We start from the raw sequence: 48,035 nt of genomic DNA on the forward strand, positions 1-48,035 counted from the left end.
CTCGGGGATGCCGAGCTGGTCGCAGTAGTAGTTGATGGCCTGCTCCCAGACGTCTCGGACGCCCAGGCCGGTGTTTTCGCAGGCGGCGTCCATGCGGTCGATGGTGTACGCGTCCAGGCGGGTGCCGGTGTTGATGAGGTTGGTCCAGCGGACGCCTTTGGTGCGGCCGGGTGCGGGGCGTGTTCGCGGTTTCGCCAACGAAGCGGTGTCGTCTTCTCCGGGGGGTTGGAAGGTGACCTGGCGTGGGTCGGTTTGGCGGCGGCGGGCCACGTGGCGCTCCCGGTGGTGTGGCGGGTGTGGTTGTTCAGGGTGATCTCTACCGTAGTCCTGCGCGTGTCTCCCGACAAAGCAGTGTCCGTTTTGTCCGTTTCTGTGAGGCGTTGAGAGCGCCGCAGCACCTATGTAAAGGTGTGGGGAGAGGTAGACTCGGAAGGGAATCGATCAAGCCGTCTCCGGTCACCACAGCCACGCGGAGAGGCATCTCTGGCAGGCTCGTTGGCGGAACCGCTAACGGAAAGGATCATGAATGCGATGAGCGACCCCACCACCACCGAACCCATCGAGCCGGGCGGGACCTACGTCCCCGCTCGGCAGCCCGAGGAGCGATCCTGATGCCTCACGGCACGCTCGGCAGCTCAGCCGCACAACTGCTCATCCACGTTGTGTCTCACCAGGACGACACCGAAGGCCACCCCGCCCTGGCGGACTCTGTCGGCCGCCGCGACCTGCGGCTCATCGACCACGGTAACCAGCACACCTTCGTCATCGAGGGCGATCCGGGCGAGCTGGCCGACTTCGTCGCGAGTCTCGCGGTGGCCGTCGCCCAGGAACTCGACGGCGTCGTGGACGTGGCCGGCCGGGTGCACGCCTCCCTCGTCGTGAACGAACTCCTCCCCACCGGTGGCCCGGCCCAGGCCGCCGAGACCTCAACGTTCGCCACTCAGCCGGAAGGAACCCGATGAGCGCCAACACGTGCACCACCGAGAGCGTGAACACCAGCGGCACGGACGTGATCGCCTACGCCACCCGAGACGACCTCGTGAACCTCGTGCGGAAGCTGCTCCTCCCGCGAGGCAACGACGGCTCGACGTTCGGGGAGACGCAGATCGGGTCGGCCACCGTGGACGGCTTCTTGGAGAACCCGGTGTGCGTGCACCGCGCCGCACACCAGATCGCCGCTCTGGCCGAGAGCGGCGAACTCAACGAGGACGAATGGCCCGAGCTGTACGAGCACCCCGACGAGCTCATCGAGGAGCACGACCCCGACGCGGACCGCAGCGCCGCCCAGGAAATCGTCACCCTGCTCACGGAGGCGTGGGGGCTATGAGCGGCCGACTCGACTGGCACAGCTACCACGGTCGCCTCACGGGAGACAACATCGACGGGGTCGCCGACCGGCTCCGCGCCACCCTCGACGGCCGCCGGTTCATCCTCGTGCGCAGCTCTCCCAGCAGCAATGACGGCACTCCGCAGGTGACGACCGGGTGCGTGCTCAACTCCCCGATCCAGGTCGTTGTCCTCGGCGACTTCATCGCCGGGGAAGGGTCTCGGGTCGCGTTCGAGGGCCACGCGTTCACCATCTCCGAGCGCTCACCGAGCGGTCACCTGCACCACTACGTGTTCGCCCCGGAAGGCGGCGACGCGTGCTGAAGGCCGTAACGATCTGGCAGCCCTGGTCCTGGGCCGTCGCTGCCGACCTCAAGCCCGTCGAGAACCGCACCCGCGCCACCCGGCACCGAGGCGAGATCGCTATCCACGCCGGGAAGCACTGGGACGAGATCGGGGCGTGCGACTGGCGCGTCATGGAGGCCGCCCGGTCGGAGATGCCGCTGACGGCCGATGACCCGCGGTTCGTGTTCGGCGCGATCATCGCCGTCGCCGAGCTGGTGGACGTGACCCGCGATGGTCCGGCGCCGTGGGCGGAGCCGGGCCAGGTGCACTGGCTGCTGGCCGGCGTGCGCCCGCTCGCCGACCCGGTGCCGTGCCGGGGCTGGCAGAACGTGTGGGACGTGCCGCCCGACGTCGAGGTCGTGGTGCGCGCTCAGCTCGATCGAAAGGTCAGGACATGATCGGACCCGGTCACTGGGCCACAGGCATCAGCGTCCGCTGCGACAGCCGAGGTGGCTGGGGAGCGCACGTGGACTTCTACGACGAGGGGCACGGAGACGACGACCCCGGCCGCGGCCGGATCTCCACGGAAGGCACGCTCAGGACGCGGTACTTCGTTGGGGGTAGTGGCCAGGTGGATGCGCTGACCGTCGCCATCGACACGGTGAAGGCCGACGCCGAGAAGCTGGGCATCGTCTGGAGAGACCCCACCGTGTACTACGAAGGCGGCGGCGAAAGCCAGGGCTACCCCCCGCCGGAGGGCTGGGAGAACCTGGTAAACCGGCACGCCGCCCGGCTCGGCTGGCGTTCCTGCTACCGCCAGGACACGACGTGACGATCAAGCCGCTGGTGGACCCGGAGGTGCACTGCAACTGGTGCGGCAGAGGCCCTGAGCCGCGGCGGATCGTCGTCACCGGGGCGGGCATGGCGATCTGTGACGACTGCGTGGACCTCGCGGTCGTCCTCATCGAGGAGGAGAAGAAACGGGGGTAGAGTCCCCGCGAACATCTGGCCGCCGGGCCGGATGACCACATAGAGTGCCCCGTACGCGCGCGTGATCTGCATACTCCGCGCACCGTGAAGGCCCCGTCCGGACGTCCACCCTTCCGGGCGGGGTCTTCGCGTTCCTATACACAGGTTCGGCTTTCCGGGTACGGTAGGCGCATGATCCGCTCCGACGCCAAGTACCCGCAAGTCGCTGCCGCCATCGCCGCTGACATCGACGCGGGCCGGCTGAAGCCCGGTGACCAGCTCCCGACCGAACTGGAAATCGGCGCCCAGTATGGCGTCGGCCGCACCACCGTGCGGCAAGCGGTCCGGCTGCTGCGCGAGCAGGGCCGCGTCGCCACGGTGCCCGCGAAGGGCACCTACGTGACCGGCGGGAAGACGAGCGCCCCCGTGCCGCCGTCCCGCCGCCTGGTCGAAGACCTCCGCGAAGCCATCACGTCCGGCAGGCTCAAGCCGGGTGACCCGCTGCCGCCAGAGGAGGAGCTGATGCAGCGGTACGGGCTGGCCGCGATCACCATCACGATCGCACTGCGCAAGCTCCGCGCCGAAGGGCTCGTCCACCACGTGCCCGGCCGCGGCCGGTTCGCCGGCCCGGACCCGCGCAAGCGCTACCCGGAATCTGCGGAAGAAGCTGGGCTCTAACGTCCGAAGCCCGCGGTGTCCAACGCAATGAGCGGAAGAGATGCTCGAAATGTCTGAGTCGCGAGTCAGTCCGCCGTACCGGCTGCGACTGCTCGGCATGGAACTCGCCCGGCTACGCGCCGCTCGCGGCATGACCGGCGCCCAGGTCGCGCACGTGGCCGGCGTCACCCCCTCCGCGCTGTCGCGGCTGGAGCGCGGCCGGAACACGTACGTGACCGCCGGGGATGTCCGGCGGCTTCTCGACTGCTACCAGGCCAGCACGCAGGACGAGACGACATGCTTGCGGCTGGTGGCTGAAGGTCGAGGCACGCCGTACTGGGAGCCGTACGAGCGTGCCGGGGCGCTGAGCGAGCCAGTCGAGTACGTCGCGTTGGAGACCGAAGCCCGCGAGGTCCGCTACTGGCATCCGCTGATGGTGCCAACCCTGCTCCAGACGTTCGCCTACGCGCAGGAACTCCTCGCCGCGCAGCACACCGATCCGGCGATGGTGCAGTTGCGGGCGCGGGCACGGATGGCCCGCCAGTGGATCATCCGCTGCGGTGACCCGGCGCGGCTGCGGGTCATCGTGGGTGAGGACGCGCTACGGCTCCCGGTGGGTGAGACCGCGGTGATGCGCGGCCAGCTCGTCCGGCTGCTGGACGACGCGGCCCTGCCGCATGTGAGCGTCCGCGTGCTGCCCCGGTCGGTCGGAGCGCATCCCGGAATGGCCGGCGGGTTCGTGCTGCTTACGCTGCCGCCGCTCGGGGATGTGCTGTTCGTGGAGTCCGGCGGTGGGCTGCTGGTCGAGGACGGGCCAGGAGTGGCCGCCTGCTCGGCGGTGTTCGGACAGTTGGACGACCTGGCGCTGAGCGAGAAGGAGTCGGCGGCCCTGATGCTGCGGGTGTTGCGCGAGAGCTAACGCGACCGGGTGAGCCGGCGGCTGACTCGGTCGTAGCTGCGCGCGTACGCCTCATCGAGAGGGCGCCGCTCGGCGGGCCGGACAACGGCGTGCACGGTCGTGGCAGTGGCGAACAGTGCGAGCACGCCGGCGAGCGCCAGCGCGGCCGGGGCGAACCGGTCGGCGTGAACGGCCAGGAGAACGGCCAGCGCCGCGGCGGCGATGATGCAGGTCCAGATGACGCCCGGCTGGTTCATGACGTTCCCCCGTTGGTCTGTGATCGAGCGGGTGCGCGGGTCACGCTATCCGTGCGCGGCATTGCCGCGATATGGGCTCCAGGTGCGGTGATGCTAGATCGTTACCCGTCTTGGAGGAGTCGGTGTCCGGGGCCGGACGAAGCGTTGCCCGCGCTTGGGAACGACTGCGAAGCTGGAGCCACAGCACCCTTTCATCGGCCTGCGCCCCTACGCGATCGAGGTCACATGAGCGTCATCAGCTACAGCCCGTACGACCGCGCCATGCACGAGGACCCGTACCCGACGTACGCCCGGCTGCGCGAGCAGGCGCCCCTCTACCGCAACGACGAGCTCGACTTCTGGGCTCTGACGCGGCACGCCGATGTGCACGCAGCAGGCCGCGACCCGAACACCTACAGCAACAGTTACGGCGTTGACCTGGGCTTATGGTCGAAAGACATGGCCCGGCGCCAATCGTTCATCGCGATGGACCCGCCCGAGCACACCCAGTTCCGCGCCCTGATCAGCCGCGCGTTCACGCCCCGCCGAGTCGGCGAGCTGGAGCCGTTCGTCCGGCGGATCACGCGGGAACGGCTGCGCGCCGTGCTCGACGCGGGCGGCGACTTCGACTTCATCCACCTCGTGCAGGACATACCCGCCGACGTGATCAGCGAGCTCGTCGGGGTGCCCGCAGCGGACCGCAAGCAGATCCTCGCCTGGTCCAATGACAACATCCTGCGCGATGAGACCACGGGCGCGGTCACCGAAGCGTCGGCCGCCGCCACGCTGAACCTCGTGACGTACTACGCCGAGCTGATCGCTGAGCGGCGTGCCCGGCCCGGCAACGACATGGTGTCAGCGCTGATCGAGGCCGAGATCGACGGTCAGCGGCTGTCCGACCAGGACGTGGGTGCCGTGCTGCTGCTCCTGGGCGTCGCCGGCAACGAGTCCACCACGAAGGTACTGGGCAACGCGTGGCTCCAGGCGGCCCGCCACCCTGACCAGCGCAGCGTCGTCTTCGGCGACCCTGCCCGGATCGGAGACTGGGTGGAGGAGACGCTGCGGTTCGACTCCTCCGGCCACATGACCGCTCGGCACGTCACTCGGGATGTCGAGTGGTACGGCACCACGGTTCCGGCGGGGGCGCGGATGCTGCTCATCTTCGCCGCCGCCAACCGGGACCCTGCGGTCTTCTCCGACCCGGACGTGTTCGACCTCGGCCGGGACCGCTCTCGCACGCTCGCGTTCGGCACCGGGCCGCACTTCTGTCTCGGCGCGAGCCTGGCGCGGCTCGAAAACCGCGTCGTGCTGGAGGAACTGGTCACCGCCGTGCACGAGGACTATCAGGTGGGCGAGCCCGTCCGCGTGTACCACCCGAGTATCCACGGGCTGTCCAGCCTGCCGACCACCGTCAGAGCGCGCTAGCGGACGCGGCCGACGCCCGCCAGAAGGCCGAGCCGGTCGCCGGGGACCCCTTCGGTGATCCCGTCAGGGCGCCAGTCGGTGACCGGCACCAGGCCGGGCTCCACCAGGTCGAGCCCGGTGAAGAACCGCTCGATCTCGGCTCTGGTGCGCATCTGGTACGGCATGGCGCTCTCGTACACCTGGCCGATGGCGGCGGCGTTCTGGCGGTCGTGTTTTTCGCCGGTCCCATGACTGATGACGACGTAGCTGCCAGGCCCGAGCGCCGCGGTGAGGGTCGCCACCACCTGGTCGGCGTTCTGCCGGTCCGGCACGAAGTGCAGCAGTCCCACCATGAGCAGAGCGAGAGGCTGGGAGAAGTCGAGGAAGCCGGCCACCTGTGGGTCGGTGAGGATGGCGTGCGGCTCGCGTGCGTCGCCGAGCAGCACTCGCACCAGCTCGCCCTTGTGGCCGGCCATGAGCGCCCGGCCGTGGGCGATCACCACAGGGTCGTTGTCCACGTAGACGACGCGCGCTTCGGGGGATATCTCGTGCACGTTCCCTTGGGAGGGCAGCCCGGCCCCGATGTCGAGGAACTGCCGGATGCCCTGTTCGGTGAGGAAGGTGACGGCGCGGCGCAGGAAGTGCCGGTTCTCCCGTGATGCCTCCACGACGACCGGCTCCAGGGTTTGCACCTTGCGGGCCGCTGCGACGTCGGCGGGGAAGTGATCCTTGCCGCCCAGAAAGTAGTTATACATGCGCGCGGCGTTCGGGACGTCCGGGTCCACAGCGCGCCAGTCTAAGGAGCCGTTCATGGCGATCACCCTAATCCGGGGTCGCCGGAATGATTCGCTTCACACACCGTCCGGATGCGGGCCAGTTCCTTGATCGCGTCGTCCGGCTGGGTCGCCGACACCGCGAGACGCCCGTGCGCCGTCGAGTACGCCATCACGCTCGCCGCGTCGGCCAGCATCGTGTCTTCGCGAAGCGACGGCAGCCACACCACGTCCGGGTTTCCCTTGCCTGGCAGCCGCATCAGCGAGAACGTGCCGCCGCGCGGCCGGTACCTGTCCGGGCCGCTGCGGTTGATCTGGATGCGGACTCTGCTGTCCGGCCGGGCGGCCAGCTCCATCAGGTGATCGATTTGGCGGAGCTGCACATCGATGCCGCCCAGATTGTCCAGCAGGACGCTCTCCTGAAGGACCGCCCAGATCACGGCATCGTTCTCCAGGAAACGCCGCTGCCGCTCACCCACGATTTCCAGTGCCAGGTCGAACTGGTCGGCCGCGACCTGCGGGAAGTGGGCGGCCTGCCGGACCGCCAGCGCGTAGTCGGGGTGCTGGAGCAGCGCGGGCACGGTAGCGTTGTCGTAGAGACGAATCAGCTCGGCGCTGTCCTCCATCTCCAGATAGGCCAGCAGCCACACCGGCAGCCGCCCGAAGAAGCGGTACCACCACCGGTCATCGAGCAGGCCCGCCGCAGCCGATGTGAACAGCTTCTGCTGGTAGACGTCCACCACCCCGTACCGGGTCAGGAGCGCGCTGAGCATCGCCGGCGACGGCGGCGTACTGCCCGCCTCGATACTTTCGACCAGGCCCGGTTCGCCGCCGACCACCAGGTCGGCTTCCGCCGTGGACAGGCTCGCGGCTTTGCGTAGTTCCCGGAGCCGACCGCCCACGCGGTTCGGCAGGGGATGAGCGGGAGCGAGCGCCTGCGCCACCTCCTGGGCGGTGAACGGATGGTAGACGTGCAGGGTCGTGTCGTCGGCCACGGCAGGGCGCGGTGCCGTGTTCCGTCCGGCCGAGGGCATCCGGTCAGCTCGCCGCGCCAGGTCGAGCACGACCCGCATCGCCTCGCGCGACTCGATCGACAGGCCCGCGAACGGTGCCTCGTCGGCCGGGTCCGGTTCGCCGAGCAGGTACGAGGCGCGTACCTGGAGGACCTGGGCCAGCGCTCGTAGCCGCCCGATCGTGGGGTTGCGTTGCGTGCCGGTCCTGAGCTGCGTGATGTAGGCGCGCGTCATGCGCACGCCCGTCTGTTCCATGACCATGTCGGCGACCTGCTGGTCCACGAGGCCCCGCCGTGCCATGACGTCCCGTAGCCGTTCGGCGAACTTTTCCACCAGGATCGTCTCCCTTGACGTGTTGACACGGTGTGCCCCCACGGGCGAACATCGGACGCCGATGTAAGTGGCGACCGAGAAAATGTAACTGCCGCCGCATGGTGATGGCTATCGTTGGGAGTCCTCGTGACCAATCCCCGCTCAGGAACCACCCCGGCCGCCACTCGCCTTGGTTCCCGGAACGGCTACGGGGGATGGTGACCCGGCCACCGCGAGGGAGACGAGGCCGAACACAGGGCCGGACTCGGCACGGAACTCGGTGGCCGGCCGACCTCGCCTCGCTGACGGCGGGTTTGATGGCGCCCGTGGTGGTGCTGGCCGCTGCCGAAGTTGTGCCGTTCACCGCGCTGCTGCTGGCGGCGTGGCTGATCGTGCCGCTGCACGCCGGGGGCCGCCTGATCGCTGATGTCCGCTACGGGCTGGCGTGGTGGTCGGCCTCACGCGCGGGGGCTCGTCACGCTCGTGAGCTTGCGCGCGCCGCTCGTGAGAAAAAACTTCAGGAACGTGACAACCGTTCGCTTCTCACTGGCGTCACACAAGGCGGCATCCACCACAACAGGTAGGCAAGAGGCAGGAGCGGGGGCTCGGTGACACACCTCGGAGCGGGTCGAGCGGCAGGCCAGACGGCCACGTTGCCGTGCTGCTCCCCTCGTGCCACGAGGACGGTCAGCGGAGACGCCGGCCCCCGGCGGAGGAGCGGCGACGTTCAGCGGGTGGTGGCCTGCTCGCGGTCGAGGACCTGCCGGGTCCTCTCCAGCAGGAACCGCTTCATGCGAGCCTTCTCCGCGTCGGAGGCTTTCAACGCGTCGATGTCCGCGTACGCCTTCCGGAGAAAGCCTTCCAAGGCGTCGGCCGCGCGGGTGGCGGCTTGCTCGGCGGCGGCGGCTTTGTCCTCCTGGTCGGTGAGGATCTGGCGCAGGAGGTCGGCGGCGACGGTGCGGCCGGTGGCGGCGAGCTCGTCGGCGGGGGCGCCGACGCCCCAGGCCCACCAGGCGAGGTCCTTGTCTGAGATGTCGGTGACCATGCCGGATTCTCGTCGTCGCCAGAACTGTTCGTTGAACTTGTGCCCGGACGCTTCGCTGATCTTTCGTGCGAGGGGGCGGACGCCGAGTTCGGGTTCGGGGCTGCCCTCGCGCTTGCGGTAGCGGACGAGGAGCGCCATTTCAGGGCTGAGCTGGGTGGTCCTGGTGGCGGTCATCTGGTGGTATCCCCTCGTGGCGTGCCGTGGCGGGCTGGGATCGACGCGAGCGTATCACCCGTGTTGGCGTCGGTCGCGTCTCAATGTCATCAGTCAAGATCATTAACAGTGGTTACTGATCTTGATTCGCCGCTCAGTCGGCGGCGCGAGCGACGCGCCAGAGCCGTGACATCTGCGCCGCAAAGGCGTAGGCTGGAGGTGTCGCGAGACACGCCAGACCAAGATCAACAAGTCTTGCGGCGACCACCACCACCAGCGGAAACGCCACATCCGCACCCGCCCCGAGGTTGGCGGAACCGCCAACCACGATCAGGGAGACACATGACCAGCCCCCACACCCAGCACGCCGCCAACCGCGCCGCCGACCTCGCGCTCATCGCGACCAGCGACGCCACCCTCCGCAGCGACGCCCGCGACCTGCTCATCATCCACTACGGCGGCGACGTGACCGCCGCCGACCACGCCATCACCCAGGCCCGCGCCGTCCTCACCGAGCAGGGGGCCAAGCGCTGATGAAGCACAACATCAAGCCGGGCGACCGCCTGCGGATCACCATCATCGGCGAAGCCAACCTCCTGGACGACAAGGACATATGGGTCGCCGTCCCGGCGCCCCACACCCCCCGGCTCACCTTCAAGGTCCCGCTGGACAGCGCAGCCATCACCATCGAGGTCCTCACCCCCCGCTACTGGCCGCCCATGCGCGGCGACGTGTGGCGGGACGGCGAGGGCCGCGAGTGGTTCGCCGTCCAGGACGTGCCCGACGCCGTCACGCTGGTGACCGAGCACGGCCGTCACGGTCTCAGCGACCCCGAGGAGCTGCTGCCTCTGCACGGCCCGTGGAGGATCGCGTACAAGGGCCGGGAACGCCGGGAAGCTGAAGACCGCGACCGGGCTGAAGACCACGACCTGGGCGACGAGCCGCCGTTCTGATGGCCACGCTCACCGCAACACCCGAACTGCTCGGCCGGTTCGAGCCGGGCAGCCCCGAATGGCTCGCCACCCGCATGGCCGAGGACGGGCCGCGCTTCGGCGGCACCGACGCCGCCGCCGCCCTCGGGTTCAGCACCTTCATCTCCCCGTACGGCCTGGCGATGATCCTCACCGGCCGCGTGGAGCGCGAGGAGCCGGGCGAGGACGCAGAACGCGGCAACCTCCTCGAACCCTCGCTCGCCGCCTACTTCCGCAAGTGCCACCCGGAGTGGGAGATCGTGGACCACCCTGGCACGTACGCCAGCGGCTGGATGCTCACCAACCCCGACGCGCTCTGCTACTACCGCGGCCGGCTGGTGGCGGGCGGCGAGTACAAGTCGGCGCGCTACCGCGATGAGTGGGGCGAGCCCGGCACCGACGAGATCCCGCTCCCGTACTGGGTGCAGTCCATGTGGTACGCGCACTTCCACCAGGTGGACCGCTGGTACGTGCCGATGATCGGGCCCGGCCTGGAGTTCGCGGAGTACGTGGTCGAGTACGACGCGGAGGCGGCCCGCGCGCTGGTCGCCCAGGTGGCCGAGTTCCGCAGGAACCTGCTGTGGGGCGTCATGCCGCCGCTCGACCACCACCCGCACACCTACCGGGCGCTCCGCGCGGCTCACCCGGAGATCGATGAGGACCTGTCGATCAGCGTCTCGGACAAAGTCGGCGTCCGGTACGTCAAGGCCCAGCTCGCGTTCGACGCGGCCGAGGAGGAGCTGACCGGCGCCAAGGCCGACATGGCGGCCGAGGCCGGGCACGCGAAAAAGCTGTACCTCAATGGCCAGCTCATCGCGACCCGCCGCCGCAACCGCGGCCCGCACCCGCACATCCAGGCCGTGCGGAACCTCCACAAGATCAAGCTTCCCGCCCTGGAAGGAGACTCCGATGGGCGCTGAACTCACTCCGCACCAGAAGGACCGGCTCGCGAAGCTGGACGACACCATCACCGACTACGAGCTGGTGTTCCGGGAGGCGCTGCCGCCCGGCGTCCGCGTCGAACGCTTCCTCCAGGACGCCCGCAACGCGCTCGCCAACAACCCCGACCTGGCCAACGTCTACGCCCCGAGCGTGATCGGCGGGCTCGTGACGTGCGCGCAGCTCAACCTGCGCCCGCACGTCCCCGCGCTCGGCCACGCCTGGCTGATCCCGATGAAGAACAAGAAGGCGGGCGGACGGCTGGATGCCACGCTGATCGTCGGCTACAAGGGGCTGACGGACATCGGCTATCGCGACCCCGCTACCACGCTCCTCGGCGCGTACGCCGTGAAGGAGGGCGACGACTTCGACACGTGGTTTGAGAACGGCGTGTGGAACGTCAGGTACAGGCCCAACCGGCGTGATCCGCGCCGTGACGAGCGAGCCACCATCGACTACTTCGCGATGGCGAAGTACCGGGGCGAGGTCCACGTCACCGAGCCGATGACGCACACGCAGATGGTCCGCCACCGCAACAAGTACGCGATGGCCCGCAGCAGCGGCCCGTGGTGGGAGAACGGCGAGCACTCGCCCGAGTTCGATGAGCAGGGCAAGAAGACCATGATCCGAGCGCGGCTGGTCAAGCTGCTACCGCAGACGATCGAACTGGTCACCGCCGCGTACGCCGACGAGGGGACCCGCACCGACGATGATCCGCGCGGCGACATCCTCCAGGTGACCGTCCACCCCAACCGCGGCGACACCAGCGACAGCGGCGATGGGGAGGAGAACGGCAGCGGGCCGGAGCAGGCGCCGCGGCCCCGCTCCGTCATCAGGCTCATCGCCGAACGCGTGGACGGGCCAGCCGACGAGCAGGAGCCCGACGAGCTATCCAAGGATGAACTGCTGGACGCTCTCGGGGCGGCGCTCAAAGCCAAAGGTGTCCTCGGCCCGGCGATGCTCGCGTACGCGGCGAAGGTCCTGAACCGCCAGCTCAACCACCCTCGGGAAATGAAGAGTGACGACATCCGGAAGGTGCAGGACGCCGTCACCCAGGGTCTCTACCTGAATGGTCCGGCGTCGGACGCTCCAGCTCCGCAGACAGCTCCGCCGCCCCAGGCGCCTCCCACACCGGAAGCACCTGCGGCTCCGGCCGACGCGCCCGAAGCGCCCCCGGCTCCTCAGCGGGAGCAGCCTCGGCGACCGGTCGGCGCCGCCAACCGGGCCACCCTGACCAAGCTGAACACGCTGTTCGGCGAGGCGGGCATCAGCGAAGACGCCCGCTTCCCGTGGCTCGCTCAGAATGTCGCCGTGGAGGTCTCCTCCACTGCTCAGCTCATCGCCGCGAAGGCGGACGAAGCGATAGCCAAGCTCGAAGTCGAGGCGCGGGCCCGCTGTGACGACCTCAAGCTGCGGATCGTCACGGTGTGGACCGACATGGGAGGCACCCGCGAGGAACTGACCCCGGCCGTGTGCTGGTGGGTCAACGCCAACACCCGGCGACGCAGTAAGGCGCCCGTGACGCAGCTCAACCAGGTGTCGAACATGCACCTGGACGCGTTCCTCAAGGCGTTGGCCGCCGACCCAGGCCAAGGCCAGGTCACGCCGGACATGTACCGGCAGGCCATCGCCGGGCGGGGAGGTGCGTCCTGATGGCCTCCAAGGAGATCGCGCTCCCGCACATCGTCACGTTCTCCAACGGCTCGACCCGGCCCACGTTCCACCTGTACGTCAGCCAGCCGCCTCCGAAGAACACGCTCGACCCCCGCTGGGAGACGTGCACGGACCACCGCACCGCGTGCGACTGCCGGGAAGCCATCTTCGCCGAAGACCTCGCCGAGCTGCGGGCCGAACGCGACATGCTCCTCGGCACGCTACGCGAGGAGCTAGCCGGGCACGCCACGCGCGCCTACACCAGTGACGGCGCGCGGGACGAGCAGGCCGAATGCAAGTGCATCGGCTGCGGGATCGCCCGCCGTCTGCCGTGGTACTCCGTGGGCGGCTACGTCGTCACCACGCGCCGGAGCGTGACCGACACCCCCTGAAGCCCCGGCTGGGCGCGCTTCTGCACGCACGAGGCGGGCGCGCTCAGCCGGCCCTACCCGCACCCCCCCGAGAAAGGACCACCATGTCGATCGACTCTCTCCCCGAGGCCGACCAGACCGGCCAGGCCAGCGTCTCGGCGATGACGCCCGCCGTTCGCACCTACCTGGCCAACGGCGTCCAGCAGGTCAACGACACCATCGCCGGGGCGAAGCGGCACCTGGACGAGCTGGGCACCCGCCGCGTCCAGCTCGACGCGCAGAAGGCCGCCGCCGAACTGGAGCTCGACCAGGAGACGGACGCCGCCCGCGAGCACCTGGCCGCGCTGGAGGCCAGCCGCGCCCAGCTCCTCGCCCTCCTCGGCAACGCGGAGGGCAGCGAGAACGAGCTGCCGACGCAGGTGTGCTTCTGCGGCCGGATCGCTGTCCTGGACCCGGTGCGCGGCCCGGTGCACGTCGGCGACACCACGCACCTGCCCGCCATGGAGAAGTGCACGATGCCGCCGCTCGGCAGCCTCTTCACGCCGGGCCGCGCCGGCGGGGAGGGCCCGGTCGCGTGAACACGCTGACTGCCCCCGCCGCGGCGGCGATCGACTCCAGTTGGAAGTCCGGCCTGTTCTGGCTCGTGTTCGTCAACGGCGTCGCGCTCGACCCGGAGCACCCGCTGCCGCTCCTCGGCGCGGCGGCGGCGTTCGTGCAGGCCGGACTCGATTACCCCGGCCAGGAGATCGGCGTCGCCCCGTGCACGCCGGAGGACCTGGCCCTCGCAGGAATCACTCCTCGGAAGGAACAAGGATGACCGCCACCGATTCCGTGCCCGCCCCCGACTCGATCCGGTCGGGCGCCCTCGTCGTGCTCCGCCGCGGCGGCTGGATTCAGGGCGACTACGCCCGCACCCGCACCCGCAAGGGAGGCGGAAAGGTCGGCTGCTGCCTGGTCGAGGCGCTGGGCCGCGCTGCCGGGCTGCCGCCGTTCGCGCTGGCCCGCCGTAAGCCTCGCCACACGGACGCCGCGTTCCTCGCCCGGTGGGAGGTCGCGCACAACCTGATGGACGAGCTCGCCGCCGCCCTTGGCCGCGACCCCGAGCACGACGAGCTGTCCACCAGGGAGTGGCTGACGAACTGGAACGACCGGACGGACCGCACCTGGGCCGAGGTGGAGGCCGCCCTGCGGCCCGCGCCGGTCGAAACGGCGGTCGAAACCTCATGACCCGACCCTCTCCGGTGCCGAGCGCCGCGTTCCTCGCCGCCATGACCGTGGTCGGCGGCGCGGTGTGGCTGGCGGCGTTCATCTCCGCCGGGGTCGCGACGTTCCTGGTCGCCGTCATCTGCCTCGGCGCCGGTCTCGCCTGCGGGTACGGCGTCGCGGACGTGGTCGCGGAGAACCGCTCCGAACGGCAGATCGCCGCCATGCACGCCTACAGCGTGACCGCGCACGACCAGGCCCAGCAGTGGCAGAAAGCCGCCGCAGGCAAGGAGCGCGAGCTGTACCAGGCGAGAGCGGACCTCCGCGAGGCCGAAAGCGAGCTGGCCATGCTGCGCGCCCAGGCCGCCGGCCCGGACGGCACCCAGGCCGAGGGAGACGAACCGCGATGACCACCCCGCCGTGTGTGGCCGGGCTCGACCAGGCCGCCGAGAAGACCGGCCTGGCCCTGCCGGACGGCAGCACCCGCCTCATCACCGCCCCCAGGGTGAGGGTGAGGCGGGGGGAGAAGCGGACGCTGGCCGACAACATGCGGCGGATGGACCACGTCGATGCCGAGTGCGCCCGCCTCATCATCGGGGCGGGCACCGAGGCGATCGGCATCGAGGACTACGCCTTCACCAAGCAGTCGTCGGCCACGCACCGGCTCGCCGAGATCGGCGGGTCGGTGCGGCTCGCCTGCTGGCGGGCCGGGATCGCCATCGCCGTCATCAACATCAAGCACCTCAAGCAGTACGCCACCGGGGACGCCGACGCCTCCAAGAAGCAGATGGGCGACGCCGCCTTACGGTTCGCGGGCGCCCGGTTCCCCAGCGAGGACGAGTGCGACGCCGCCTGGGCGCGCTGGCTCATCCTCGACCGCCTCGGCCACCCCGAGGTTCACGTACCGGACGAGCATCGCCACGTGCTCGACCACGTCACCCTGCACCGCAAGGAGGGACCGTGAAAACCCCATCCGACGTCGCCGACGAGCGACGTTGGCAGAACCGCCAACGGCCGGCCATGCCGGACCAGCCGCGCGCCGCCGTCTGGAACGACGACCGCACCCGCGCCGTGGCCGTCATCGAGGGCCGCGACCTGACCGACGCCGACCTCGAAGCCGCACGGCGGCTGGCTGACCACCCGAACATCCACCACCACCACACGTTCCAGGAGTAGATCGTGGCCACCACGACATCGGCCGTAGCCGTCCTGACGAAGGCTCTGGCCCGCCCCAACCCGACCCCGCACCTGCTGCTGCGTGCGCTGCGCGCGGCCGGACTCGAAGTCACACGCACCGCCGACCGCCCGGCGTGGATGCCGACGACGCCGGACGCGTACGCGCTCGTCAAGCAGGCCGCAGACTGGCACATCGCGGGCCTGACTCCGCAGGAGATCGCGGGCAGGATGCGGCGATCCACGCGGATGATCAACCGGTATCTGGCCGCCGCCGCGGCGATCCCCGGCCTGCTCGACCCGTTCGAGGAGCAGCGGTGAGCCGCGGCTACCGCTCCGCCCCTGACCCGTACCGGTCCGGCCCGATCGACATCCCGCAGGAACCGGAGTGGTTCGCCGACGCGGCATGCCACCGCATCGGGCACGAGCTGTTCTTCGGCCCGGCCGCCGACGAGGACAAGACGGAGACGACGCAGGAGAAGGAGGACCGCGAAGCGCGAGCGAAGGCCCTGTGCGCCGGCTGCGAGGTCCGGGTGAAGTGCGCCCAGTACGAGCGCGGCTTCGCCGAACCGATCCAGCGGGGCGGCGTCTGGCACGGCGACAACTACCACGAACGCCAGCTCGACCACCGCAAGGAGCAGCGCCGCGCCGCCGACCGGCGGCGCAGGAACAAGGAGAAGGGGCAGGTGTGAGCACCGCAGCCGACTTCCAGAAACGGGCCATGGACGAGGCCGTGCAGGCGCTGGCCAAGCGGCTGCGCGAACGCGACGCCACCGAACCCGGCCAGCGCGAGCCCGCCGACGTGTTCGCGCGCCGCTTCATCACCGACATGAACGGGCACGGCTGGCGGCTCACCCCCGCCGGCCGCGTCAACCCGCTCGCACGCAGGCCGCCCGACGACCCCACTGCGGTGACCCAGCGGGGTGCCGCGCTCGCCTTCGCTGAGCTCGCGAAGGTGATCGAGAAGCGAGCTGGTATCAACCAGGACGAGGGAGACGAAGCGTGAGCCCGGCCCGGCCTGCGCACGAGCAGCCCGGCGCGGTCCCCTCCTCCGTCCCGCACGACGCGTTCGGCGGCATCATCCTCGACACCACCGGCCTCGACCCCGACACCATCACCTGGGAGAAGCCGAAACCGTTCCCCGCGCTGCTGCGGCTGCACCACACCCACGGGCTGCGCGGCACCGCGCGCTACGTGCTGTGGAAGGACGTCCACGGGCCGGCCACGTACCCGATGTTCGCCGATGATCTCCCACGCACCATCCGGGGCACGGTCATCGACCACGGCGTGGCCGCCGCGCTCGAACACGGCGCGCTCGTCGCCGCCACGTGGGTGCCCATCACCCGGCGCGGCCAGTACGGCATCGCCCTCAAGGGCTTCCACGAGCAGGAACCCGCCGCGCCCGAGACGCCGCCGGCCAGCCCGGCGGACGAGGCCGCGGCCCGCTACATCGACCGCGAGCACGCCGTCCGGCTCATCCTCGCGACCCTCGGCCACGACGGCGAGGACGACGTCCCGCCGGGCCTGGCCGACCTGATCCACCACATCCGAGAAGACCAGCCGTAACCAGGAAGGACACCAGTGACCCACCACCGCCACACCTACACCAGCGTCCGCCAGGTCGGGCAAGCGGTCGGGCGCCTGCTCGACGCGCTCGCCGACAGCCCCGACCACCAGCGCGACGGACTCGTCACCTACCAGTCCGCCCCCAACGGCAGGTGGCAGTCCGGGGCGCACACCTGCGGCACCGGCACCATCAACACCGCGCGGAGCGCGGGGCTCATCACCATCCAGGTGACCGGCCGCAGCAGCAAGGGCCTCTCCCTGACCGAGGACGGCCTCCGGGTCGTCCGCGCCCGCCAGGCCCGGAAGGCGGACGGCCGATGACCGAGAACACCCCCAGCCCGTTCAACCCCTACGCGGTCGCGTACGCCAGGACCGCGCTCGACGCCGCCGTCAACAACGACGCCGCCACCGTCGCCGACACCATCCGCCTCCTGCTGGCCGAGCACGGCATGCCCGGCGCCTACGACGCGATCTTCACGTGGTGCGCCGCGATCCGCGCTCACCTCCGGGTGCCTCTCGGCACCAACGTGGCCGTCGTCTACGTGAACGACGACGGCGAGACCGTCCAGCCGCCGGAGGCGCGTCCCGCCTACGTGTGGGCCAACCGCGTCATGCAGGCGTACATCGCCCACGACAAGCCCAGCCTGAACGCCGTGGTCGCGGAGATGGGCGACGACCCGAAACAGGTGAAGGCTCACCTGGGCCAACTGGTCGCGCACGCCGCCGAAGTGGCCTGGGCCGCGGCCAGACGGGCGGAGCTGTCATGACCCGGCACGTGATCCAGATGAGCGGCGGCCTCGGCTCGTTCTGGGCCGCCAAGCGCGTCGCCGAACGCCACGGCACCGCCGACATGACCCTCCTGTTCGCCGACACCACCGTGGAGGACCCGGACCTCTACCGGTTCCTCGCCGACGCCGTCGCCCACCTGGACGTGCCACTCGTCACCGTCAAGGATGGCCGGACGCCGTTCGAGGTGTTCCACGATGAGCACTTCCTGGGCAATTCCCGGCTCGCGCCGTGCACGAAGCGGCTCAAGCAGAAGCCCTGCCGCGCGTGGCTGGAGGAGCACTGCGGCCCGGCCGACACGGTGCTGTACGTCGGCATCGACTACTTCGAGCGGCGCCGCTGCCCCGGCGTCGTGAAGGGCTGGGCGCCATGGCGGGTCGAGTTCCCCCTGTGCGACAAGCCGCACTGGGACAAGAAGCGGATGATCGCCGAGTGCGCGAAGCTCAAGCTGGAGCCGCCCCGCCCGTACGCCGATGGCTACGAGCACTGCAACTGCGGCGGCGTGTGCGTGCGCGCTGGGCAGGCGCAGTGGAAGCTCACGCTCCGACTGCACCCGGATCGGTACGCCCAGGCGGAGCGGCAGGAGCAGGAGTTCCGGGAGATGTTCGGGAAGGACGTCGCGATCCTCACCGAGACCCGCAACGGCGTGAAGCGTCCGCTCACGCTCGCCGAGCTGCGCCGCCGCGCCGAAGCCGAAACGGTTCAGCAGCCCCTCTTCACGGCGGCTCAGGCCATCTGGAACCGCGAGGTGACGGCATGATCAGCTCTCTGACGCTGTCCGAGGTGATCGGCCGGGCGATGAACGCGGGCATGACGCCCGCCGAGGTCACCGCCAAGGTGTTCCGCGCCCTCATCGACCACAACATCGGCCAGGCCACCGTGCCCGAGGAGGACCTGCGCGTCGTCGTAGAGGTGGCCGCGAACTACCTCGACATGTGCGAGCCGCCGCCCGAACGGGAGATGGCCGCGCTCGCGTCCGTCCGCGCTCATCTCAGGGAGAGAGCGTGAAGATGCGCCGCTGCACCCTCGGCCGCCTGGCCATCTACATCGAGCCGCGAGACCTGTGGGTCGGCATCTACATCGCCCCGGCCGCGGTCTACGTCCTGCCCTTCCCGATGCTCGTCTTCCGCTGGACCAGGAGGACCAGGTGAACACCACCACCCTGTATGACGCGCTCGAACGCCACTACCGCAAGCCCGGCGCCGCCCGCGACGGCGAGATCCTGCTCCGCGAAGTCGAAGCGCCCGGCACCGGCGGCCGAGCCGACCTCGTCCGGATCGGGCTGTGGCCGTCGCGCGGCTACTCCCTCGACGTCCACGAGCTCAAGACACAGCGATCCGACTGGCTGCGCGAGCTCGACAACCCCGGCAAGGCCGACGCCTGGTGGCCGTACTGCACAGGCTTCTGGATCGTCGCCCCCGCGGGCATCGTCCACAAGAACGAGCTGCCCACCGGCTGGGGGCTCATGGAGCCGCCCGCCTCTGCGAACCGGCGGCGGTTCCGGACCATCGTGGACGCGGAGGTGAAGACGGCCCAGCTCACGATGGACCTGCTCGCCACCCTGGTCAGGCGGACAGACAACACCCGCCTGGCCGAGATGGACAAGATGCGTGAGGAGCACCGCGCCGCACTCTACAAGGCGCGCACCGAGGCTCAGCAGAACGCGACTCAGACGGGCTTGAGCGAGCGGATGCGCCGCCGTCTCAACCTCCTGGACGAACTGGAGAAGCTGCTCGGCGCGAAGCTCGACGGCTTCACCTGGGGCGACGGCACCACGCTGGACCAGATGACCCCGCACGAACTGGCGGCAGCTCTGGCCGACTGCGGTGACCACATCCGGCTCCAGCAGCGGCAGGCCCGCGTGGAGGAGCTGATGGGGCGGCTGTCGTACGCGGCGCAGAGCGTCCTGACCGAGATGCGGAAGGTGGGCAACAGCCATGACCGATGACATGCCCCTGCAACACGTCATCCGGCCCAAGCTGCCGTGGCGGGACGAACAGCTCACCGAGTGCCGCAAGCCGCCGAACGAGCACGCCATCACCCGCGACCAGTTCATCGCGAAGGTCCGCAAGCTGGGCAAGAAGCGAGCCGCGATGACGACGTGCATGACGTGCTTCGACACGGCTGAACGCTGGCCGGACTGGAACACCAACCCCGTCGCCGTGCTGGCACGCGATGTGCGTGGCGTCACCTACTGGGGCGGAGTGGATCACGAGGCGCCACTGCGGGACGAGCTGCGGGCGATTGCGCTCCTCATCGAGGCCCACCAGGAGGAGTTCGCGCAGACCCTCGCGGCACTGAAGAACACCGTCCCGTTCGGCAAGCGCAAGCCCAGGGCGGTGCGCCGTGGCTGATCCCAGGAGAGAGAACATCCCCGAGGTGGCGCGCGAGCTCGTGCCCTTCATGGAGGCCGGCCGCCGCGGGCTCGCCGCCGCGAACTGGCGGGTCGGCATGGAAGCCGACGACCTCGTCGCCCCGGTCGTCCTCGCGGTCATTGCCGAGGTGCACCGGCGCGTCGTGGAGGGCGGGACACTCGATGAACGAGCGCTCGCCGCCGGGGGCCTGATGGTCGTCCCGGTCGAACTCCTCCAAGCCCTCACCGACGACGAAGAGTGCGACTTCGACCACCACGGCGGCTGCCAGACCCACGGCTACCTGTCGCTGGAGCCTGACGAGCGCTGCCCCCAGGCCGAGGCCCGAGAACTGCTCGCCGCGGCGACCAACCACCACAACGAAGAGGACCAGAACCGCCATGCCTGAACTCACCGCCGACGCCGCCAAGACGTTCATCACCCGCCTGGAGCAGAACTTCGAGGACGCCGGAGACTGGAACGTCCAGCCCACCCTCATGCTGATCACCGTGTTCGCCGGCCAGGACCCGAACACGCCGGGGACGCTCGGCGTCACGCCGGTGTTCCCGTCCGACTGGATCAGCGACGGGCAGCTCGTCGCCGACGCGCTCGCCGCCGCCGGCCCGCCCATGCTGTGCCCGCTCGTCCCCGAGGAGCTCCAGGTCGTGGCGGTCGCGGTCGCCTACGAGGCAAAGGTTCTGGAAGACCCGAACTTCGGCAAGGACGCACGGCTGCTGTACTGCGGCCTCGCGGACGGGACCCTCGTCGGCGCCGGCCGGGTGCGCGGCGACGAGGCGAACGTGAAGACGTACGCGCCGGACCACCCGCACGACACCACCCCGGCCGCGGTCCGCCGCCTCGCGATGGCGGTGCTCGGGGGCTTGTGACGTTCGTTGGCGGTTCCGCCGTCCGGCGAGTGAACCCCTTTTGGACACTCCCGCAGCGCCAGGTGATCGGGCACGATCGTTGATGCGCGATCACCTGGCCAGGACCTCGCCACATCACCAACACCGCACATACGGTGGGGGCTCGACCACTTCCCTCAGTGGACGGGCTCCCATCGCCGTGTCCAGGGGAAGGGGTTCGAGTGGGCGTACGCCTGGTCGGCGAGGTCGCCGCTTGGCTCGAAAGCCCGGCCGCGGCCGAGCTGACCCAGTCGGAACGGCTGGTGCTGCTGCTCATCGCTGAGCGGGCGAAGGACACGACGCGGCGGATGCTGTCGTTCCGGGGCGACCGCCGGGACGACGGTACGAAGATCACGCTGACGGAGCTGTTGCAGGCTCGGACGGGCCTGACCGAGCGAGGGCTGAGCGACACCGTGCAACGCCTGTCCAAGCGGGGCCTGGAGGTGCGGGTGCCGGTCGGCAAGGACAAGAACGGGGTGATCATGTTCGCTCGGCGTGGCCACGCGACGGACTACATCCTGCCGGAACTGCCAGCCTCCGTGAGCCTGCCGGAACCGCCGCCACGGCGCGGCTCGCACCGCTCCTGACCTGTGGATAACCAGCTTCCGAACGATCACCGTAGCCGAGTTAGGTCACGTCCAGACGTGGGCCGCACGGGTCACGTCCAGACGTGGCCCGCAGGTCACGTCACAGCGTGGCCCATGTCCCTACCTATGTACCTACAAAACCTTTATCCCTACTGATCAACATCCCTCCGTACACCTACAGGTGGAAGTCCGAACGATCACGCTCGGAAGCCTGTGGAAACACGAAGATCACCATTTGCCGCCCCAAGGAGACCCAGTGCAGCACGACCCATGCCACTGGTACGAAAACCCCGACCGGCCAGGCGAACGCTTCCTCATCCCCTGCTGCTACGAACGCCTCGAAGACCCCGACACCTGCACCTGCGAACTCCCCATCGAAGAACTCCGCCGCCTCCGCGCCGAGAACCGAGAGCTGCGCGCCCGACTCGACCAGCGAGACCGCGACTTCCTCGACCTCGCCGCCGCCATCAGCGGCCGGCCCGACGCCCGAGCGATCTGGGACCAGATGGACGCCTACCGGCAACGGCGGGCCCAGGTAGCCGCCGAAGACGCGCAACGCGCACCACACCACACCGTTCGCGCCACGCCGACGCTGCAAGACCCCCTCCCGCCATGACCAGCCATGCACCGAGCCGCACACAGCCGACCAGCTCGGCCGGGCACTCTCATCCTCGTCGCTGGCTGCTTGTCCGTCGTGGTGAGTACAGGCGACGCGAGAGACGCGCGGCGGTCGCGCCGCAACACCTCCGGAATGGCCTTCATGGTCGCGGCTGAGCGGCGATCAGGTGCGGCCTGGCAGTGAGAGGCCAGGCGGCGATCACAGACGCTCACAGACGCACTCAGACAAGATCCTTAAGAGAGGAGGAGAACACCGCCCCACGACATGCGGTTGGTGTCGGTGGCGGCGGATTCCGGCCGGTCAGCTTTGGTTGACGTCTAGAGGTTTTGTCGTGTCCGTATTCCGGGGGCGGTTTTGATGTCTCTGCTGGTAGGCGCGTTGTGCGTCAGTGCAGGTTGACGACCTGGAGCCCCAACTCCGTAACGGTTCGGTCTCGTTTTCGTCCGAAACCTGGACGTCATGTTCCGCGCGTAACAGTGTCGTCGGCATGCAGATCACACGAGCGATCACGGCAGCGGGAGCGGCGGCAGCAGTCGCCGCCCTCTTCGCTGCCCTGATCACCACGCCAGGCCACGCCGCGCCCCGCGCGACCGTGGCAGACCCGACGATCACCGGCTGTCCGATCCAGGACCCCCCGGTGATCTGCATTCCGGTCACGGTCCCCGTGACCACCACGGCCACGGCCACCACCACGGCCACGGTCACCACGACTCCGCCCACCGTGACCGCCACGGCCACGACGACGGAGACCGCCACGGCCACCGCGCGGAGCACCGTCACGGCCACGGAGACGGAGACCGCCACCGCGCGGAGCACCGTCACCGCGACCGCGACACGTACGGCCACAGCGACCGCCACAGCCACGCGCACGGCCACCGTCACGGCCACGCCGGACGCCACGCTGCCCGCGTGGCCTTCCGTGCCGCAGGGGAGCGTCCCGACCGTGGAGCCGATCCCCAGTGACGACGGCCTGATCATGCCGAAGCTGCGCACCCCCAAGGCTTCCCCGGCCCCGTCCGCCATGAGCACCACCAGCGGCACCACGGCCACGCCGATCGCTACGGCACCAGCGAGCGACGACACGACCGCCGCATGGGTCGGAGGGGGCACCCTTGCCGCCCTGATCATCGGAGTTACGGTGACGTGCTGGCTGATCTACCGACGCCAGCGACGCGCGGACGACGATTACGACTTCGTTGGCGGTTCCGTCAACGAGGACCACACCGACCACTGATCAATCCCGCCCCCGCCCAACCGGGGCGGGGGCACCCACCGAAGGGAAAACAGCAATGACCAGCACCAACCCCACCGCGTTCGAGATCAGCGAGGACCTTCGCGCGGCCGTCCGCGCCGCTCTGGCCGATCTCAACCGCGCCCTTGAGGGGCACACCGGCAACAACCCGATGCTCAACGCCTACCGCCTGCCCGCCGCCCGCGCGACGCTCGCGGAGGTCATCGCCATTGTGGACAACGACGGCACCCTCTACACCGGCCCGACGCCGACCGCGTTCGCGGCCATGGACAAGGTCAGCGAGGCGGACCGCGCTTCGTGGTACGTGATGCCGGACCGCGCCGGAGCCGCCGCCCGCATCGCGGCCACCTGCGAGGCGTACGGCATCCCCGCCGATCACCTGATCGCGACGCACGCCCCGTCCCACGCGGAGATCAAGGCCATGGTCGGCAGCGCCGACCCGCTGGCCAAAATGACCGAGATCCACGCCGAAGCGGCCAAGCGCGAGCAGGAGCGCATCAAGGCGGAGCGTGAGAAGCGGATCAAGAAGGCGGTTGCCGCCGCGCGCAACCTCACGGAGTACGGCGGAGACCCCGCCTTGCCGTTCGCCAAGGCGATCGAGAGCGGCGCGGACCGCGCCGAGTTGGCGCAGGCGTTCACCAACGCCGGGCTTCCGGTTCCGCCGGAGGAGCCCGCCAAGGCGAAGCCCGCGCCGAAGAAGTAGCCCCACCCGCCGCGCGCCCCGACGCCACCGGGGCGCGCGGCCCCACCACCCCCACCACCCCGGAAGGGACAACCAGTGAACGTCCTACAGAACCTCGCGGCCCGTTCTATCGCCGCCGTCCGGCTCGCCCACGCCGACCGCCTACGCCACCGCGAAGAGTGCGGCATGTGCGGCCCCGACCAGGAATGCCCGCGCGCCGCCGAGCAGTTCGCCGACCTACAGGCCCGCGTGCAGCGCGCCCGCGCCAACCTGACCACCTACCTCCCCAGGGGCTCTCTGGTCACCTACGGGGGCGCGCTCCGCAGGATGCACGGCGATTGGTGGATTCACGCCACGTGCACGGACTGTGATCACACCGCGTACCGGCTGATCAGGGGGCGCGGCATGACCTTGCCCCACGTGCATCTGTCCGAGATCACCAGCGCGCCCATCCTGCAACCCCGCGCGGCTCAGACGGTGGACGCCGTCCGCGACGCCGTCCGGGAGGTAACCGCCATCCTCGCCATGAACGAGGTCCGGCTTCCGATGCTCGTGGACATCAACGGCTTGGGGGCGTGCACGCTCGCCTACCCCCGCGCCGCCTACGACCACGAGATAGCCGTAGCGGAGGCGGTCCAGCCGCAGACCCCCGAAGCTGCCTACGTGCTGGCAGCGCTACGCGCGTTGCCCCTACTGGCCAGCGCCGCCGACAACGGCAACGCCGCCGGAGCCGCCGGAGTCACGCAACGCCTGCTGAAGCTGCGTGAGACAGCGGCGCGCGTGCACCGCGCCAGCGAGTAGCCGCACCGCCGAAGCCCCCGCGCGGACCACCGCGCGGGGGCTTCCGCACGCCCAAGATCACCCCCCGTACCCCCTCCCCGGCCGCCGGCCGGAGGTACCTCGGTTCCGTTCATGCCGAATGGTTTTGATCTTGCCCAGGGTTTGTATGGTGTCGGAGTCCTGCTGGGCGCGGCGGGCGGATGGCCGGGGAGGTCGTGGTGTCGGATCGGGTGTGCGTGGGGCCGTGCAACAGGCAGGCTCGCGCGGTGTGGCAGGTGTTCCTCGGGGAGCGGGAGGCGCATGCGGATGCGGTGGACCGGTGGCTCGCGTCGGGCGGGGAGGGGGAGCCGCCGCCGGAGCCTGCGGTGCCGGTGGTGGAGTGGCGGGCGGGGGAGCCGCTGCACTGCGGCCGGTGCCGTGCGACGGGGCGGCGGGCGCTGCTGGTGGTGGACGAGCTGGCCGCGAGTCTGGCGGCGCGGCCGGGCGAGGTGAAGGCGCAGTCCAGGTGGTCGCGAGTGAAGGGCACCCGTCCGCACGGTTCGCTGTCGGGGGAGGCCGACCTCGTGCACACGGTGACGGGGGAGGTGCTGCGGCTACGCCGGGAGGTGGCCCGGAGGTTGGAGCTCGCGGACCAGCCGCCGGCGGGCCGCTCCGGGATGGCGCGGTCCCGGTCGGTGTCGTGGCTGGTGGACAAGCTCGATGCGGCGCTCGCCCTCGACGGGCTGACCGTCGTGTCGAGCGTCGAGGACGACGAGCGGACCGTGGAGCTCGGCCCGGTCGAATGGGCGCTCGCCTGGGAGAACAAGCTGCGGCGCCTGGTGGATGACGCGCCCGGCCACACGCTCGCCCGCTGTCCGGGGTGCGGGGAGCGGCACCTGGAATGGGCGCCGCGGGCCGGCTACTACGTGTGCGGCGGCTGCGGGCGGCACGTCAGCGAGGCCGAGGCGCTGGAGCTGGTCACCGAGGAAGCGAGCGCGTGACGCTGGCGGTCCGCCCTGGATGGACGGCCCGCCAGCTCACGCCGACGAACTACTTCAGCACGTCAGCCGGCGTACTACTTCAGCAGGGGCCGCGCGATGACCTCGACCAGCGCGACCGGGTCGTAGCCGAGGGCGACGAGCGCGATGCAGCCGCCCATGACGATGAGGGCGACGGCGACCTTCGTGGACATCATCACGCCGGGCTGCGGCGGAGGGTTACCGCCGCGGCTGTTGCTGCCGGGTTCGTCCGGCGGTTGGCCGGGGAGCGCGGGACTGGACATGTGCCTCCGTTCCTGGGGTCAGCTCTGACCCCAGGAGGCGCAGGTCACAGTGCCGCGCTTCATGTTGCGCCGCACGCAATCGACCGCTTAATGTAAGTGCAGTCATTTAACACTCGCTAAGCGACGACGGACCTGCATCTCCTGGGGTTCGACTTCATGCGCGACTAGGCCCCGGCCCTGGTACGGCTGGGGCTTTCGTCGTGTGTGACTACGGTAATGGACTCGCCGCTCGATGCGAAATGAGCCACTGGTCCTCGGACGAGCTTGAAAAACTCGCCCCTGACCTGCGGAAACACGCTTTCTGGCGCATGTTGCGCACGGGTGGCGCACCGCCACCCGTCACGTGCCGGGCCTGCTGGGAGGCGCGGAAACCGGCTCTGACCTGGGAAAAGACGTCGGCGCGCTGAGCGGCGCCCGGATGGCCGGTACTCTGCGTAACTTTGTTTATTCGCGTGCTGAGAATGTTGAGAACGGCCTGAGATTGCTGAGATTCGCAGGTGGAGCCGCGATCACGGCGTGTCGGCTATCGTGAACGGTACGGCTCTCGCAAGCCTGCCTCCGAGCGCATCACCTGCCTACGCCAGGGACCGCGCACCGACGAGGTGAAGGTCCGCCCGTGGATCGCGTATCCCTCTCGCCTCCGTGCGCCCGAAGGTGGCGTCGGTCTCCTGCGTCTTCGAGGTGGGGTGCGTAGGGCCGCCATCTGGAAGGACACTCCCATGACCAGCAACCCCCGCTGGAAGAAGCGCGTCCGCGAGTACGCCGCCGCGCACGGCCTCAGCTACCAGCAGGCCCACGAAGCGCTCACCCAGGCCGGAACCTCCGCCCCCGCCGGCGACGGCTGGACGGCCGACCCCGCTCAATGGACGCACGCCGGAGCGGGCCGCTGGCTGGTCGAATTCAGTGAGCACGGCATCGGCGGCGACGAGGTCGAGCCCCTCCACCTCGACGCGGCCAGCGCCGCCGACCTGAAGGAACAGCTCGGCATGCTGGCGATGCGGCGCGGCTGGATCGACTTCTGGGTCGAGCTCGACGGCCTCACCGGACGTTTCCGGTTTGACGGGCTCGAATCCGGCACCGACATCCTCGCCGAGTTCACCCTCCGGCTGGACCCCGACGAGGACGTGGTCGAGCTGCCCCGTTCGTTCTCCCACGACATGTACGAGCTGATCGACCTCGTTCAGCAGCGGTTCGACTGCACCGTGGACGCCTTCACCTTCGTGCGCGGCGCCCGCGGCGGCGACGTCGAGTACATGGGGCTGATCTACCGAGCCGGGACGCAGATGTACCACCTGCTCCACATCACCGACCGGGAAGGCGGCTGGGAGTACACGCTGTCCGGCGGATGGCCGCTCGCCCGCGACGAGGAAGCCGTCGAGGCGTTCCAGGCGAAGGTCGCCGAGCACATCCACGCCTGACCCCGAGCATGAAGAAGGCCCGCCGCGCTCCTCGCGCGACGGGCCTCTCCAGAGGGTTCGGGTCTACTCGACCTCGGCGGCCTCCTCGTCGTCCTCGACCTCGACCTCGGCGGTCTCCTCGGGCTCGACGGTGTCGGTGGTGTCGGCGGTCTCGTCCACCTGGTCGTTGAAGCGGGCGCTCATGGTGTCATTTCCTTTCGCGAGGAAGAACGTGTCTCTCCCATCATGACGTGTCGTTGGCGGTTCCGCCTACGAACCGGCGGAAAGAATGGCCTCGACCTCCTCCGCGGTGACGGTCCGGCCCTGGCCCCGGCTCCGGCTGACGTCCTCCGCGATCTGCTCGTGGGTCCAGCCGGGGCAGGCGCGGGCCATTTCGCGCACCTCCGCCGTGGTCTTCTCCTGCTCGTCCGTCGTGATCGGGGTGAAGTGCGTGCTGCCGGGGCTGTGGTGGCTGTCCATGGTGATGTCCCTTCGCGAGGAGTTGTTCTGTCCCCGCCAGCATGGCGGGTCCGTTGGCGGTTCCGCATGCGTTCCCTGCGTATTGGTGCGTTGGCGGTTCCGCCAGCGGTTGCGTGCCCGCGATCATGTGTGAAACACTTCGTGCGGGCGGCACCCCTATGCCCATCACCCCCCTTGTGACCTGGGCCGATACGGATTGCGGGACTGGACGCGTCTGTGACGGTGCGTGTGCCGCCCCCACCCTTTCCTATCGGCCGTGGCGTGTTCGCGCGTCTCCGGCCATCTCAGCGCGCCGATTCTTCACGGGAAGCGGGGGTGAACATGGCCCCGGTCACCGCCGCGATGGCCGCACAGCGCCTCGGCCGATCCCCGACCACCATCCGCCTGTGGGCCCACCGGTATGCCGCTCGCACGCTCGGCCGGGACGGGCGGCAGGTCGTCTACGACTACGACGACCTGGCCACGATCGAGTGGTGCATCTGGGCCGGCCACGTCGTACCGCTCACCCCTGAGGAGCGGGACGAGCTGCGCGCCGCCCGCCGGCGAGCAGCCTGATGCAGCACGAAAGGAACCTGTATGAACTTCGGCCATGCCCTGGCGCACCTCCGCGACGGCCACAAGGTCACCCGCGACGGCTGGAACGGTCGCGGCATGTGGCTCGCCCTCCAGGTCCCCGACCAGCACTCGAAGATGAGCCGCCCCTACATCTACATGTCCACCGTGGACGGCGGCCTGGTGCCGTGGGTCGCGTCCCAGACGGACCTGCTCGCCGACGACTGGCGGCTGGCGTAGCCCCGCCCTCTTGAAGGAGCCCTCGTGCAGATCAGGCCCCGCGTCCGCATCGTCGGCGCCGAACGCCACCAGCTCGCCCAGCACATCGCTGGCCGCTACAGCGCGGGCGAGTCCATCCGCGCGCTCGCGGCCTCGATCGGCCGCTCGTACGGGTTCATCCACCAGCTCCTGGAGGAGGCGGGCGCCGAGATCCGGCACCGCGGCGGCAACCACCGCACCCGCCCCACCACCACGGCGGCCGGGGCCGGAAAGTGACGCCCGCCGAGCAGGCCGCCGTGCAGGCGGGGAAGATGCTGGACCTGGCCGCCGAGCACCTCCTGGAGCCCGAGTACGTGGCGAACTGTGTGGCCGTGGCGGACGCGTGGACGCGGCTGCACTTGGCCCTGACGACCGGTGCGATCATGCGGTTCTCGCCGGACTGATCAGTCCTCCGGGTGCACACCCAGGTAGTCGCGGGCCGCGCCGCCCAGCTCGTACGGCTTCACGAGGACCTGGAGACCCTGCTCGGCGTCCCACGTGGCGACTTCGCGCAGCTTGTCGTCCACGAAGGTGGGGCTCTGGCCGTCGCCCTCGTTCGGCGCCCAATCGCCGGCGGCCCACGCCGCGGCGTCGGCAGCGAACTTCCCGCGCATGTCCTCCCCCCAGGCGATGAAGCTCCACGCCTGGTCGCCGTTGGCGACGACGAGGATTTCGCTGTTCGTCTCGTACAGGGTGATGGTCATGACCTGCTCCTTCGCGGTGTGCTGAGGTCGTGCGCCACGCCATGTGCGTGGGGCACCGCAGTTCGTTGAGATCCTCAGCCCCGAGGAGCTGCCACAGGCCGGACGAAGCCGACCATGGTCTCAACATAGCGGAGCCCGCCGACATCGCGGCGGGCTCCGGATTGATCTCGTTGAAGCTCCTCCCTTACCTGACCAGCTCGACGCCGCGCGCCAGTCCCCACATGCGTAGGGCCAGCTCCTCCGGGTCGTCGCCCTCCAGGTGCTCCCCGTCACCGACCTGCCGGAACAGGCGAGCCACCTCACGGGCCGCGCTGCGCGCACTGCCCCGAGGGATGTCCGCCAGGCCCGTGCTGGCCGGCTCGGCGTAGGTGACGTCGGAGTAGTACAGCTCGACCACGTGGGCGGCGATCCGGTAGCGCTCCTGCTGGTCGCAGTCGTCGCAGTTCGCGGGCTGGCCGCTCCAGATGGTGCGGGTGAGAGCCTGCTCCAGAGAGAGGGAGAGGTCGCCGAGCATGATGTCGGCCGCCCGCTCCAGGACGTAGGCGACGCACACGAAACTAGCCATCGAGCCGCCCCCTCGCGGCGAGCTCCAGTTCCCGCGCCGCCTGCGCGGGCGGGATCGGGATGACGACGACCCGATCGGTCGGGTACGCCTCGTACGCCTCGCCCGGCTGCGCCTCCGTCCCGAAAAGGATCGGCGCCTCGTAGCCGTCGTTGACGTACTCGGCGAACAGGATGCGCGGCCACTCGCCGCCCACCTTCGGCGGCTCGCAAGGCAGCACGTCGAGCATGGCCACCAGCCGGAACCGGCCGCCCGAGGCGAACCGCATGACCAGCTCGTGCACGTCCATCGCGATCGAGCCGGGCTCGTCGTAATCACTACGGTCGGGGAAGGTCTCACGCACCTTCGGTGACCTCCTTGACGGCCGCCCGCACCCGGTCGGCCTGGTCGTGGGGGAGGACCACGCGGGCGTTGCTCCCGCAGGCGGGGAAGCTGACCGTCAGGTCCAGGCCGTGCTGGTCGCTGACGGCGGTAAGCCACACGTCTCCGTCCGGGTCTTTCAGGGGGAGCGTGCGCTGGCCGTGGACGGCGTTCGGGCCGAGCATGCCGAACAGCAGGTTGAGGTCGTGGGGCTCCAGTCCGAGCAGGAGGCCGGACACGTTGACGATGACGCTGCCGACCGGAGCGTCCGGCAGGGCGTCGATCACGTCGAAGTACGAGCCGTCCGTGTCGATGTAGAGCGACGAGTACGCGAAGGGTGCCGTCGCGGTGGCCTCAGCCATTCCACACCACAACGGTGCTGTGGACGGGGCACGCGCCCATGTCCGAGTGCAGGTGGTAGGTGCCGGACAGGCCGCACGCGGTGCGCGGGTCGGCCGAGCAGTCGTAGACGCACGTGCAGTTTTTCACGGGTGTCCTTTCGCAGGTCGGTGTCTTTTCGCGAGGAATCGACGCCACCGTACGACCGGCACCTTGGTTATGTCGGGCATCTGCTCGAATTCGTTGGCGGAAGCGCCAACGCTTCCTCGGTCTGTGCCCTGGCCTGCACCAGCTCCTCGAACCTCGCGATGTCCTCCGGGGTCGCCAGCTTCCAGTCCCGGCCGCTGACCCTCAACGCCAGGTTGTGCAACTCGCGGTGCTGTACGTCCCATTTGACGTCGCTCTCGCCCAGCAGGGCCGTGGCCAGTTCGACCGTGGGCGACACGTACCGACCGTTGACCATCGCGGAGCTGTACTGACCGTCGATGAACTTCTCGACGGAGCCCTCGCCGTGGACCTCGCAGATGATCGACTCCTCGATGAGGTCGTCGTTGTCGTCGTCGTAGTCGTAGCGTTCGATTACTCCGTCAGCGCTGACGGGGCCGTGCGCCACGACATGCGTCCAGGCGGTCAGACGGGTGCCATCACCGCATTCCGCGCATCTGTAGACGCTGGTTGCTGGTGCGGTGCCATCCTCGGTGGCCTGGGGTGCTGTCTTCGGTAGCTGTCTTGTGCGAGTGCGGGTCATGCTGAGATCTCCTTGTCTGGGTCGAGGCTGCGGGCGGTCGCGGCAGCGCGCAGCTCCTTGAGGTCGGGGATGTGGTTGTAGAGGGTGCCGACGCTGACACCGAGCAGCTTGGCGATCGACGTGATCGAGTGCTCCGGATTCGGCAGCATGTCCTTCGCGGCCCGGATCAGGTCGGGGCTGACGACGGTCGGCCGGCCACCGACCCGGCCGCGCGCGCGAGCCGCGGCCAAGCCCTCGCGGGTGCCCGCGATGATGAGTTCGCGGATGAACTCGGCGAGGGCGGCGAAGACGTGGAAGATGAGCCGGCCGCCGGGCGTGGTGGTGTCCAGGTTCTCGTGCAGGCTGGTGAACCCGATCTCGCGGCGCCGGAGTTCGCCGACCATGGTGATGAGGTCGGCGAGGGATCGGCCGTAGCGGTCGAGGCTGGGGACGACGAGGGTGTCTCCGGCTTGGAGGAAGGCGTGGCACGCTTGGAGCTCGGGGCGCTGGGCGGTCTTGCCGGACTTCTTGTCGGCGAAGATGCGTCGGCACCCGGCGGCCTTGAGTGCGTCGATCTGGCGGTCGAGGATCTGTCCGCCGGTGGAGACGCGGGCGTAGCCGATGCAGATCTCGGTGGGGCGCGCGGGGAAGGTCGCGAGGAGGTCGTCTGGGGGCTGGAGGTTGTCGGTCACCCTCGAATCCTCTCAAGAAACGGTGTTCGGGGGTTGTTGAACGCCCAAGGTTATTGAATAAGTTTTTGAGGGGTTTGGGGGCTCTTTTCGAGGCCCTGTGATCATCCTCAAAAAACGATCGTTTTTTGAAAGCGTAGATGGCCGACTTGATCATGGTTGGCGGTCTAGCATCGCGAGTGAACCAATCTCCTCGCGAAAGAGATGATCATGAGCGAAGCTCCCGGCGAACCGTCCTGGATCGCCACGCACACCCGCTACGGCGTCCGGTACACCGACGCCACCGCCGAGTCGCGCATCGCCTACGACCCGGACGAGTACGACCCGTACAATCGCGCCTTCGCCGCCACGCGCTGCCGGGGCATCCGCTCGGAGCAGGAGGATCGCGGCATCCCCGTGGACGCCACCCTCATGCGGCGGCTGCCCGGCGGCGAGTGGGAAGAAGACACGGAGTGGGCGGCCGACATCCAGGCGTGGGACGAGTACGTCGCCAAGATGAACGCCCTCGACGCGGCGGACGACGTCCAGAGCATGACGGACCTCCGTTACGGCCGGGACCGGTGGCTGGCAAACCGCCGTAAGGAACTCCTCGCGGCGGGCGGTGAGGCCCGATGAGCCGCCCCATCATCACCACCGTGTCGGAGGTCAAAGCGCTGGCCGACTCCCGGCGCCGCGCTGGGTTACCCGCCACGCCGCTGCCCGCCGGCCTGACCATCCGAGGCGTCGATGTCCGCGAAGCGAAGGACATCCTCCGGGGCGCCTTCGTCTCCGCGCCCACCACCGTCCACATCTCCAGCCGTGACGAAGGTGTCTACGTCGAGCACGCCGACCCGGCGGTCATCGCGGAGCTTCGGGAGGAGCTGCGCGTCGGAGGGTGGGACGTCCGATGAGCCTGCGCACCACGCTCTCACCCGAGAAGCTGGCCGAGCTGGCGGCCGAGGGAAAGGCCGAGGCGGCACGGAGCCCGTTCGTGAACCCTGACGCCGTTGCCGCGTCCAAGAAGATCCTGCGCGAGCGGGGCGAGGTCTGGGCGGCGAGCGTCCTGATGCGGGACCTGTCCCGCCGGTCGCTGGCACTCCCGCAGTACCCGTGGCTGGAGGACGGGGAGCTGGAGACCCTGATCCTGGCCGACCGCGCCGAGTGGGACCAGCTCGCCGCCGCGGCCCAGGGCGGTGAGGCTCGATGAGCGACGTGCTCAATGTCGTTGCAGTCGGCCACCACGGCGACGAGCTGTTCGACAACGCGCTCGCCCAGGGCCGCGCGCACTTCGGGGATGACGCCATTCTGGAGGCGGACCTCGACCACGAGAGGTCAGAGCGTGAGCGGGGGACCGTCCCGCCCGAGGCTGAGGCGTCGAACATGCCGTTCTTCGCCTACGCCGTGGTGCGCAAGGTTGGTGAGGCTCGATGAGCGCCGTCACCTACGTGGTCACAGTGGACCACGACACGGCCGAGAACGTGGAGCGCGCTGCCCGCGATCTCGACCTCTACCCAGAGCAGGTGCTGGCGATGCTGGCGGGCCGGGTCGAGGTGGAGTCCGGCGGCCGGCTGGCCCTGTCCGGCGAGTGCGACGAAGGGGCTGAGGCTCGATGAGCGCGCCGCCCGTCACCGCGTTCGCCGAGACCGCCGCCCTTTACCACCTCCTCAACGAGGACCTGGCCGAGGCACGCCGCATCATCGGCGACATGCTCCCCGGCGAGCGGCGGGTGTACGCCGAGCAGCTTGAGCGGCTGCGCGCGATGGTCGGTCAGTCGTGCGAGGAGTGCGGGGCGCTGACCCCGGCTGCCGAGATCGTGACGGTCCGGCCGCTCGGACCGAATCGGCTCCACCTTTGCCGGGCGTGCGCCGGCATGCCCTCCAGGGGCGGTGAGGCCGGATGAGCCTCATCGTCTACAAGACCGCGCCCGACCGCGACTGCTACGTGCTGTGGCGGACGAGCAGCGATTCGCCGGTGTTCATCGGCGACCGCGCCAAGACCGCCGCCCGGCTCCGGCCGGAGTGCGGCCACCCCTCGCTCGCAGAGCAGAAACTGGCCCTGGCCGACCAGACCGGCAGCTCGCACATCGATGGCGAGGGCGGCTGGGACCACGAGGGAGTGGCCGCTGGCGGCGGGTGCTTCCCGGACGGGGAGATGCGGTTCGTGCCCCGGTCGAACCTGGAGGCGTTCGTGCGGGCCGCCGACGCGGGTGACGTGGAGCGGATGCTCTCGTTGGCCACGGAGATGCAGGAGTCGCACGGGTCGGTCGGAGGTGGCTTCTGATGGCGCTCACCGAAGCCGAGCGGCTGGAGCGGATCGCTTCGCTGATCCCGACGTGCCCGCCGCCCGATGTCTGGAACGGCATGGACCGGTGCCCGAACCACGGGGGCCGGTGGCCGTGCGCGCAGACCGAGGCGAACTGGCTCGCCCGCGGCCTCGACCGGTCGGAGGCGCAGCGGGCGGCGCTGGACGCGCTGCCGAAGCCCGCCGACTACTACGCCGGCCCGGACGAGGAGTACGACCCGGCCGAGGACGTGCGCGGGTCGGTCGGGGGTGGCTTCTGATGGCCGCCCGCACTATGCCGCCGCCGACGCACGAGTACGCCGGAAGCGACACGGAACGGCAGTCGGTCGGCGCCCCAGGCCACTGCGAGGCGTGCGCCATCCACGGTCATGTGGTGGCGCACCCGGAGCTGGGGTGCGGGGATGTTGGCTGCTATCGGCACCACCCCGAGGCCGAGGGCGGCGATGGCTGATGAGCCGTAAGCCGAGCCTGGCGCAGCGGGCAGTGCTGGAACGCTGTCGCGACGAGCAGGTGTGGTACGACTACCTGCACCCTCGCCGGTCCGGTGTCGGTGCTCGGACGTTCGATGCGTTGTTCGACGCGGGCTGGATCGCCTACGGAGGGGAACGCGGGAGCTCGCGTCTGCTGGTGCTGACCGAGGCGGGCCGCGCGGTCCTCGACGCGGAGGATGCGTCATGACCCCGCGTCTCACCCCGCGCCGGTTGGAGTTCCTTCAGCTCCTTGCCAAGGAGGGGAAGGCGCTGCTGTACGCCTCGTACGAGGACATCCCGGGGTACGGGCTGAACAAGGCCGACGTGGACGCGCTGGTCACCTTGGGCTTCATCACGGTGGGAGAGCCGACCTGGCATCGCAATACGGTGCGCGAGACGGTGCTCACCGACGCGGGCCGGGCTGAGCTGGAGCGGCGTGGGAACTCGTCATGAGATCCGAGGAGATCGCCACGCTGCTCCCAGGTGACCGCATCTGGCAGTGGACGTGGACAGGAGGTAACACGTCCGGGGTTCTGCCGATGACCGTGGTCCGGGTCAACCTTGTGACGGTGACCGTGGACACTGATGCGGGGGATCGTGTTCGTGTCCCTCATGATGTGATCGAGGGTCGGGTGGACTGGGAAGAGGCCCGGCCAAGTGATCAACGCCGACCGGAATGATCTTCGCGTGCTGGCTGGCTTGCGTGGCCTGCCAGCACGCGCGGGAAGGTCTTCATGGTCGCGGCTGACAGGCGTTCTGGCCTGGCCTGATGCCTGGTAAGGCTCTCATGGTGAGGCGCTGAGAATCGCTCTCAGCGCCTCACTTATTTTCATGATCGTTTGAAGCGTGGGACCTTCCCATACCGGTCCCGCAGGGACTCCGCCGGAACCTGCGACAACCGCTCACCGGGCACCCACTCGACGTGCTTCACATGGACCGCCCCCGCGTCCGTCCGCGTCGTCACCACCCACGTCACCAGCCCCTCCCACGCCTTCGGGCCGACCTGCCGCCACGCCAGCAGGAACACCGCCCGGTCGTAGAACTCGCCCTCCGGCGCGTACGTCACCAGCGGCGGCACCAGCACCGGGAACGCGTCATCGTCGTACGGGTTCGGCTGCCTGGCGTCCACTTCGTCACCCTAGCGAGGACCTGATGCGGCACATCGAGTACCTGCCCCTCCCCGAGATCGTCCGAGCCGTGCGGAACCCGAAGGAGCACGACCTCCCCACCATCCGCAAGTCGATCCAGAAGTGGGGCTGCACCCTCGCCGGCGAGCTGGACGACCGCACCGGCCGCCTCGTCGCCGGGCACGGGCGCCTCCTGGTGCTGGAGGAGCTGGTTGCCGATGGCGGGTCGCCGCCCGAGGGCGTGAAGATCGGGGACGACGGGGTGTGGCTGGTGCCGATCCTGCGCGGCTGGTCCTCCCGCTCGGACGCGGACGCGGAGGGCTACCTGGTGGCGAATAACTCGACGTCGGAACGCGGCGGGTGGGACCGCGGCGCCCTCGCCGACATGCTGACCGACATCTACGAGGCCGACGAGGAGCTGCTGGCCGCGACCGGCTACGACCCCACGGACATCGAGGACCTGGTGCCCGCCGACCTCGGGGACGCGCCGCCCGCTCCCGTCCCCCAGTCGGGGCCTGTCGAGCGGGTCGAGCCGCCGGACGTGTGGGGCGTCATCGTCACCTGCGCCACCGAAGAGGAGCAGGTCGAACTCCTGGAGCGGCTGGCCGCCGAAGGCCGCTCCGTCCGAGCCCTCATGTGAGCGGGCAGAAGTAGTGATCTCGTGACTCGTATGCCAGGTGATCGAGTTCTTCTACTCGATCGCGCGGGGGATTATCTGGTGAAGACGGTGCAGGAGCTCCGTGATCGAGGTCTCCAATTGGCCACCCTGCACTCGGATATCTTCGTCGCGGAAAAGAGGACGCGTCCCTCTGATAACTCGGACAGCTACAAGAAGCTCGACTAGGTCGTTGAGTGTCGTCCCCTGTTGTCCTTTGAAGACGCCCGTCCTGAGCTTCTCCCAGTAGGGTGCAGGGATGTCGCTCTTAGGGTCTATCTCTCGGCCCACCCTCCCATAGAACTCGTCCATCTCCCCGAAGATGGTGCTTAAACGGCTCGCCACCTCCTCCTCCATCATGCGACGGTACCCAAAAGTGAGTTTCCGCCGGACAGGTAGGTTGTCGGCCACATACCTGGGCAGCGCGATCAGGCGGACGTTCTGCTGCGGCTTCGGCTTCTGGTGGCTGGCCCCCCGCCATGCTGCTGCGGCAGCCAAGAAGGCACTGATCCCCGAGATGAGTGCCGAGAGGGCGGTGACGATGGAGTTGATGTCCTCCGCGCCGGTGAGCTGACTGACCGTAGCGGTGAGAAGAAACCCGCCAGCAATGAGGAGCACAATCACAACGAGGGCCAGACCGATGCGGCGCATGGACAGATCATCTCCCAAGCCATCGGCGAAAGCCCAGCGTTTGGAGAGAGTGACGCCCGTCTCGCCCAAGCCCCATTCGGCGGTGCATCCAGCGATGGATGCGGAAACACCACAGCCCCTATGACCTGACGGAGGAGAGCGCTCGTGCGCGCGGACATCACCCTCGCCACCCCCGTACGCCGCACCGCCCGCGTCCTCCAGCTTCAGGGCATGTTCGACGTGCCGCTGGAGGAGAAGCTGACGAACTCCTGGTCGGTGCACCTGCCCATCGAGGAACGGCGGTGGAACGTCGGCCTGATCGTCGGCCCGTCTGGGTCCGGCAAGTCCACGATCGCCAACGAGCTGTGGCCCGGCCGGCTGGTCAAGGACCATCCGTGGGGGGACCGGGCGCTCGTGGACGACTTCCCGCCCGGCATGGGCATCAAGGACATCGTCGGCCTGCTGACTGCGGTGGGCCTGTCGTCGCCGCCGGCGTGGCTCCGGCCGTACAAGACGCTCAGCAATGGGGAGGCGTTCCGCGCGAGCATGGCCCGCGCGCTCGCCGAGCACAAGGGCCTGCTGGTCGTGGACGAATTCACGTCCGTGGTGGACCGGCAGGTCGCCAAGGTCGCGAGTCACGCCGTGGCGAAGTCTGTCCGCCGTGACGGGCGGCAGCTCGTCGCGGTGACGTGCCACTACGACGTGGTGGACTGGCTCCAGCCGGACTGGGTGTACGACGTGGCGACCGGGTCGTTCGAGTGGAGGTCGGTTCAACCCCGGCCACGGCTCCAGCTCGACATCCACGCGGCCGACCGGAGTCTCTGGCAGATGTTTCGCCACCATCACTATCTGAGCAGCGACATCAGCAACGCTGCCCAATGCTTCGCCGGGTGCATCGATGGCAAACCGGTAGCTTTCGCTGCCTACAGGCATTTTCAGCACCCGAAGGTGCGTGACATCAAACTCGGTCACCGCTTGGTGGTGCTGCCGGACTTCCAAGGACTGTCGATCGGCGGGCACCTGGAAGACTGGCTCGGCCAGCACCTGCATGCGCAGGGGTTCCGGTACCGGAATGTGACGTCGCACCCGGCGTTGATCGCCTACATGGAGCGCAGCCCGCGGTGGCAGCGGCAGGGCCGCGCGACCAAGCTCCACACCAGCTCGAAGCGGCGGAACCAGCATGCGAACACGCTGGACCCGCGCCGGCTCGGCCTGGTGTCGTTCGAGTACGTCCCGGCCGCGCCCGCGCGGGCGGCGCGACCGCGTTAGAAGCTGATCGCGGACGTCGTGTTGTGCACCGCCCGCCACGCGTGGGCGAGGTGCTTGGCGGCTTCGAGCGCCTGGTCAAGGGACGACTGCGCGGCGGCGACCGCCTGCTCGGGGTGCCCCTCGTACGGCCCGTGCGTGACCCGAAGCTCCCCCTCCGCCTGGTGGCGGGCCAGGAACTCGCCGAGCTGCCGGGTGAGCTGGTCCAGCCGTTCGGCGGCGGCGCGGATCTCACCTGCGACCGAAGCGACGTCGGCGGGGGACTCCAGGCCGTCCGCGCCCTCACGGGTGGCGTAGTTGAGGACGCGCATGCCCTCGGCGACGGCCTGGGCGACTTCGAGCGTGTAGCCGGAGCTGTGCGGGCCATCGGCGTTCAACGTGACGGTCGTCATGCCCGTCATGCTCGCACTCGGGCGCGGTCGGGCGCTCGCGCTTCCCCTCACCCATCCAGGAGTTCCGTCATGCGCTGGCATACCACCGACTACCTCAACCGGGACGACGATCCCCGCCCCGGCCGCCGCGTGCACCGCGGCTTCTGGCTGGAGGAGTTGCCCCGTCTGATGCTGGTCTGCCGCCTGCGAGGCCACCGGCCGGTCGTGGACGGGTATGGTCCGACGCCGCCGGGGACGGGCGCGGCGCGGTGGGTGGTGTGCGACCGGTGCGGTGTCCGGCCAGAGCCGCAAGGCCGCCTCGACCCGGACGGGTGGCGCATCGGCCAGCCGTACGACGGCCCGTACGCCGGCGAGGAGATGAACGACCCGCTGCTGCGGACGCTGCTCGGCCCCGGCAACACGTTCGTCCGGGGCGGCATGCATCTGCCCGGAACGTGGCCGGGCAAGCCGACCGGGACGCTCGGCGGGGAGCTGGTCATCGGGAAGACGTGGGACCTGCTCTCCGTCCAAGTGAAGGTCGGCAACGCGGGCAGCGAGCACGTCCTCGCCGCCCATCTGGGGGTGTGGCCGTTCGGCATCCTCTACCTGCACACCGAACGGTTCGGCACCTGGTTGCAGCGCCGCCTGAACCCGACCGGCTACGAGTCGCGCGTGATCGGCCTCGACATCGGCGGGTGGAAGATTCGCACGCAGGTGTGGGCTCGGCGTGACCACTGGTCTCGCGACGACCCGTGGTGGATGCATGGCCGGATCAGCCTGGACCTGGTGGAGAAGGTGTTCGGGCGGAAGCGGTACAGCTACACCGACCACGACACCTCGGACGGGCTCGTCTGCCTCGGGAACGGCGAAGTGCACCCGGTGCGGCTCACGCTCCAGCGGCAACGGCTCGGCCGGCCCCGGCTGGAGTGGCGTGCCCGCTACTCATGGGTGGTCGAGTGGGTCGCCGCCGACAGTGAAGGCATCCCGGTCCGGCCCGGCCGCGGCACCGTGTCGGCGGCGGTCGAGGTGGACGACGACGCGGTCACCAGCGGCCAATGGGGGCCTGCCGCACGCGCGGCCATCGCCGAGAAGATCGCCCAGGAGCGCGCCCGGTACGGCTACCGGGCGCCAACAGGAACGGAGAACTGATCATGGCTGTGGACATCCGCGAGTACGAGCCCGTGGACACCGTCGTGCAGGCCGTCGAGGTCAACGGGCTCGACCTGGACGACATCGTCGCCTGGATCAACGACACGTCCAACCTGAAGGGCATCGTCGGTCAGCCCGCGCTCCGAGGCCGCAGCGCCGAGTACATCGACCTCCAGACCCCGGAGGGGATGCTGCGCGCCGTCCTGGGCGACTACATCGTGACGGACGGCGCGGGCTCGTTCTGGAAGGAGTCGCGGTCGGTGTTCGAGCGCAGCTACAACCCGCGCGCCGGCGGCAACACCGGCGGCGAGGGCGGCGAGGGGGAGTAGGTGCGCGTCCAGGTGCTGCGGCTGCCGCTGTACGAGATCGGCGGCATCAGCGAGGAGCCGTTCGCGCTCATCGTGGACCAGGCCCCGGCCGAAGGCGACGGCTGGTCCACGCCCGCGCTCGCGGTGTTCGCCGAGCAGATCGGCGCCCGCGGCGTGTGGGTGACGGGGCAGACGGTGGAGATCGTGGAGCCGCACCTGCCCGACGTGGTGGACCACCTGCTGGCCGTCGAGGTGGCGGCCGACGACGCGGACGGCGGCGGCGAGTAACAACGTTGGCGGAACCGGCAACGGATGAGGTGAGTTCTGGCGATGGCTGACGAGCGGCGGAAACTGGAGCTCGCCCAGCGGCGTAACCAGGCGCTCCAGATGCGGATCGCCGGCGTCTCGCCCACGCTGATCGCTGAGCGGCTGGGCTACAACAGCCCGCAGGCGGCTGCCGGCGACATCACCGCCGCGTTGAAGCGGGCCGCGAAGGCGGAAGGGCTCGCGGCGGAGCATCTGCTGCACCTGGAGATCGACCGGCTGGACCGGATGATGGCCGCCCTCTGGCCGAAGGTCTTGAAGGGCGAGGTGAACGCTGCCGACACCTGCCTGAAGATCATCCATAAGCGGGCGTCGCTGCTCGGGCTCGACCAGATCAACCGCAACGGCGCCCCGGACAACGACATGGCGTCGCTGCTCGGCGCGATGCTGGCGCAGCTTCAGCAGCGCTACCAGGTGGCCGACCCGGACCTTGACGCCATCGCGGCGGCCGACGTGCACGCCGAGGTCGTCACGGGCGAAGTGCTGTGGGACGACGCCGGCGGCGAGGCATGACCGGCGGCGCGCTGGGGCTCGCGGTGCGGCTGTCGCCCAAGCAGGAACGCAGCATCGCCGAATCGACGGCACGCCTGAACATCTGGCAGGGGGCCATCAGAAGCGGGAAGACGATCGCTTCGTTGCTGCGCTGGCTGGCGTTCGTCGCGAATGCGCCTCGCGGCGGGTCGCTCATCGTCGTCGGCAAGACCGCCGACACCATCTCGCGGAACATCTTCGACCCGCTCATGGACCCGGCGATCACGGGGCCGCTCGCCGCGCGGATCTCCTACACGCGCGGCGCCCCGACCGCGACCATGCTGGGCCGCAAGGTGGAGATCATCTCCTGTGCGGACGCCCGCGCTGAGACGCGGCTGCGCGGCATGACCGGTGTCGGCGCGTACGTGGACGAGATCACGCTGATCGAGCGGCCGTTCTGGGACATGCTCCTGTCCAGGTTGAGCGTGCCAGGGGCGAAGCTGTTCGGCTCCACCAACCCCGACAGCCCGTCGCACTGGCTGAAGCGGGACTTCCTCGACCGGGCTCACGAGCTCGACCTCAAGAGCTGGCATTTCCGGCTGGACGACAACCACGCCCTGGACCGCGCGTACGTGGCCGCGCTGAAGAAGGAGTACACCGGCCTCTGGTACAAGCGGTTCGTGCTCGGCCAGTGGGTGATGGCCGAGGGCGCCATCTTCGACATGTGGGACGACGACCGCATGATGGTCGCCGATCTGCCGCTGATGGAGAAGTGGCTGGCCTTGGGCATCGACTACGGCACCGCGAATCCGTTCCACGCCGTCCTCGTCGGTGTCAGCGTCCCCGACGCCCAGGGCCAGCGCCGCATCTACGTCACCAGCGAATGGCGGTGGGACTCCCGCGCCACCCGCCGCCAGCTCACCGACGCCGAGTACAGCATGCGGCTCGCCGACTGGCTCGACGGCATCCCCGACAGCTACGGCCCCGGCACGCACGGGGTGCGGCCCGCCTGGCTGATCGTGGACCCCTCGGCGGCGTCGTTCATCACCCAGCTCTACCGCGACGGCTTCCGCCCCCAGCAGGGCGACAACACCGTCCTCGACGGCATCCGCACCGTGTCCAACCTGATGGCCGCCGACCACCTGCGCGTCCACGCCTCCTGCCGCCACCTCCTGGACGAGATCGTGGGCTACGCCTGGGACGAGAAGAAAGCCGAGAAGGGCGAGGACGCCCCGATCAAAGAGCATGACCACGGCGTGGACGCCCTCCGCTACGCCATCCACACCACGCAGGCCGCGTGGATGCGGCTCCTCGAACCCGTCCCCCAGCTTTAAGACGCGTGCGCGCCCGGCCCTGTGTTGTGGCGGCCCAGGCCAGGCGCGCACGCCCGCTCCGCACGCGGCATCCCCGTACGCGTGCGTCGAGCCCCGGTGCCCCCGCAGGTCGTGCCCGCCGTTGAGGGGCGGCGGCCGGCCACGCGGGGGCACCGCAGGCCCCCCGCCGGTTCACCATCCGCTGTAGGCAGGAGATCAGCTCACCATGACCGCTGACGTGACCGCAGACGACATGCTTTCCCGCCGGGACGCCCTGGTCTGGCGCTGCGCCTGGAAGGTCGCCAAGTTCTGGGGCGACCCCACGCCCGGCGCCGTCCCGTACGACGTGATCGAGGGCGACGGCAATCTGCTCATGCACGGCGGCGCGTCCGCGATCTGGCAGGCGCTCCTCGGCAACGGCACCGCCACCGCGGGCCAGGGCCTCACCTTCTTCAACGCGGCGAACGCCCACGTGGGCGTCGGCGACTCCACCACGGCGGCAGCCGCGACCCAGACCGACCTCCAGGCCGCCACCAACAAGGTGCGCAAGGCGATGGACGCCGGCTACCCGCAGCACACGGACGGCACGGGCAGCGGCAACGCCACCGTGACCTTCCGCGCCACCTTCGGCACCGGCGACGCGAACTTCGCCTGGAACGAGTGGGGGATCTTCAACGGGGCGGCGGGCGGCCGGATGCTGAACCGCAAGGTGGAGAACCTGGGGTCCAAGAGCGCTGCCGCGTCGTGGCAGCTCACCGTCACCCTCACCCTGGCGTAGTCCCATGCCTGCGGCGGTCCGCCAAGTCACGTCGGCCCCGTCCGGCACGGCAGCCGCGTTCACCTGCGCCCGCCCGCCCACCGCCGTCGCCGGGGACCTGCTCGTCGCCTACCAGGCCGCCGACATCGGCGACCTGACCGTCATGGGCGCCCCGTCCGGCGGCGGGACGTGGAACCTGCTCGTCGCCCGCCAGTGGGGGTCAGGCTCCGGCGCGGGCGTGAAGCTCTGGTACAAGACGCACGGCGCGTCCGAACCGACGAACTACAGCTTCTCCCAGAACGGCCAGGCGGACGGCCTCGCCATCGTCGTCGCCCTGTCCGGCGCGGCCACCCCGATCCTGTACCAGCCGCTCGACACCTACACCCCGAACGTCTTCCCAACCAGCCACAACACGCCCGGCATCACGCCAGGTGGGCCGGATGACGTCGAGCTGCGGTTCATCGGATCGCCGTCCGGGTCGGCCACCACGTGGGGAGCACCCGCCGGCTTCACCCCCGGCACGAGCGTGCAGTCGCAGATCTACACCACGGCCTCGCTCGCTCACCGCGTCCTGAGCTCGTCAGCCCCGACCGGCACCGCGGCATTCACGTCCTCGCCCGGCCTGTCGCTGACGATGGGGTTCACGCTCGCGATCCCCTCGGCCGGTCCGGCGCTGGTGACCAAGAGCGGCAGCGACACCGCCGTGGCGGCCGACCTCGCGACGCCATCGGTGACGCTGATCCGCCCGGACTCGGCCACGCTCACCGAGGAGGCGGCGGCGGGCCCGGCCGCCGCCGACGCCGCCACCGCAGCCGAGGACGCGGCGGTGGCCGCCGGGCCCGGCACCGGCGACGCCGCGGCCCTGGCCGAGCAGGCATCCACGGTCTCGAGTCCTGCCCGCGTCGAGACGGGCGCGCTGGCGGACGTGTCCGCGCTGGTCGTCTCCCTGTTCCGGGACGACTCCGCCTTCCTGGTCGAGCAGGCCAACGTCGGGCTCGCCGCCCTGGACGCCGCCACGCTCGCCGAGACGGCGGCGCGGGAGGAGACGATCGGCCCGTCCACCGGGGACGCGGCGGGCACCGCCGAGACGGCAGCCGTCGCCGGCGCGGCGGGCGCGGCCGACGAGGCGGCCCTGACCGAGTCGGCGCGGGTGGACGTGCTCAAGCAGTCCAGCGACTCGGCGGCACTCGCCGAGCACGCCGACGCCGGCCCCGTCGCCGCCGACGCGGTGGCCCTGACCGAGTCGGCGTCGGTGCTCGTCGTCATCGACGCCTCCGACAGCGTGACCGCCGCCGACGCGGGCGCCGCGCTCCGGCCGGTCGCCGCCATGGACTCGGCGACCGCCACGGACTCCGCCGCGGTGGCCGAGGTCGGGCGGGCGCTCGACAGCGCGGACGGGCCGCGCCGCCTGTGGCACGCCAGCCTCGCGCCGCGCCCGTGGCGCGCTGAGCCGCCCCGCCGGTCCTGGTCCGCGACGCACCTGACGTAAGGAGCCCACGATGGCGGAAACGATCTCCAGCCTGTCGCGTGAACTGCTCCCCATCTGGGTGCGAGGAGCGAACGGCACCGAGGACGTCGAGATCGCGTTCACGAAACCCGGCGTGAGACCCGTCGAGGACGACTGGGCCGAAGCCGAATGGGACACCGCGTCGGTCACCGGGAAAGGCGCGACCGCGCGCATCCTGTTCGGCCCCGGCGGCACCATCTCCCGGCCGGAAGGCACCTGGCAGGCGTGGGTGCGGGTGACCGCGCCGCCGCAGCTTCCGGTGCTGCCTGCCGGACTGATCGACGTCATCTGACTCTGCGAACAGTGAGGGCGAAAGATCATGCCGCTTCCGGACCATGACCAGGAGTGGCCGCCGCCGCACATCCGGCGCGAGATGCGGCTGTATGAGGAGTGGGGAGCCTGGTACGCGGGCGACCCGGACCGGCTGGCCGACGTGTACGGCGCGTCCGGGGCGGTGCACGGCATCGGCCTGGACCCGAAGGGCTGGGACCGGCCGAACAAGAGCTTCGGCGGCTGGCTCCAGCGCGCGGCACGCTACTTCTGGGGGACGCCGGTCCCGGCCGGGCAGGTCCGCTCCACGAAGCTGCACGTGCCGATCGCCGGAGACATCTCCGCGACCAGCGCGGATCTTCTGTTCAGCGAGCCGCCGACGTTGAGGATCGCCGGGAAGAAGTCGCAGGCCCGCCTCGACAAGATCCTGCGGGACGCCGGGGTCTACGGGGCGCTCCTGGAGGCAGCCGAGACCAGCAGCGCGTACGGAGGCGTCTACCTGCGGGCCGGCTGGGACACGGAGATGTACGACCACCCCGTCCTCAGCGTGCTCCCGCCGGACGCCGCCGTGCCCGAATTCCGGTACGGCAAGCTCGCCGCCGTCACGTTCTGGCGGGTGCTGGCCGAGGACGACGACCGGCAGGTGTGGCGGCACCTGGAACGGCACGAGAAAGGCCGCGTCTACCACGGCCTGTACCTGGGCACGCCCGACCGGCTCGGCATGCAGGTGCCGTTGGAGGACCACCCGGAGACGGCGATCTACGCCGACCAGGTGGACGAGAGCGGCGGGTTCGACTCCTACTACCCGCGCGGCCTGCTCGTCTCCTACGTGCCGAACATGCGCCCCCACCGGCTGATCCGAGGCACCAGCCTGGGCCGCTCCGACTACCAGGGCGTCGAACACCTCATGGACGCCCTGGACGAGGTGTGGACGAGCTTCATGCGCGACTTCCGCATCGGCAAGGGCCGCGTGATCGTGCCGGACATCTTCCTCGACAGCCTCGGCCGCGGCCAGGGCGCGTCGTGGGACCCGGACCGGGAGATCTACGCGGGGCTCGGCATGCTGCCGCCGCCGGGGTCGGCCGCCAACAGCATGTTGACGCTGACGCAGTTCGCGATCCGGGTCAAGGAGCACGTGGACGGCGGGAAGGCGCTCGCCGCCCAGATCCTGCGCGGCGCCGGATACTCGGCCCAGTCCTTCGGGGAGGCGGACGGGTCCGGGCAGGCCGTCACCGCGACCGAGGTCCACTCCCGCGAGCGTAAGTCCTTCAGCACGCGGGGCCGGAAGACGGGCTACTGGAACCCCACGCTCCAGTGGGCGCCGGACGTGCTGCTGTCGATCGACCGGGCCGTGTTCGGGCAGAAGGTGGCCGCCGACAAGATCGAAGTGCATTGGCCGGACGGCATCCAACCGGACCCGGAGTCGCTGGGCCGTACCGTCGAGCTGTTCAACCGGGCCCAGGCCATGTCGCTGGAGACGAAGATTCGCACCCTGCACCCGGAGTGGGACGACCACCAGGTCATCGAGGAACGCAACCGTCTGCGCGACGAGCTCGGCCTGAACGTGCCCGACCCCGACACGCTCGGCGACGTGCTCGTGCCCGACGCCGCCGGCGACGACTGATGAGTGCGCCGACGCTGGCGCTCCCGGCCGCGCAGCAGGAGGCCGCGCAGATCGAGGCCGCTCTCGACCACGCCCGCGCGGTGGCCGCGATCTACTGGCAGGCCGAGCGCGAGCTGCTGCGCGTCGTCTCGGAGGCCCTGGCCAAGCGCGAAGGCGAACCGGAGTACGCCGGGCCGCGCTTCGCCGAAGTGCGGGCGCTGCGGCGCGAAGCCGACCAGATCGTGCGGCGGCTGGAACGGCTGTCGGAGCGGCTGGTCACGGACGGCGTCAACGCCGCATGGCGGCGCGGCGCGCAGCGCGCCACCGGCGACCTGGAACGGCTCGGCTCCCGCAAGGGCATCCCGCAGGGGCAGGGCGTCATCGAGATCGCCCGGCGCGCGACACGGCTGGTCGCCTCCACGCAGCCCGGAATGCGGTCGGCGCCGGAGTTCCTGTTCCAGCAGATCGTCAACCAGGTGGCCGCCCAGGCGCTCACCGGCGCGATCACCCGCCGCCAGGCCCAGGCCCGCCTCCTGGACCAGGTCGCCCGCCGAGGCATCACCGGCTTCACCGACACCTCCGGCCGGGTCTGGTCCGCCAGCGCGTACGCCGAGATGGCCACGCGGACCGCGATGGCGCAGGCCGCGACGGACGGCCACCTCGCCACCCTCGCCGCCAACGGCATCGACCTCGTCATCGTCTCCCGGCTGCCGTTCACGTGCGCCCGGTGCGCCGTCTGGGAGGGCACGGTCCTGTCGCAGGAAGGGCCGATCGGGTGGCGGCGCGAGGAGTCCGCCGTCTCCGACGACCTGGTGGACGTGCTCGTGGAAGGCACCGTGACGCAGGCCCGCGCCGCCGGGCTGCTGCATCCCGGCTGCGGCCACACGCTCGGCGCCTACCTGCCAGGCGTGACCCGCCCGCCGCGGCCGGCCATGCATCCCGCCGGGCCGGACGGCTATCGGGCGTCGCAGAAGATGCGCCGCCTCGAATCCGAGCTGCGCGCCGCGAACCGGCAGGCGGCGGTCGCGCTCGACGCCGACCAGCGGCGCAAGGCGGCGGCCCGCGCCGACCGGCTCACCCACCAGATCCGGGACCACGCGAAGACGTCGGGCATCCCCGCCCGCGCCGACCGGGTCCGGCAGGAGACGATCCCGCGTGACCTCGACCAGCGCACGGACGAGGAACTAGCCGGACTGCTCGGCCGGTGGGCCGACGACGAGGCAGCGGTCGCCCGCATCACCGACGTGCTGGAGCAGCGCGACCGCGACCGCGACCGGCAGCGGGACGAGCGGGTGC

At 70.0% G+C, this 48,035-nt stretch carries 85 protein-coding genes (1 of these 85 running past the window's edge); 67 read left to right on the plus strand and 18 right to left on the minus strand.

What is annotated here, in order from left to right; all coding sequences use genetic code 11:
- Nucleotides 1–198 (minus strand): hypothetical protein (locus tag BMW85_RS45515; protein WP_143082625.1); only part of this gene is annotated, 198 nt, incomplete at its 3' end.
- 413 nt (nucleotides 199–611) lie between these two features.
- On the opposite strand from BMW85_RS45515, the gene BMW85_RS45520 reads away from it, so the two are divergent.
- The 8 genes from BMW85_RS45520 to BMW85_RS45550 all read left to right on the plus strand — a co-directional run bounded on the left by BMW85_RS45520 (nucleotide 612) and on the right by BMW85_RS45550 (nucleotide 4,156).
- On the plus strand, nucleotides 612–962 hold the full coding sequence (locus BMW85_RS45520; RefSeq protein ID WP_091093978.1) for a hypothetical protein: 351 nt from the start codon (nucleotides 612–614) through the stop codon (nucleotides 960–962).
- Nucleotides 959–1,327, plus strand: coding sequence for a hypothetical protein (locus BMW85_RS45525; protein ID WP_091093980.1), 369 nt, complete (start codon nucleotides 959–961; stop codon nucleotides 1,325–1,327). Before BMW85_RS45520 ends, BMW85_RS45525 begins: the two co-directional genes overlap by 4 nt.
- Nucleotides 1,324–1,650, plus strand: a complete 327-nt coding sequence (locus tag BMW85_RS45530) for a hypothetical protein (protein ID WP_091093981.1) — start codon at nucleotides 1,324–1,326, stop codon at nucleotides 1,648–1,650. The genes BMW85_RS45525 and BMW85_RS45530 overlap by 4 nt, the downstream gene beginning before the upstream one ends.
- On the plus strand, nucleotides 1,644–2,069 hold the full coding sequence (locus BMW85_RS45535) for an ASCH domain-containing protein (RefSeq protein WP_091093983.1): 426 nt from the start codon (nucleotides 1,644–1,646) through the stop codon (nucleotides 2,067–2,069). The genes BMW85_RS45530 and BMW85_RS45535 overlap by 7 nt, the downstream gene beginning before the upstream one ends.
- A 68-nt stretch (nucleotides 2,070–2,137) precedes the next feature.
- Complete coding sequence (locus BMW85_RS50135; protein WP_177241224.1) at nucleotides 2,138–2,443, plus strand: hypothetical protein; 306 nt, start codon at nucleotides 2,138–2,140, stop codon at nucleotides 2,441–2,443.
- Complete coding sequence (locus tag BMW85_RS50140; protein WP_177241225.1) at nucleotides 2,440–2,601, plus strand: ClpX C4-type zinc finger protein; 162 nt, start codon at nucleotides 2,440–2,442, stop codon at nucleotides 2,599–2,601. The genes BMW85_RS50135 and BMW85_RS50140 overlap by 4 nt, the downstream gene beginning before the upstream one ends.
- Nucleotides 2,602–2,772: 171 nt before the next feature.
- Nucleotides 2,773–3,258, plus strand: a complete 486-nt coding sequence (locus tag BMW85_RS45545; protein WP_091093986.1) for a GntR family transcriptional regulator — start codon at nucleotides 2,773–2,775, stop codon at nucleotides 3,256–3,258.
- Nucleotides 3,259–3,307: 49 nt separating this feature from the next.
- Complete coding sequence (locus tag BMW85_RS45550; protein WP_177241226.1) at nucleotides 3,308–4,156, plus strand: helix-turn-helix domain-containing protein; 849 nt, start codon at nucleotides 3,308–3,310, stop codon at nucleotides 4,154–4,156.
- Here the strand turns inward: BMW85_RS45550 and BMW85_RS45555 are convergent.
- Entirely contained in the window at nucleotides 4,153–4,392 is a 240-nt protein-coding gene (locus tag BMW85_RS45555) for a hypothetical protein (RefSeq protein ID WP_091093989.1), read from the minus strand. The two genes, BMW85_RS45550 and BMW85_RS45555, sit on opposite strands and share 4 nt — an antisense overlap.
- 225 nt (nucleotides 4,393–4,617) lie before the next feature.
- On the opposite strand from BMW85_RS45555, the gene BMW85_RS45560 reads away from it, so the two are divergent.
- Complete coding sequence (locus BMW85_RS45560; RefSeq protein ID WP_177241227.1) at nucleotides 4,618–5,796, plus strand: cytochrome P450; 1,179 nt, start codon at nucleotides 4,618–4,620, stop codon at nucleotides 5,794–5,796.
- On the opposite strand, the gene BMW85_RS45565 is transcribed toward BMW85_RS45560, so the two are convergent.
- Together BMW85_RS45565 and BMW85_RS45570 are read right to left on the minus strand one after the other, a co-directional pair.
- Complete coding sequence (locus BMW85_RS45565) at nucleotides 5,793–6,587, minus strand: SAM-dependent methyltransferase (protein WP_091094136.1); 795 nt, start codon at nucleotides 6,585–6,587, stop codon at nucleotides 5,793–5,795. The two genes, BMW85_RS45560 and BMW85_RS45565, sit on opposite strands and share 4 nt — an antisense overlap.
- Nucleotides 6,588–6,592: 5 nt before the next feature.
- Nucleotides 6,593–7,894: a helix-turn-helix domain-containing protein gene (locus tag BMW85_RS45570; RefSeq protein WP_091093990.1), complete on the minus strand. Its 1,302-nt coding sequence runs from the start codon at nucleotides 7,892–7,894 to the stop codon at nucleotides 6,593–6,595.
- Between the two features lie 305 nt (nucleotides 7,895–8,199).
- On the opposite strand from BMW85_RS45570, the gene BMW85_RS49075 reads away from it, so the two are divergent.
- Nucleotides 8,200–8,457, plus strand: coding sequence for a hypothetical protein (locus BMW85_RS49075; RefSeq protein WP_143082626.1), 258 nt, complete (start codon nucleotides 8,200–8,202; stop codon nucleotides 8,455–8,457).
- Nucleotides 8,458–8,600: 143 nt separating this feature from the next.
- Here BMW85_RS49075 and BMW85_RS45575 read toward each other — a convergent pair whose 3' ends face one another.
- Entirely contained in the window at nucleotides 8,601–9,092 is a 492-nt protein-coding gene (locus BMW85_RS45575; protein ID WP_091093991.1) for a hypothetical protein, read from the minus strand.
- A gap of 321 nt (nucleotides 9,093–9,413) precedes the next feature.
- Here BMW85_RS45575 and BMW85_RS45580 point away from each other — a divergent pair, with 321 nt between their 5' ends.
- From BMW85_RS45580 to BMW85_RS45685, 25 genes are all read left to right on the plus strand, one after another.
- A complete protein-coding gene (locus BMW85_RS45580; RefSeq protein WP_091093992.1) occupies nucleotides 9,414–9,605 on the plus strand; it encodes a hypothetical protein in 192 nt (63 codons plus the stop codon).
- A complete protein-coding gene (locus BMW85_RS45585; RefSeq protein ID WP_091093993.1) occupies nucleotides 9,605–10,024 on the plus strand; it encodes a hypothetical protein in 420 nt (139 codons plus the stop codon). The genes BMW85_RS45580 and BMW85_RS45585 overlap by 1 nt, the downstream gene beginning before the upstream one ends.
- A complete protein-coding gene (locus BMW85_RS49080) occupies nucleotides 10,024–10,962 on the plus strand; it encodes a YqaJ viral recombinase family protein (RefSeq protein ID WP_143082627.1) in 939 nt (312 codons plus the stop codon). The genes BMW85_RS45585 and BMW85_RS49080 overlap by 1 nt, the downstream gene beginning before the upstream one ends.
- On the plus strand, nucleotides 10,952–12,634 hold the full coding sequence (locus BMW85_RS45590; protein WP_177241228.1) for a recombinase RecT: 1,683 nt from the start codon (nucleotides 10,952–10,954) through the stop codon (nucleotides 12,632–12,634). Before BMW85_RS49080 ends, BMW85_RS45590 begins: the two co-directional genes overlap by 11 nt.
- Nucleotides 12,634–13,026 carry a hypothetical protein gene (locus BMW85_RS45595; RefSeq protein WP_091093995.1) on the plus strand — a complete coding sequence of 131 codons (393 nt, stop codon included), beginning with the start codon at nucleotides 12,634–12,636 and terminating at the stop codon, nucleotides 13,024–13,026. Before BMW85_RS45590 ends, BMW85_RS45595 begins: the two co-directional genes overlap by 1 nt.
- An 83-nt stretch (nucleotides 13,027–13,109) precedes the next feature.
- Nucleotides 13,110–13,583 carry a hypothetical protein gene (locus BMW85_RS45600; protein WP_091093996.1) on the plus strand — a complete coding sequence of 158 codons (474 nt, stop codon included), beginning with the start codon at nucleotides 13,110–13,112 and terminating at the stop codon, nucleotides 13,581–13,583.
- Nucleotides 13,580–13,822 (plus strand): hypothetical protein, encoded by a 243-nt coding sequence (locus BMW85_RS45605; RefSeq protein WP_091093997.1) that lies wholly within the window; start codon nucleotides 13,580–13,582, stop codon nucleotides 13,820–13,822. Before BMW85_RS45600 ends, BMW85_RS45605 begins: the two co-directional genes overlap by 4 nt.
- Complete coding sequence (locus BMW85_RS45610; RefSeq protein ID WP_091093998.1) at nucleotides 13,819–14,232, plus strand: DUF6197 family protein; 414 nt, start codon at nucleotides 13,819–13,821, stop codon at nucleotides 14,230–14,232. The genes BMW85_RS45605 and BMW85_RS45610 overlap by 4 nt, the downstream gene beginning before the upstream one ends.
- Nucleotides 14,229–14,618 carry a hypothetical protein gene (locus tag BMW85_RS45615; RefSeq protein WP_143082628.1) on the plus strand — a complete coding sequence of 130 codons (390 nt, stop codon included), beginning with the start codon at nucleotides 14,229–14,231 and terminating at the stop codon, nucleotides 14,616–14,618. Before BMW85_RS45610 ends, BMW85_RS45615 begins: the two co-directional genes overlap by 4 nt.
- Entirely contained in the window at nucleotides 14,615–15,172 is a 558-nt protein-coding gene (locus BMW85_RS45620; protein WP_091094000.1) for a crossover junction endodeoxyribonuclease RuvC, read from the plus strand. Before BMW85_RS45615 ends, BMW85_RS45620 begins: the two co-directional genes overlap by 4 nt.
- The gene (locus BMW85_RS45625) at nucleotides 15,169–15,384 is read left to right on the plus strand and encodes a hypothetical protein (RefSeq protein ID WP_091094001.1); all 216 of its coding nucleotides are present in this window, start codon (nucleotides 15,169–15,171) and stop codon (nucleotides 15,382–15,384) included. Before BMW85_RS45620 ends, BMW85_RS45625 begins: the two co-directional genes overlap by 4 nt.
- Nucleotides 15,385–15,387: 3 nt before the next feature.
- Nucleotides 15,388–15,702 (plus strand): hypothetical protein, encoded by a 315-nt coding sequence (locus BMW85_RS50145; protein ID WP_177241229.1) that lies wholly within the window; start codon nucleotides 15,388–15,390, stop codon nucleotides 15,700–15,702.
- The gene (locus tag BMW85_RS50150; protein WP_177241230.1) at nucleotides 15,699–16,073 is read left to right on the plus strand and encodes a WhiB family transcriptional regulator; all 375 of its coding nucleotides are present in this window, start codon (nucleotides 15,699–15,701) and stop codon (nucleotides 16,071–16,073) included. Before BMW85_RS50145 ends, BMW85_RS50150 begins: the two co-directional genes overlap by 4 nt.
- The gene (locus tag BMW85_RS45635; RefSeq protein WP_091094003.1) at nucleotides 16,070–16,387 is read left to right on the plus strand and encodes a hypothetical protein; all 318 of its coding nucleotides are present in this window, start codon (nucleotides 16,070–16,072) and stop codon (nucleotides 16,385–16,387) included. The genes BMW85_RS50150 and BMW85_RS45635 overlap by 4 nt, the downstream gene beginning before the upstream one ends.
- On the plus strand, nucleotides 16,384–16,947 hold the full coding sequence (locus tag BMW85_RS45640; protein WP_091094004.1) for a hypothetical protein: 564 nt from the start codon (nucleotides 16,384–16,386) through the stop codon (nucleotides 16,945–16,947). Before BMW85_RS45635 ends, BMW85_RS45640 begins: the two co-directional genes overlap by 4 nt.
- A gap of 15 nt (nucleotides 16,948–16,962) precedes the next feature.
- Nucleotides 16,963–17,268 (plus strand): hypothetical protein, encoded by a 306-nt coding sequence (locus tag BMW85_RS50155; RefSeq protein WP_091094005.1) that lies wholly within the window; start codon nucleotides 16,963–16,965, stop codon nucleotides 17,266–17,268.
- A complete protein-coding gene (locus BMW85_RS45650) occupies nucleotides 17,265–17,714 on the plus strand; it encodes a hypothetical protein (protein WP_091094006.1) in 450 nt (149 codons plus the stop codon). Before BMW85_RS50155 ends, BMW85_RS45650 begins: the two co-directional genes overlap by 4 nt.
- The gene (locus BMW85_RS45655; protein ID WP_091094007.1) at nucleotides 17,711–18,493 is read left to right on the plus strand and encodes a hypothetical protein; all 783 of its coding nucleotides are present in this window, start codon (nucleotides 17,711–17,713) and stop codon (nucleotides 18,491–18,493) included. Before BMW85_RS45650 ends, BMW85_RS45655 begins: the two co-directional genes overlap by 4 nt.
- Nucleotides 18,490–18,741: a hypothetical protein gene (locus BMW85_RS45660; protein ID WP_091094008.1), complete on the plus strand. Its 252-nt coding sequence runs from the start codon at nucleotides 18,490–18,492 to the stop codon at nucleotides 18,739–18,741. Before BMW85_RS45655 ends, BMW85_RS45660 begins: the two co-directional genes overlap by 4 nt.
- A complete protein-coding gene (locus BMW85_RS50160) occupies nucleotides 18,738–18,884 on the plus strand; it encodes a hypothetical protein (protein WP_177241231.1) in 147 nt (48 codons plus the stop codon). Before BMW85_RS45660 ends, BMW85_RS50160 begins: the two co-directional genes overlap by 4 nt.
- Nucleotides 18,881–19,681, plus strand: a complete 801-nt coding sequence (locus BMW85_RS45665; protein ID WP_091094009.1) for a hypothetical protein — start codon at nucleotides 18,881–18,883, stop codon at nucleotides 19,679–19,681. The genes BMW85_RS50160 and BMW85_RS45665 overlap by 4 nt, the downstream gene beginning before the upstream one ends.
- Nucleotides 19,671–20,087 carry a hypothetical protein gene (locus tag BMW85_RS45670; protein ID WP_143082629.1) on the plus strand — a complete coding sequence of 139 codons (417 nt, stop codon included), beginning with the start codon at nucleotides 19,671–19,673 and terminating at the stop codon, nucleotides 20,085–20,087. Before BMW85_RS45665 ends, BMW85_RS45670 begins: the two co-directional genes overlap by 11 nt.
- A complete protein-coding gene (locus tag BMW85_RS45675; RefSeq protein WP_143082630.1) occupies nucleotides 20,080–20,493 on the plus strand; it encodes a hypothetical protein in 414 nt (137 codons plus the stop codon). Before BMW85_RS45670 ends, BMW85_RS45675 begins: the two co-directional genes overlap by 8 nt.
- A complete protein-coding gene (locus BMW85_RS45680; protein WP_091094012.1) occupies nucleotides 20,486–20,971 on the plus strand; it encodes a hypothetical protein in 486 nt (161 codons plus the stop codon). Before BMW85_RS45675 ends, BMW85_RS45680 begins: the two co-directional genes overlap by 8 nt.
- Nucleotides 20,972–21,171: 200 nt before the next feature.
- Entirely contained in the window at nucleotides 21,172–21,576 is a 405-nt protein-coding gene (locus BMW85_RS45685; protein ID WP_091094013.1) for a hypothetical protein, read from the plus strand.
- Between the two features lie 175 nt (nucleotides 21,577–21,751).
- Here the strand turns inward: BMW85_RS45685 and BMW85_RS45690 are convergent, their stop codons facing one another.
- Entirely contained in the window at nucleotides 21,752–22,174 is a 423-nt protein-coding gene (locus tag BMW85_RS45690; protein WP_143082631.1) for a hypothetical protein, read from the minus strand.
- A 508-nt stretch (nucleotides 22,175–22,682) separates the two neighbouring features.
- Between BMW85_RS45690 and BMW85_RS50165 the strand changes: the two genes are divergently transcribed.
- From BMW85_RS50165 to BMW85_RS45710, 4 genes are all read left to right on the plus strand, one after another.
- The gene (locus tag BMW85_RS50165) at nucleotides 22,683–23,429 is read left to right on the plus strand and encodes a hypothetical protein (protein ID WP_177241232.1); all 747 of its coding nucleotides are present in this window, start codon (nucleotides 22,683–22,685) and stop codon (nucleotides 23,427–23,429) included.
- 55 nt (nucleotides 23,430–23,484) lie between these two features.
- Complete coding sequence (locus BMW85_RS45700) at nucleotides 23,485–24,150, plus strand: hypothetical protein (protein WP_091094016.1); 666 nt, start codon at nucleotides 23,485–23,487, stop codon at nucleotides 24,148–24,150.
- A 75-nt stretch (nucleotides 24,151–24,225) separates the two neighbouring features.
- Nucleotides 24,226–24,930, plus strand: coding sequence for a hypothetical protein (locus tag BMW85_RS45705; RefSeq protein WP_091094017.1), 705 nt, complete (start codon nucleotides 24,226–24,228; stop codon nucleotides 24,928–24,930).
- Between the two features lie 197 nt (nucleotides 24,931–25,127).
- Nucleotides 25,128–25,889, plus strand: coding sequence for a TFIIB-type zinc ribbon-containing protein (locus tag BMW85_RS45710; RefSeq protein WP_143082632.1), 762 nt, complete (start codon nucleotides 25,128–25,130; stop codon nucleotides 25,887–25,889).
- Between the two features lie 74 nt (nucleotides 25,890–25,963).
- On the opposite strand, the gene BMW85_RS45715 is transcribed toward BMW85_RS45710, so the two are convergent.
- Nucleotides 25,964–26,170, minus strand: coding sequence for a hypothetical protein (locus tag BMW85_RS45715; protein ID WP_091094019.1), 207 nt, complete (start codon nucleotides 26,168–26,170; stop codon nucleotides 25,964–25,966).
- Nucleotides 26,171–26,889: 719 nt separating this feature from the next.
- Here BMW85_RS45715 and BMW85_RS45720 point away from each other — a divergent pair.
- Entirely contained in the window at nucleotides 26,890–27,588 is a 699-nt protein-coding gene (locus BMW85_RS45720) for a hypothetical protein (protein ID WP_091094020.1), read from the plus strand.
- Nucleotides 27,589–27,837: 249 nt separating this feature from the next.
- On the opposite strand, the gene BMW85_RS45725 is transcribed toward BMW85_RS45720, so the two are convergent.
- Nucleotides 27,838–28,047, minus strand: a complete 210-nt coding sequence (locus tag BMW85_RS45725) for a hypothetical protein (RefSeq protein WP_091094021.1) — start codon at nucleotides 28,045–28,047, stop codon at nucleotides 27,838–27,840.
- 315 nt (nucleotides 28,048–28,362) lie between these two features.
- Here BMW85_RS45725 and BMW85_RS45730 point away from each other — a divergent pair, with 315 nt between their 5' ends.
- The 4 genes from BMW85_RS45730 to BMW85_RS50170 are packed head-to-tail and all read left to right on the plus strand — an operon-like array spanning nucleotide 28,363 to nucleotide 29,261.
- A complete protein-coding gene (locus tag BMW85_RS45730; RefSeq protein WP_091094022.1) occupies nucleotides 28,363–28,602 on the plus strand; it encodes a MerR family transcriptional regulator in 240 nt (79 codons plus the stop codon).
- A 21-nt stretch (nucleotides 28,603–28,623) separates the two neighbouring features.
- Nucleotides 28,624–28,839, plus strand: coding sequence for a DUF2829 domain-containing protein (locus BMW85_RS45735; protein ID WP_091094023.1), 216 nt, complete (start codon nucleotides 28,624–28,626; stop codon nucleotides 28,837–28,839).
- A gap of 24 nt (nucleotides 28,840–28,863) precedes the next feature.
- Nucleotides 28,864–29,094, plus strand: a complete 231-nt coding sequence (locus BMW85_RS45740; RefSeq protein WP_091094024.1) for a helix-turn-helix domain-containing protein — start codon at nucleotides 28,864–28,866, stop codon at nucleotides 29,092–29,094.
- On the plus strand, nucleotides 29,091–29,261 hold the full coding sequence (locus BMW85_RS50170) for a hypothetical protein (protein WP_177241233.1): 171 nt from the start codon (nucleotides 29,091–29,093) through the stop codon (nucleotides 29,259–29,261). The genes BMW85_RS45740 and BMW85_RS50170 overlap by 4 nt, the downstream gene beginning before the upstream one ends.
- Here BMW85_RS50170 and BMW85_RS45745 read toward each other — a convergent pair whose 3' ends face one another.
- From BMW85_RS45745 to BMW85_RS45770, 7 genes are all read right to left on the minus strand, one after another.
- The gene (locus tag BMW85_RS45745) at nucleotides 29,262–29,561 is read right to left on the minus strand and encodes a hypothetical protein (protein WP_091094025.1); all 300 of its coding nucleotides are present in this window, start codon (nucleotides 29,559–29,561) and stop codon (nucleotides 29,262–29,264) included. It lies immediately after the preceding gene.
- Nucleotides 29,562–29,745: 184 nt separating this feature from the next.
- Complete coding sequence (locus BMW85_RS45750) at nucleotides 29,746–30,126, minus strand: hypothetical protein (protein ID WP_091094026.1); 381 nt, start codon at nucleotides 30,124–30,126, stop codon at nucleotides 29,746–29,748.
- Nucleotides 30,119–30,466: a hypothetical protein gene (locus tag BMW85_RS45755; protein ID WP_091094027.1), complete on the minus strand. Its 348-nt coding sequence runs from the start codon at nucleotides 30,464–30,466 to the stop codon at nucleotides 30,119–30,121. Before BMW85_RS45755 ends, BMW85_RS45750 begins: the two co-directional genes overlap by 8 nt.
- Nucleotides 30,459–30,845, minus strand: coding sequence for a hypothetical protein (locus BMW85_RS45760; protein WP_091094028.1), 387 nt, complete (start codon nucleotides 30,843–30,845; stop codon nucleotides 30,459–30,461). The genes BMW85_RS45755 and BMW85_RS45760 overlap by 8 nt, the downstream gene beginning before the upstream one ends.
- On the minus strand, nucleotides 30,838–30,972 hold the full coding sequence (locus BMW85_RS52250) for a hypothetical protein (protein ID WP_281249701.1): 135 nt from the start codon (nucleotides 30,970–30,972) through the stop codon (nucleotides 30,838–30,840). The genes BMW85_RS45760 and BMW85_RS52250 overlap by 8 nt, the downstream gene beginning before the upstream one ends.
- A 67-nt stretch (nucleotides 30,973–31,039) precedes the next feature.
- A complete protein-coding gene (locus BMW85_RS45765) occupies nucleotides 31,040–31,570 on the minus strand; it encodes a hypothetical protein (protein ID WP_143082633.1) in 531 nt (176 codons plus the stop codon).
- Nucleotides 31,567–32,241: a recombinase family protein gene (locus BMW85_RS45770; RefSeq protein WP_091094030.1), complete on the minus strand. Its 675-nt coding sequence runs from the start codon at nucleotides 32,239–32,241 to the stop codon at nucleotides 31,567–31,569. The genes BMW85_RS45765 and BMW85_RS45770 overlap by 4 nt, the downstream gene beginning before the upstream one ends.
- Before the next feature lie 207 nt (nucleotides 32,242–32,448).
- On the opposite strand from BMW85_RS45770, the gene BMW85_RS45775 reads away from it, so the two are divergent.
- Genes BMW85_RS45775 through BMW85_RS45825 form a run of 11 tightly spaced genes read left to right on the plus strand, consistent with a single transcriptional unit; the run spans nucleotide 32,449 to nucleotide 35,441 of the window.
- Nucleotides 32,449–32,853, plus strand: coding sequence for a hypothetical protein (locus BMW85_RS45775; protein ID WP_143082634.1), 405 nt, complete (start codon nucleotides 32,449–32,451; stop codon nucleotides 32,851–32,853).
- On the plus strand, nucleotides 32,850–33,128 hold the full coding sequence (locus tag BMW85_RS45780) for a hypothetical protein (protein ID WP_091094032.1): 279 nt from the start codon (nucleotides 32,850–32,852) through the stop codon (nucleotides 33,126–33,128). Before BMW85_RS45775 ends, BMW85_RS45780 begins: the two co-directional genes overlap by 4 nt.
- Nucleotides 33,125–33,424, plus strand: coding sequence for a hypothetical protein (locus tag BMW85_RS45785; RefSeq protein WP_091094033.1), 300 nt, complete (start codon nucleotides 33,125–33,127; stop codon nucleotides 33,422–33,424). The genes BMW85_RS45780 and BMW85_RS45785 overlap by 4 nt, the downstream gene beginning before the upstream one ends.
- On the plus strand, nucleotides 33,421–33,648 hold the full coding sequence (locus BMW85_RS45790) for a hypothetical protein (protein ID WP_091094034.1): 228 nt from the start codon (nucleotides 33,421–33,423) through the stop codon (nucleotides 33,646–33,648). The genes BMW85_RS45785 and BMW85_RS45790 overlap by 4 nt, the downstream gene beginning before the upstream one ends.
- Nucleotides 33,645–33,830: a hypothetical protein gene (locus BMW85_RS45795; RefSeq protein ID WP_091094035.1), complete on the plus strand. Its 186-nt coding sequence runs from the start codon at nucleotides 33,645–33,647 to the stop codon at nucleotides 33,828–33,830. Before BMW85_RS45790 ends, BMW85_RS45795 begins: the two co-directional genes overlap by 4 nt.
- Nucleotides 33,827–34,117, plus strand: coding sequence for a hypothetical protein (locus tag BMW85_RS45800; RefSeq protein WP_091094036.1), 291 nt, complete (start codon nucleotides 33,827–33,829; stop codon nucleotides 34,115–34,117). The genes BMW85_RS45795 and BMW85_RS45800 overlap by 4 nt, the downstream gene beginning before the upstream one ends.
- Nucleotides 34,114–34,497: a hypothetical protein gene (locus BMW85_RS45805; protein WP_091094037.1), complete on the plus strand. Its 384-nt coding sequence runs from the start codon at nucleotides 34,114–34,116 to the stop codon at nucleotides 34,495–34,497. The genes BMW85_RS45800 and BMW85_RS45805 overlap by 4 nt, the downstream gene beginning before the upstream one ends.
- Nucleotides 34,497–34,778, plus strand: a complete 282-nt coding sequence (locus BMW85_RS45810; protein ID WP_091094038.1) for a hypothetical protein — start codon at nucleotides 34,497–34,499, stop codon at nucleotides 34,776–34,778. Before BMW85_RS45805 ends, BMW85_RS45810 begins: the two co-directional genes overlap by 1 nt.
- The gene (locus BMW85_RS45815; protein ID WP_091094039.1) at nucleotides 34,778–34,969 is read left to right on the plus strand and encodes a hypothetical protein; all 192 of its coding nucleotides are present in this window, start codon (nucleotides 34,778–34,780) and stop codon (nucleotides 34,967–34,969) included. Before BMW85_RS45810 ends, BMW85_RS45815 begins: the two co-directional genes overlap by 1 nt.
- Complete coding sequence (locus BMW85_RS45820) at nucleotides 34,969–35,196, plus strand: hypothetical protein (RefSeq protein ID WP_143082635.1); 228 nt, start codon at nucleotides 34,969–34,971, stop codon at nucleotides 35,194–35,196. Before BMW85_RS45815 ends, BMW85_RS45820 begins: the two co-directional genes overlap by 1 nt.
- The gene (locus BMW85_RS45825; protein ID WP_091094041.1) at nucleotides 35,193–35,441 is read left to right on the plus strand and encodes a hypothetical protein; all 249 of its coding nucleotides are present in this window, start codon (nucleotides 35,193–35,195) and stop codon (nucleotides 35,439–35,441) included. The genes BMW85_RS45820 and BMW85_RS45825 overlap by 4 nt, the downstream gene beginning before the upstream one ends.
- 376 nt (nucleotides 35,442–35,817) lie before the next feature.
- Here BMW85_RS45825 and BMW85_RS45830 read toward each other — a convergent pair whose 3' ends face one another.
- Complete coding sequence (locus BMW85_RS45830; protein ID WP_091094042.1) at nucleotides 35,818–36,117, minus strand: hypothetical protein; 300 nt, start codon at nucleotides 36,115–36,117, stop codon at nucleotides 35,818–35,820.
- A gap of 23 nt (nucleotides 36,118–36,140) precedes the next feature.
- On the opposite strand from BMW85_RS45830, the gene BMW85_RS45835 reads away from it, so the two are divergent.
- Nucleotides 36,141–36,755, plus strand: a complete 615-nt coding sequence (locus tag BMW85_RS45835) for a ParB N-terminal domain-containing protein (protein WP_091094043.1) — start codon at nucleotides 36,141–36,143, stop codon at nucleotides 36,753–36,755.
- A gap of 51 nt (nucleotides 36,756–36,806) precedes the next feature.
- Here BMW85_RS45835 and BMW85_RS45840 read toward each other — a convergent pair whose 3' ends face one another.
- Nucleotides 36,807–37,421 (minus strand): hypothetical protein, encoded by a 615-nt coding sequence (locus tag BMW85_RS45840; RefSeq protein ID WP_091094044.1) that lies wholly within the window; start codon nucleotides 37,419–37,421, stop codon nucleotides 36,807–36,809.
- A gap of 144 nt (nucleotides 37,422–37,565) precedes the next feature.
- Between BMW85_RS45840 and BMW85_RS45845 the strand changes: the two genes are divergently transcribed.
- Nucleotides 37,566–38,669 (plus strand): GNAT family N-acetyltransferase, encoded by a 1,104-nt coding sequence (locus tag BMW85_RS45845; RefSeq protein ID WP_091094045.1) that lies wholly within the window; start codon nucleotides 37,566–37,568, stop codon nucleotides 38,667–38,669.
- On the opposite strand, the gene BMW85_RS45850 is transcribed toward BMW85_RS45845, so the two are convergent.
- On the minus strand, nucleotides 38,666–39,058 hold the full coding sequence (locus BMW85_RS45850) for a hypothetical protein (RefSeq protein WP_143082636.1): 393 nt from the start codon (nucleotides 39,056–39,058) through the stop codon (nucleotides 38,666–38,668). The two genes, BMW85_RS45845 and BMW85_RS45850, sit on opposite strands and share 4 nt — an antisense overlap.
- Before the next feature lie 69 nt (nucleotides 39,059–39,127).
- Between BMW85_RS45850 and BMW85_RS45855 the strand changes: the two genes are divergently transcribed.
- From BMW85_RS45855 to BMW85_RS45900, 10 genes are all read left to right on the plus strand, one after another.
- A complete protein-coding gene (locus tag BMW85_RS45855; protein WP_091094047.1) occupies nucleotides 39,128–40,186 on the plus strand; it encodes a hypothetical protein in 1,059 nt (352 codons plus the stop codon).
- A 2-nt stretch (nucleotides 40,187–40,188) separates the two neighbouring features.
- Nucleotides 40,189–40,515: a hypothetical protein gene (locus BMW85_RS45860; protein ID WP_091094048.1), complete on the plus strand. Its 327-nt coding sequence runs from the start codon at nucleotides 40,189–40,191 to the stop codon at nucleotides 40,513–40,515.
- Nucleotides 40,516–40,782 carry a hypothetical protein gene (locus BMW85_RS45865; protein WP_091094049.1) on the plus strand — a complete coding sequence of 89 codons (267 nt, stop codon included), beginning with the start codon at nucleotides 40,516–40,518 and terminating at the stop codon, nucleotides 40,780–40,782.
- 42 nt (nucleotides 40,783–40,824) lie between these two features.
- Entirely contained in the window at nucleotides 40,825–41,331 is a 507-nt protein-coding gene (locus tag BMW85_RS45870) for a hypothetical protein (RefSeq protein ID WP_091094050.1), read from the plus strand.
- Nucleotides 41,328–42,623 carry a PBSX family phage terminase large subunit gene (locus tag BMW85_RS45875; RefSeq protein ID WP_177241234.1) on the plus strand — a complete coding sequence of 432 codons (1,296 nt, stop codon included), beginning with the start codon at nucleotides 41,328–41,330 and terminating at the stop codon, nucleotides 42,621–42,623. Before BMW85_RS45870 ends, BMW85_RS45875 begins: the two co-directional genes overlap by 4 nt.
- A gap of 205 nt (nucleotides 42,624–42,828) precedes the next feature.
- A complete protein-coding gene (locus BMW85_RS45880; RefSeq protein ID WP_091094051.1) occupies nucleotides 42,829–43,380 on the plus strand; it encodes a hypothetical protein in 552 nt (183 codons plus the stop codon).
- A gap of 4 nt (nucleotides 43,381–43,384) precedes the next feature.
- Nucleotides 43,385–44,848, plus strand: coding sequence for a hypothetical protein (locus tag BMW85_RS45885; RefSeq protein ID WP_091094052.1), 1,464 nt, complete (start codon nucleotides 43,385–43,387; stop codon nucleotides 44,846–44,848).
- Nucleotides 44,849–44,858: 10 nt separating this feature from the next.
- Nucleotides 44,859–45,158, plus strand: coding sequence for a hypothetical protein (locus tag BMW85_RS45890; protein ID WP_091094053.1), 300 nt, complete (start codon nucleotides 44,859–44,861; stop codon nucleotides 45,156–45,158).
- 27 nt (nucleotides 45,159–45,185) lie between these two features.
- A complete protein-coding gene (locus BMW85_RS45895; protein WP_091094054.1) occupies nucleotides 45,186–46,760 on the plus strand; it encodes a phage portal protein in 1,575 nt (524 codons plus the stop codon).
- Nucleotides 46,760–48,035, plus strand: partial view of a phage minor capsid protein gene (locus tag BMW85_RS45900; protein ID WP_091094055.1) — the 5' portion only. It continues 611 nt past the right edge of the window; only the first 1,276 of its 1,887 coding nucleotides appear in the window; it begins with the start codon at nucleotides 46,760–46,762; the stop codon falls past the right edge of the window. Before BMW85_RS45895 ends, BMW85_RS45900 begins: the two co-directional genes overlap by 1 nt.

The organism is Nonomuraea wenchangensis (genome assembly GCF_900111685.1).
GTDB lineage: Bacteria > Actinomycetota > Actinomycetes > Streptosporangiales > Streptosporangiaceae > Nonomuraea > Nonomuraea wenchangensis.

What these genes read in the sequence shown, in the direction of transcription:
- BMW85_RS45520 (WP_091093978.1), top strand. Translation starts at nt 612, where the DNA reads ATGCCTCACGGCACGCTCGGCAGCTCAGCCGCACAACTGCTCATCCAC.
- BMW85_RS45525 (WP_091093980.1), top strand. Translation starts at nt 959, where the DNA reads ATGAGCGCCAACACGTGCACCACCGAGAGCGTGAACACCAGCGGCACG.
- BMW85_RS45530 (WP_091093981.1), top strand. Translation starts at nt 1,324, where the DNA reads ATGAGCGGCCGACTCGACTGGCACAGCTACCACGGTCGCCTCACGGGA.
- BMW85_RS45545 (WP_091093986.1), top strand. Translation starts at nt 2,773, where the DNA reads ATGATCCGCTCCGACGCCAAGTACCCGCAAGTCGCTGCCGCCATCGCC.
- BMW85_RS45550 (WP_177241226.1), top strand. Translation starts at nt 3,308, where the DNA reads ATGTCTGAGTCGCGAGTCAGTCCGCCGTACCGGCTGCGACTGCTCGGC.
- BMW85_RS45555 (WP_091093989.1), bottom strand. Translation starts at nt 4,392, where the DNA reads ATGAACCAGCCGGGCGTCATCTGGACCTGCATCATCGCCGCCGCGGCG.
- BMW85_RS45560 (WP_177241227.1), top strand. Translation starts at nt 4,618, where the DNA reads ATGAGCGTCATCAGCTACAGCCCGTACGACCGCGCCATGCACGAGGAC.
- BMW85_RS45565 (WP_091094136.1), bottom strand. Translation starts at nt 6,587, where the DNA reads ATGAACGGCTCCTTAGACTGGCGCGCTGTGGACCCGGACGTCCCGAAC.
- BMW85_RS45575 (WP_091093991.1), bottom strand. Translation starts at nt 9,092, where the DNA reads ATGACCGCCACCAGGACCACCCAGCTCAGCCCTGAAATGGCGCTCCTC.
- BMW85_RS45580 (WP_091093992.1), top strand. Translation starts at nt 9,414, where the DNA reads ATGACCAGCCCCCACACCCAGCACGCCGCCAACCGCGCCGCCGACCTC.
- BMW85_RS45585 (WP_091093993.1), top strand. Translation starts at nt 9,605, where the DNA reads ATGAAGCACAACATCAAGCCGGGCGACCGCCTGCGGATCACCATCATC.
- BMW85_RS49080 (WP_143082627.1), top strand. Translation starts at nt 10,024, where the DNA reads ATGGCCACGCTCACCGCAACACCCGAACTGCTCGGCCGGTTCGAGCCG.
- BMW85_RS45590 (WP_177241228.1), top strand. Translation starts at nt 10,952, where the DNA reads ATGGGCGCTGAACTCACTCCGCACCAGAAGGACCGGCTCGCGAAGCTG.
- BMW85_RS45595 (WP_091093995.1), top strand. Translation starts at nt 12,634, where the DNA reads ATGGCCTCCAAGGAGATCGCGCTCCCGCACATCGTCACGTTCTCCAAC.
- BMW85_RS45600 (WP_091093996.1), top strand. Translation starts at nt 13,110, where the DNA reads ATGTCGATCGACTCTCTCCCCGAGGCCGACCAGACCGGCCAGGCCAGC.
- BMW85_RS45610 (WP_091093998.1), top strand. Translation starts at nt 13,819, where the DNA reads ATGACCGCCACCGATTCCGTGCCCGCCCCCGACTCGATCCGGTCGGGC.
- BMW85_RS45615 (WP_143082628.1), top strand. Translation starts at nt 14,229, where the DNA reads ATGACCCGACCCTCTCCGGTGCCGAGCGCCGCGTTCCTCGCCGCCATG.
- BMW85_RS45620 (WP_091094000.1), top strand. Translation starts at nt 14,615, where the DNA reads ATGACCACCCCGCCGTGTGTGGCCGGGCTCGACCAGGCCGCCGAGAAG.
- BMW85_RS45650 (WP_091094006.1), top strand. Translation starts at nt 17,265, where the DNA reads ATGACCGAGAACACCCCCAGCCCGTTCAACCCCTACGCGGTCGCGTAC.
- BMW85_RS45655 (WP_091094007.1), top strand. Translation starts at nt 17,711, where the DNA reads ATGACCCGGCACGTGATCCAGATGAGCGGCGGCCTCGGCTCGTTCTGG.
- BMW85_RS45660 (WP_091094008.1), top strand. Translation starts at nt 18,490, where the DNA reads ATGATCAGCTCTCTGACGCTGTCCGAGGTGATCGGCCGGGCGATGAAC.
- BMW85_RS45670 (WP_143082629.1), top strand. Translation starts at nt 19,671, where the DNA reads ATGACCGATGACATGCCCCTGCAACACGTCATCCGGCCCAAGCTGCCG.
- BMW85_RS45680 (WP_091094012.1), top strand. Translation starts at nt 20,486, where the DNA reads ATGCCTGAACTCACCGCCGACGCCGCCAAGACGTTCATCACCCGCCTG.
- BMW85_RS50165 (WP_177241232.1), top strand. Translation starts at nt 22,683, where the DNA reads ATGCAGATCACACGAGCGATCACGGCAGCGGGAGCGGCGGCAGCAGTC.
- BMW85_RS45700 (WP_091094016.1), top strand. Translation starts at nt 23,485, where the DNA reads ATGACCAGCACCAACCCCACCGCGTTCGAGATCAGCGAGGACCTTCGC.
- BMW85_RS45715 (WP_091094019.1), bottom strand. Translation starts at nt 26,170, where the DNA reads ATGTCCAGTCCCGCGCTCCCCGGCCAACCGCCGGACGAACCCGGCAGC.
- BMW85_RS45720 (WP_091094020.1), top strand. Translation starts at nt 26,890, where the DNA reads ATGACCAGCAACCCCCGCTGGAAGAAGCGCGTCCGCGAGTACGCCGCC.
- BMW85_RS45725 (WP_091094021.1), bottom strand. Translation starts at nt 28,047, where the DNA reads ATGGACAGCCACCACAGCCCCGGCAGCACGCACTTCACCCCGATCACG.
- BMW85_RS45735 (WP_091094023.1), top strand. Translation starts at nt 28,624, where the DNA reads ATGAACTTCGGCCATGCCCTGGCGCACCTCCGCGACGGCCACAAGGTC.
- BMW85_RS45745 (WP_091094025.1), bottom strand. Translation starts at nt 29,561, where the DNA reads ATGACCATCACCCTGTACGAGACGAACAGCGAAATCCTCGTCGTCGCC.
- BMW85_RS45750 (WP_091094026.1), bottom strand. Translation starts at nt 30,126, where the DNA reads ATGGCTAGTTTCGTGTGCGTCGCCTACGTCCTGGAGCGGGCGGCCGAC.
- BMW85_RS45760 (WP_091094028.1), bottom strand. Translation starts at nt 30,845, where the DNA reads ATGGCTGAGGCCACCGCGACGGCACCCTTCGCGTACTCGTCGCTCTAC.
- BMW85_RS45765 (WP_143082633.1), bottom strand. Translation starts at nt 31,570, where the DNA reads ATGACCCGCACTCGCACAAGACAGCTACCGAAGACAGCACCCCAGGCC.
- BMW85_RS45775 (WP_143082634.1), top strand. Translation starts at nt 32,449, where the DNA reads ATGAGCGAAGCTCCCGGCGAACCGTCCTGGATCGCCACGCACACCCGC.
- BMW85_RS45780 (WP_091094032.1), top strand. Translation starts at nt 32,850, where the DNA reads ATGAGCCGCCCCATCATCACCACCGTGTCGGAGGTCAAAGCGCTGGCC.
- BMW85_RS45785 (WP_091094033.1), top strand. Translation starts at nt 33,125, where the DNA reads ATGAGCCTGCGCACCACGCTCTCACCCGAGAAGCTGGCCGAGCTGGCG.
- BMW85_RS45790 (WP_091094034.1), top strand. Translation starts at nt 33,421, where the DNA reads ATGAGCGACGTGCTCAATGTCGTTGCAGTCGGCCACCACGGCGACGAG.
- BMW85_RS45795 (WP_091094035.1), top strand. Translation starts at nt 33,645, where the DNA reads ATGAGCGCCGTCACCTACGTGGTCACAGTGGACCACGACACGGCCGAG.
- BMW85_RS45800 (WP_091094036.1), top strand. Translation starts at nt 33,827, where the DNA reads ATGAGCGCGCCGCCCGTCACCGCGTTCGCCGAGACCGCCGCCCTTTAC.
- BMW85_RS45805 (WP_091094037.1), top strand. Translation starts at nt 34,114, where the DNA reads ATGAGCCTCATCGTCTACAAGACCGCGCCCGACCGCGACTGCTACGTG.
- BMW85_RS45810 (WP_091094038.1), top strand. Translation starts at nt 34,497, where the DNA reads ATGGCGCTCACCGAAGCCGAGCGGCTGGAGCGGATCGCTTCGCTGATC.
- BMW85_RS45815 (WP_091094039.1), top strand. Translation starts at nt 34,778, where the DNA reads ATGGCCGCCCGCACTATGCCGCCGCCGACGCACGAGTACGCCGGAAGC.
- BMW85_RS45820 (WP_143082635.1), top strand. Translation starts at nt 34,969, where the DNA reads ATGAGCCGTAAGCCGAGCCTGGCGCAGCGGGCAGTGCTGGAACGCTGT.
- BMW85_RS45825 (WP_091094041.1), top strand. Translation starts at nt 35,193, where the DNA reads ATGACCCCGCGTCTCACCCCGCGCCGGTTGGAGTTCCTTCAGCTCCTT.
- BMW85_RS45835 (WP_091094043.1), top strand. Translation starts at nt 36,141, where the DNA reads ATGCGGCACATCGAGTACCTGCCCCTCCCCGAGATCGTCCGAGCCGTG.
- BMW85_RS45840 (WP_091094044.1), bottom strand. Translation starts at nt 37,421, where the DNA reads ATGCGCCGCATCGGTCTGGCCCTCGTTGTGATTGTGCTCCTCATTGCT.
- BMW85_RS45850 (WP_143082636.1), bottom strand. Translation starts at nt 39,058, where the DNA reads ATGACGACCGTCACGTTGAACGCCGATGGCCCGCACAGCTCCGGCTAC.
- BMW85_RS45855 (WP_091094047.1), top strand. Translation starts at nt 39,128, where the DNA reads ATGCGCTGGCATACCACCGACTACCTCAACCGGGACGACGATCCCCGC.
- BMW85_RS45860 (WP_091094048.1), top strand. Translation starts at nt 40,189, where the DNA reads ATGGCTGTGGACATCCGCGAGTACGAGCCCGTGGACACCGTCGTGCAG.
- BMW85_RS45870 (WP_091094050.1), top strand. Translation starts at nt 40,825, where the DNA reads ATGGCTGACGAGCGGCGGAAACTGGAGCTCGCCCAGCGGCGTAACCAG.
- BMW85_RS45875 (WP_177241234.1), top strand. Translation starts at nt 41,328, where the DNA reads ATGACCGGCGGCGCGCTGGGGCTCGCGGTGCGGCTGTCGCCCAAGCAG.
- BMW85_RS45880 (WP_091094051.1), top strand. Translation starts at nt 42,829, where the DNA reads ATGACCGCTGACGTGACCGCAGACGACATGCTTTCCCGCCGGGACGCC.
- BMW85_RS45885 (WP_091094052.1), top strand. Translation starts at nt 43,385, where the DNA reads ATGCCTGCGGCGGTCCGCCAAGTCACGTCGGCCCCGTCCGGCACGGCA.
- BMW85_RS45890 (WP_091094053.1), top strand. Translation starts at nt 44,859, where the DNA reads ATGGCGGAAACGATCTCCAGCCTGTCGCGTGAACTGCTCCCCATCTGG.
- BMW85_RS45895 (WP_091094054.1), top strand. Translation starts at nt 45,186, where the DNA reads ATGCCGCTTCCGGACCATGACCAGGAGTGGCCGCCGCCGCACATCCGG.